54 protein-coding genes, 1 tRNA gene and 1 pseudogene (1 of these 56 only partly in view) are annotated in these 57042 nt (G+C 52.8%); 42 read left to right on the forward strand and 14 right to left on the reverse strand.

The window, feature by feature from the left end; genetic code table 11:
* Nucleotides 1–73 precede the first annotated feature (73 nt).
* Nucleotides 74–991, reverse strand: coding sequence for a kdo(2)-lipid IV(A) palmitoleoyltransferase (gene lpxP, locus ACLJRU_RS14505; protein ID WP_011264339.1), 918 nt, complete (start codon nt 989–991; stop codon nt 74–76).
* A gap of 521 nt (nt 992–1512) precedes the next feature.
* Here lpxP and ACLJRU_RS14510 point away from each other — a divergent pair.
* Nucleotides 1513–1755 (forward strand): YfdY family protein, encoded by a 243-nt coding sequence (locus ACLJRU_RS14510; RefSeq protein ID WP_000639889.1) that lies wholly within the window; start codon nt 1513–1515, stop codon nt 1753–1755.
* Nucleotides 1756–2030: 275 nt separating this feature from the next.
* Here the strand turns inward: ACLJRU_RS14510 and pgtP are convergent, their stop codons facing one another.
* A complete protein-coding gene (pgtP, locus tag ACLJRU_RS14515) occupies nt 2031–3422 on the reverse strand; it encodes a phosphoglycerate transporter PgtP (RefSeq protein ID WP_000955747.1) in 1392 nt (463 codons plus the stop codon).
* Between the two features lie 435 nt (nt 3423–3857).
* On the opposite strand from pgtP, the gene pgtC reads away from it, so the two are divergent.
* The 4 genes and pseudogenes from pgtC to pgtE all read left to right on the forward strand — a co-directional run bounded on the left by pgtC (nt 3858) and on the right by pgtE (nt 9496).
* Nucleotides 3858–5051, forward strand: coding sequence for a phosphoglycerate transport regulator PgtC (pgtC, locus tag ACLJRU_RS14520; protein ID WP_000467983.1), 1194 nt, complete (start codon nt 3858–3860; stop codon nt 5049–5051).
* Nucleotides 5048–7053 (forward strand): annotated as a pseudogene (pgtB, locus tag ACLJRU_RS14525) (two-component system sensor histidine kinase PgtB). Before pgtC ends, pgtB begins: the two are co-directional and overlap by 4 nt.
* Entirely contained in the window at nt 7043–8290 is a 1248-nt protein-coding gene (gene pgtA / locus ACLJRU_RS14530; protein WP_000930836.1) for a two-component system response regulator PgtA, read from the forward strand. The pseudogene pgtB and the gene pgtA overlap by 11 nt, the downstream one beginning before the upstream one ends.
* Before the next feature lie 267 nt (nt 8291–8557).
* Nucleotides 8558–9496, forward strand: coding sequence for an omptin family outer membrane protease PgtE (gene pgtE, locus ACLJRU_RS14535; RefSeq protein WP_000716014.1), 939 nt, complete (start codon nt 8558–8560; stop codon nt 9494–9496).
* Nucleotides 9497–9652: 156 nt separating this feature from the next.
* Here pgtE and ACLJRU_RS14540 read toward each other — a convergent pair.
* Nucleotides 9653–9727, reverse strand: a tRNA-Arg gene (locus tag ACLJRU_RS14540).
* Nucleotides 9718–10734, reverse strand: a complete 1017-nt coding sequence (locus ACLJRU_RS14545; RefSeq protein ID WP_023235108.1) for a formate/nitrite transporter family protein — start codon at nt 10732–10734, stop codon at nt 9718–9720. The genes ACLJRU_RS14540 and ACLJRU_RS14545 overlap by 10 nt, the downstream gene beginning before the upstream one ends.
* 288 nt (nt 10735–11022) lie before the next feature.
* On the opposite strand from ACLJRU_RS14545, the gene mlaA reads away from it, so the two are divergent.
* Nucleotides 11023–11778: a phospholipid-binding lipoprotein MlaA gene (mlaA, locus tag ACLJRU_RS14550; RefSeq protein WP_000776785.1), complete on the forward strand. Its 756-nt coding sequence runs from the start codon at nt 11023–11025 to the stop codon at nt 11776–11778.
* 60 nt (nt 11779–11838) lie between these two features.
* On the opposite strand, the gene fadL is transcribed toward mlaA, so the two are convergent.
* Nucleotides 11839–13146, reverse strand: a complete 1308-nt coding sequence (fadL, locus tag ACLJRU_RS14555; RefSeq protein WP_001518618.1) for a long-chain fatty acid transporter FadL — start codon at nt 13144–13146, stop codon at nt 11839–11841.
* A gap of 370 nt (nt 13147–13516) precedes the next feature.
* On the opposite strand from fadL, the gene ACLJRU_RS14560 reads away from it, so the two are divergent.
* The 4 genes from ACLJRU_RS14560 (at nt 13517) to sixA (ending at nt 18130) form a co-directional block, all read left to right on the forward strand.
* Nucleotides 13517–13801: a YfcZ/YiiS family protein gene (locus ACLJRU_RS14560; protein WP_000030904.1), complete on the forward strand. Its 285-nt coding sequence runs from the start codon at nt 13517–13519 to the stop codon at nt 13799–13801.
* A 177-nt stretch (nt 13802–13978) separates the two neighbouring features.
* Entirely contained in the window at nt 13979–15289 is a 1311-nt protein-coding gene (fadI, locus tag ACLJRU_RS14565; protein WP_001540548.1) for an acetyl-CoA C-acyltransferase FadI, read from the forward strand.
* Nucleotides 15289–17436, forward strand: coding sequence for a fatty acid oxidation complex subunit alpha FadJ (gene fadJ / locus ACLJRU_RS14570; protein WP_001540547.1), 2148 nt, complete (start codon nt 15289–15291; stop codon nt 17434–17436). The genes fadI and fadJ overlap by 1 nt, the downstream gene beginning before the upstream one ends.
* A 208-nt stretch (nt 17437–17644) precedes the next feature.
* Nucleotides 17645–18130 (forward strand): phosphohistidine phosphatase SixA, encoded by a 486-nt coding sequence (sixA, locus tag ACLJRU_RS14575; RefSeq protein WP_001195800.1) that lies wholly within the window; start codon nt 17645–17647, stop codon nt 18128–18130.
* Nucleotides 18131–18229: 99 nt separating this feature from the next.
* Here the strand turns inward: sixA and smrB are convergent, their stop codons facing one another.
* On the reverse strand, nt 18230–18781 hold the full coding sequence (smrB, locus tag ACLJRU_RS14580) for an endonuclease SmrB (RefSeq protein WP_000730794.1): 552 nt from the start codon (nt 18779–18781) through the stop codon (nt 18230–18232).
* 165 nt (nt 18782–18946) lie between these two features.
* Here smrB and prmB point away from each other — a divergent pair, with 165 nt between their 5' ends.
* Genes prmB through ACLJRU_RS14610 form a run of 6 tightly spaced genes read left to right on the forward strand, consistent with a single transcriptional unit; the run spans nt 18947 to nt 23493 of the window.
* On the forward strand, nt 18947–19879 hold the full coding sequence (gene prmB / locus ACLJRU_RS14585) for a 50S ribosomal protein L3 N(5)-glutamine methyltransferase (protein WP_001540546.1): 933 nt from the start codon (nt 18947–18949) through the stop codon (nt 19877–19879).
* 35 nt (nt 19880–19914) lie between these two features.
* Nucleotides 19915–21000, forward strand: a complete 1086-nt coding sequence (aroC, locus tag ACLJRU_RS14590; RefSeq protein ID WP_000918456.1) for a chorismate synthase — start codon at nt 19915–19917, stop codon at nt 20998–21000.
* A gap of 3 nt (nt 21001–21003) precedes the next feature.
* Nucleotides 21004–21828 carry a penicillin-insensitive murein endopeptidase gene (mepA, locus tag ACLJRU_RS14595; protein WP_000750429.1) on the forward strand — a complete coding sequence of 275 codons (825 nt, stop codon included), beginning with the start codon at nt 21004–21006 and terminating at the stop codon, nt 21826–21828.
* Nucleotides 21828–22637 carry a sulfite exporter TauE/SafE family protein gene (locus ACLJRU_RS14600; RefSeq protein ID WP_000368599.1) on the forward strand — a complete coding sequence of 270 codons (810 nt, stop codon included), beginning with the start codon at nt 21828–21830 and terminating at the stop codon, nt 22635–22637. Before mepA ends, ACLJRU_RS14600 begins: the two co-directional genes overlap by 1 nt.
* Complete coding sequence (locus ACLJRU_RS14605) at nt 22637–23185, forward strand: elongation factor P hydroxylase (RefSeq protein WP_001540543.1); 549 nt, start codon at nt 22637–22639, stop codon at nt 23183–23185. The genes ACLJRU_RS14600 and ACLJRU_RS14605 overlap by 1 nt, the downstream gene beginning before the upstream one ends.
* A gap of 32 nt (nt 23186–23217) precedes the next feature.
* Nucleotides 23218–23493, forward strand: coding sequence for a YfcL family protein (locus ACLJRU_RS14610; RefSeq protein ID WP_000559749.1), 276 nt, complete (start codon nt 23218–23220; stop codon nt 23491–23493).
* Between the two features lie 51 nt (nt 23494–23544).
* On the opposite strand, the gene mnmC is transcribed toward ACLJRU_RS14610, so the two are convergent.
* The gene (mnmC, locus tag ACLJRU_RS14615; RefSeq protein ID WP_023235107.1) at nt 23545–25545 is read right to left on the reverse strand and encodes a bifunctional tRNA (5-methylaminomethyl-2-thiouridine)(34)-methyltransferase MnmD/FAD-dependent 5-carboxymethylaminomethyl-2-thiouridine(34) oxidoreductase MnmC; all 2001 of its coding nucleotides are present in this window, start codon (nt 25543–25545) and stop codon (nt 23545–23547) included.
* A 159-nt stretch (nt 25546–25704) separates the two neighbouring features.
* Here mnmC and fabB point away from each other — a divergent pair, with 159 nt between their 5' ends.
* Nucleotides 25705–26919 (forward strand): beta-ketoacyl-ACP synthase I, encoded by a 1215-nt coding sequence (gene fabB / locus ACLJRU_RS14620; RefSeq protein ID WP_000817159.1) that lies wholly within the window; start codon nt 25705–25707, stop codon nt 26917–26919.
* Nucleotides 26920–27016: 97 nt separating this feature from the next.
* The gene (locus ACLJRU_RS14625) at nt 27017–27673 is read left to right on the forward strand and encodes a CPBP family intramembrane glutamic endopeptidase (protein ID WP_001540541.1); all 657 of its coding nucleotides are present in this window, start codon (nt 27017–27019) and stop codon (nt 27671–27673) included.
* A 66-nt stretch (nt 27674–27739) separates the two neighbouring features.
* Here the strand turns inward: ACLJRU_RS14625 and ACLJRU_RS14630 are convergent, their stop codons facing one another.
* The 3 genes from ACLJRU_RS14630 to ACLJRU_RS14640 all read right to left on the reverse strand — a co-directional run bounded on the left by ACLJRU_RS14630 (nt 27740) and on the right by ACLJRU_RS14640 (nt 29043).
* Nucleotides 27740–28258 (reverse strand): YbjP/YqhG family protein, encoded by a 519-nt coding sequence (locus ACLJRU_RS14630; RefSeq protein ID WP_001540540.1) that lies wholly within the window; start codon nt 28256–28258, stop codon nt 27740–27742.
* Nucleotides 28258–28626, reverse strand: coding sequence for an NlpC/P60 family protein (locus ACLJRU_RS14635; protein ID WP_000118253.1), 369 nt, complete (start codon nt 28624–28626; stop codon nt 28258–28260). Before ACLJRU_RS14635 ends, ACLJRU_RS14630 begins: the two co-directional genes overlap by 1 nt.
* Nucleotides 28627–28794: 168 nt before the next feature.
* A complete protein-coding gene (locus ACLJRU_RS14640; protein ID WP_000433427.1) occupies nt 28795–29043 on the reverse strand; it encodes a transcriptional regulator in 249 nt (82 codons plus the stop codon).
* Nucleotides 29044–29215: 172 nt separating this feature from the next.
* Between ACLJRU_RS14640 and ACLJRU_RS14645 the strand changes: the two genes are divergently transcribed.
* A complete protein-coding gene (locus ACLJRU_RS14645; protein ID WP_001051266.1) occupies nt 29216–29590 on the forward strand; it encodes a hypothetical protein in 375 nt (124 codons plus the stop codon).
* A gap of 179 nt (nt 29591–29769) precedes the next feature.
* Nucleotides 29770–30948: an MFS transporter gene (locus ACLJRU_RS14650; RefSeq protein WP_001540539.1), complete on the forward strand. Its 1179-nt coding sequence runs from the start codon at nt 29770–29772 to the stop codon at nt 30946–30948.
* Here the strand turns inward: ACLJRU_RS14650 and flk are convergent.
* On the reverse strand, nt 30945–31946 hold the full coding sequence (gene flk / locus ACLJRU_RS14655; protein WP_023235105.1) for a flagella biosynthesis regulator Flk: 1002 nt from the start codon (nt 31944–31946) through the stop codon (nt 30945–30947). The two genes, ACLJRU_RS14650 and flk, sit on opposite strands and share 4 nt — an antisense overlap.
* A 103-nt stretch (nt 31947–32049) precedes the next feature.
* Between flk and pdxB the strand changes: the two genes are divergently transcribed.
* The 9 genes from pdxB (at nt 32050) to purF (ending at nt 41205) form a co-directional block, all read left to right on the forward strand.
* Nucleotides 32050–33186 carry a 4-phosphoerythronate dehydrogenase PdxB gene (gene pdxB / locus ACLJRU_RS14660; protein ID WP_000699178.1) on the forward strand — a complete coding sequence of 379 codons (1137 nt, stop codon included), beginning with the start codon at nt 32050–32052 and terminating at the stop codon, nt 33184–33186.
* A 67-nt stretch (nt 33187–33253) separates the two neighbouring features.
* On the forward strand, nt 33254–34267 hold the full coding sequence (locus tag ACLJRU_RS14665; RefSeq protein WP_001289136.1) for an aspartate-semialdehyde dehydrogenase: 1014 nt from the start codon (nt 33254–33256) through the stop codon (nt 34265–34267).
* Nucleotides 34267–35079, forward strand: coding sequence for a tRNA pseudouridine(38-40) synthase TruA (gene truA / locus ACLJRU_RS14670; RefSeq protein ID WP_000016631.1), 813 nt, complete (start codon nt 34267–34269; stop codon nt 35077–35079). Before ACLJRU_RS14665 ends, truA begins: the two co-directional genes overlap by 1 nt.
* Nucleotides 35080–35127: 48 nt before the next feature.
* Complete coding sequence (locus ACLJRU_RS14675; protein WP_000364318.1) at nt 35128–35787, forward strand: DedA family protein; 660 nt, start codon at nt 35128–35130, stop codon at nt 35785–35787.
* Nucleotides 35788–35936: 149 nt separating this feature from the next.
* Nucleotides 35937–36851, forward strand: a complete 915-nt coding sequence (gene accD / locus ACLJRU_RS14680; RefSeq protein ID WP_000118383.1) for an acetyl-CoA carboxylase, carboxyltransferase subunit beta — start codon at nt 35937–35939, stop codon at nt 36849–36851.
* A gap of 67 nt (nt 36852–36918) precedes the next feature.
* Entirely contained in the window at nt 36919–38187 is a 1269-nt protein-coding gene (gene folC, locus ACLJRU_RS14685) for a bifunctional tetrahydrofolate synthase/dihydrofolate synthase (protein WP_001540535.1), read from the forward strand.
* Nucleotides 38177–38851: a cell division protein DedD gene (gene dedD / locus ACLJRU_RS14690; RefSeq protein ID WP_000157036.1), complete on the forward strand. Its 675-nt coding sequence runs from the start codon at nt 38177–38179 to the stop codon at nt 38849–38851. The genes folC and dedD overlap by 11 nt, the downstream gene beginning before the upstream one ends.
* Before the next feature lie 310 nt (nt 38852–39161).
* Entirely contained in the window at nt 39162–39650 is a 489-nt protein-coding gene (gene cvpA, locus ACLJRU_RS14695) for a colicin V production protein (protein ID WP_000262102.1), read from the forward strand.
* Between the two features lie 37 nt (nt 39651–39687).
* Nucleotides 39688–41205, forward strand: a complete 1518-nt coding sequence (purF, locus tag ACLJRU_RS14700; protein ID WP_023235104.1) for an amidophosphoribosyltransferase — start codon at nt 39688–39690, stop codon at nt 41203–41205.
* Nucleotides 41206–41240: 35 nt separating this feature from the next.
* On the opposite strand, the gene ACLJRU_RS14705 is transcribed toward purF, so the two are convergent.
* Nucleotides 41241–42668, reverse strand: coding sequence for a sigma-54 interaction domain-containing protein (locus ACLJRU_RS14705; protein WP_000168925.1), 1428 nt, complete (start codon nt 42666–42668; stop codon nt 41241–41243).
* 210 nt (nt 42669–42878) lie between these two features.
* Between ACLJRU_RS14705 and ACLJRU_RS14710 the strand changes: the two genes are divergently transcribed.
* From ACLJRU_RS14710 to hisP, 10 genes are all read left to right on the forward strand, one after another.
* Nucleotides 42879–44276, forward strand: a complete 1398-nt coding sequence (locus ACLJRU_RS14710; protein ID WP_001540532.1) for a diaminopimelate decarboxylase family protein — start codon at nt 42879–42881, stop codon at nt 44274–44276.
* A 90-nt stretch (nt 44277–44366) separates the two neighbouring features.
* Nucleotides 44367–45788: an APC family permease gene (locus ACLJRU_RS14715; protein ID WP_000072512.1), complete on the forward strand. Its 1422-nt coding sequence runs from the start codon at nt 44367–44369 to the stop codon at nt 45786–45788.
* Nucleotide 45789: 1 nt separating this feature from the next.
* Nucleotides 45790–46893, forward strand: a complete 1104-nt coding sequence (locus ACLJRU_RS14720; protein WP_001540529.1) for an alanine/ornithine racemase family PLP-dependent enzyme — start codon at nt 45790–45792, stop codon at nt 46891–46893.
* Nucleotides 46894–46956: 63 nt separating this feature from the next.
* The gene (locus ACLJRU_RS14725) at nt 46957–48363 is read left to right on the forward strand and encodes an amino acid permease (RefSeq protein ID WP_023235103.1); all 1407 of its coding nucleotides are present in this window, start codon (nt 46957–46959) and stop codon (nt 48361–48363) included.
* Between the two features lie 26 nt (nt 48364–48389).
* The gene (locus ACLJRU_RS14730; RefSeq protein WP_000825682.1) at nt 48390–48959 is read left to right on the forward strand and encodes a UbiX family flavin prenyltransferase; all 570 of its coding nucleotides are present in this window, start codon (nt 48390–48392) and stop codon (nt 48957–48959) included.
* A 288-nt stretch (nt 48960–49247) separates the two neighbouring features.
* Nucleotides 49248–50030, forward strand: a complete 783-nt coding sequence (gene argT / locus ACLJRU_RS14735; protein ID WP_000754421.1) for a lysine/arginine/ornithine ABC transporter substrate-binding protein ArgT — start codon at nt 49248–49250, stop codon at nt 50028–50030.
* Between the two features lie 237 nt (nt 50031–50267).
* Nucleotides 50268–51050, forward strand: a complete 783-nt coding sequence (hisJ, locus tag ACLJRU_RS14740; RefSeq protein WP_001540524.1) for a histidine ABC transporter substrate-binding protein HisJ — start codon at nt 50268–50270, stop codon at nt 51048–51050.
* A gap of 182 nt (nt 51051–51232) precedes the next feature.
* Nucleotides 51233–51919 (forward strand): histidine ABC transporter permease HisQ, encoded by a 687-nt coding sequence (locus ACLJRU_RS14745; protein WP_000965498.1) that lies wholly within the window; start codon nt 51233–51235, stop codon nt 51917–51919.
* Nucleotides 51916–52623: a histidine ABC transporter permease HisM gene (gene hisM / locus ACLJRU_RS14750; RefSeq protein ID WP_023235102.1), complete on the forward strand. Its 708-nt coding sequence runs from the start codon at nt 51916–51918 to the stop codon at nt 52621–52623. The genes ACLJRU_RS14745 and hisM overlap by 4 nt, the downstream gene beginning before the upstream one ends.
* 13 nt (nt 52624–52636) lie before the next feature.
* On the forward strand, nt 52637–53410 hold the full coding sequence (gene hisP, locus ACLJRU_RS14755) for a histidine ABC transporter ATP-binding protein HisP (protein ID WP_023235742.1): 774 nt from the start codon (nt 52637–52639) through the stop codon (nt 53408–53410).
* Nucleotides 53411–53461: 51 nt separating this feature from the next.
* On the opposite strand, the gene ACLJRU_RS14760 is transcribed toward hisP, so the two are convergent.
* Both ACLJRU_RS14760 and yfcG read right to left on the reverse strand, forming a co-directional pair.
* Nucleotides 53462–54355 carry a TIGR01777 family oxidoreductase gene (locus ACLJRU_RS14760; RefSeq protein ID WP_001166274.1) on the reverse strand — a complete coding sequence of 298 codons (894 nt, stop codon included), beginning with the start codon at nt 54353–54355 and terminating at the stop codon, nt 53462–53464.
* A gap of 125 nt (nt 54356–54480) precedes the next feature.
* Entirely contained in the window at nt 54481–55128 is a 648-nt protein-coding gene (yfcG, locus tag ACLJRU_RS14765; RefSeq protein WP_000566563.1) for a GSH-dependent disulfide bond oxidoreductase, read from the reverse strand.
* A gap of 142 nt (nt 55129–55270) precedes the next feature.
* Here yfcG and yfcF point away from each other — a divergent pair, with 142 nt between their 5' ends.
* The 3 genes in view from yfcF to yfcD are tightly spaced (at most 56 nt apart) and all read left to right on the forward strand, a layout consistent with a single transcriptional unit that may run on beyond the window.
* Nucleotides 55271–55915: a glutathione transferase gene (gene yfcF / locus ACLJRU_RS14770; RefSeq protein WP_000043010.1), complete on the forward strand. Its 645-nt coding sequence runs from the start codon at nt 55271–55273 to the stop codon at nt 55913–55915.
* A gap of 55 nt (nt 55916–55970) precedes the next feature.
* A complete protein-coding gene (yfcE, locus tag ACLJRU_RS14775) occupies nt 55971–56522 on the forward strand; it encodes a phosphodiesterase (RefSeq protein WP_000772458.1) in 552 nt (183 codons plus the stop codon).
* A gap of 56 nt (nt 56523–56578) precedes the next feature.
* Nucleotides 56579–57042 carry the 5' portion of an NUDIX hydrolase YfcD gene (gene yfcD / locus ACLJRU_RS14780; protein ID WP_000230215.1) on the forward strand. The gene runs 91 nt beyond the window's last position, so only the first 464 of its 555 coding nucleotides appear in the window; its start codon is at nt 56579–56581; its stop codon lies off the right edge, out of view.

A 57042-nucleotide genomic window follows, 5' to 3' on the forward strand; every position in this document is an offset into this window, starting at 1 on the left:
GAAATACAAAACGCCCGATGATGTTCATCAGGCGTTTTACAGACAAAAAACTGTCAACCTATATCAGGACTAGTCAGTAGAGTGACGCTTCCCCCAGCGGGCGAGTCTTGAAACGGCGATGAATCCAGAGATATTGCTCCGGGGCGCGCATGATCTCTTTCTCAATAATTTTATTCATATAGGCAGCGGCTTGATTTTCATCTGCCGGGTAACCTTCCATTTCAGGGGTAATATACAGACGATAACCCGAGTTATCGGATTTCCTTACCATTGTAACGGTCAACATGGCGGCGCCAGACAGCCTGGACAGTACATAGGTGCCGTTGGTGGTGGCGACGTTTCCAACCGCGAAAAATGGCGCAAAGGAGCTGCCTTTAGGGCCGTAGTCCTGGTCGGGAGCAAACCAAACGGCTTCCCCTTTTTTTAGCGCGCCCACAATGCCGCGCAGATTGTTTCTGCCGATCATCGCTTTATTTGAGCGCATACGACCGCGCGTCTGCACCCACTCCATGAGCGGATTGTTATGCGGACGATAGGTCGCCATCATCGGCTGGCAGAGACCCATTACCCGGCCTCCCAATTCCAGCGACATAAAATGCACGCCAACGACCATTACGCCGCGATTTTGCGCCTGCGCACGGGTAAGGTTGTCCAGCCCGTCCACATCAAACCATTTGCGAACCCGGTTATCAGGCCAGAACCAGGCCATGCCCGTTTCAAGCAGCGCCATGCCAAGAGAGTGGAAATTCTCGGCGATCAGTTTTTCCCTTTCTTCCCGGGAGAGGGTCGGAAAACAGAGTTCAATATTTTTCTGGGCGATTGACTCACGTCGCTTCAGGAAGGGGCGCGCCAGTTTACCGGTGCGGGTGCCCAGAAAACGCAAAACCGGGTAGGGAAGCTGCACCAGTAACCAGAGGACGCCAACGCCAAACCACGTCAGCCAGTAGCGCGGGTGCAAAAACGCGCGTGAAAATTTGCTTTGAGGAAACATAAAATACCTTCTGTAGATACGAAAATAATGTATCGCAGAAGAGTCATTATCCGCAGCGGTACACTCTGAAATACGCATCATCCTTCAAGTTGCGTTCGCTTATCCGAAGCACTTACTTGAGTAAGCTCATCAGGGTAACTTGAATGATTTACGTATAGTTAGGCCATCATGTACGACAATGGTTCCCGTAAGGAGTGTAAAACTAAGTCAGTACTAAACCACGAGGGCATGAACGCCAGGCAGGCTAATGTACCACCAGTTATTTACTCGCGCCCAGAAATTCTTTATCAAGAAGCGTAAATATTTCTCCCGTAGCAAAAATAAGCTAATCATTATTTTTAATGCATTGTTTTTACAGTGATAATTTTATTTCAGACGAAGGTCATTGAAAAATGATTAAAAAAATAAAATGTGAGATAAATGTTATGGAAATGACGGGCTGATAAGGTTTATCTTACAGGAGAAGTGAGAGGGACCGTAAGGCTATATGGAAGCCTTGCCATAGACAGGAGGTATTATAGATGATCTATTTATGGACATTTCTTGCAATAAGTATACTTGCCGTGAGTGGCTATATCGGTCAGGTGATGGGGGCTTTTTCTGCGGTTTCTTCTTTTACGGGAATGGTTATCCTTGCCGCGCTGATTTATTTACTCAATGTATGGTTGCAGGATGGCGATGACATCGTTAGCGGATTATTGCTTTTTCTCGCACCGGCATGTGGGTTAATTATTCGCTTTATGGTGGGATACGGTAAGCGTTAGTCAGTACATACCCTTCATACTTCAAGTTGCTGATGTGTTGGCTACGGATTACTCGGCCCATCGATGGGCCTCGCTCTGACGGGCCGTCGCACGTGACGTTCAAATCTGCTCCCGGCAGATTTGTCGCTCACCCCAGTCACATCGTTATCTATGCTCCTGGGGACTCACTCCCTTGCCGCCTTTAAGCAACTCGAATTATTTTGGGTATATACGATGCCAGTGAATAGATAGCGCCGACAATGTCGGCGCTTCTGTTCCCCAGGAAGGCTAATCGTTTATTGCGCGTCCGCAAGCTGCAGTGAGTCCTGATTATGTAACGCATTCTGGCGCTGGCGTTCCAGTTCCAGCGCGCCGCGATGGGAGAGGTAACAGAATAGAATGCAGCACACGATGCCGCCCATCAGAAGATAAAATCCGCCGTACCAGCCAAGTTTATCCACCATTACACCAAACAGGCTGGTGCCCAACGAGGCGCCGAAAATATAGCTCATGAACCCACGTAAACCGACGGCGGAACCTACGGCAAAGCTGGGGACTATCTCCATTGTCTGTACGGACGCGAGGAACTGCGGGACGTAAATCAGACAACCTACAATGGCGGCGAAAATCGTTACCATCAGCAAAGATTCACTTTTCCAGTATCCGATCAGACAGACAAAAATCAGCGCCATGCAAATCATGGCTAACGGCATTCTGCGGCCCTTAAACAGTTTATCTGACAGCCAGCCTGCCAGTAGCGTGGAGGGAATCGCCGCCCACTCGAAAAAGAGAAACGCGACGCTCATCTGTTCTTTTGAAAAGTGTTTTACTGTCAACAGATAGATAGGCAACCAGCTAATCATGCCAAACCGCACCATATAGACGAAGACATCCACCAGCGAAATATACCAGGCATTTTTATTGCGCAGCACATAAGTACAGAAGATTTGCCATGCGCTCATATTTTCCGGCGCTTTTGCCGTATTCTTCGTTTTCAGTACGACTTTTTCTTCCGGCATCATCTGTTCCAGGGAGGGAAGACCTTCTTCGCGCGGCGAACCTTTTCCCAAGACCAGAACAATTAAGGCAAAAATGACGGCGACGCAGGCCGGAACGATATAACTGGCGCTTTGCCAGTGTTCGCTGCCCAATATCGCAAAAGCCGCACCGACGATAGGCGCGACGATCCCGCCGCCAACGTTATGCGAGATATTCCAGAAGGCGCCTACGCGTCCGCGTTCCCGACGAGGGAACCAGTTTGCAATAGTAATAAACGAGGGGCCGACGCCCATGCCCTGAAAAAGGCCATTGAAGACCACCAGAGCGGCAAATATCCAGAATGCGCTACTGAATCCCAGCCCAACGTTAACAATCGCGCAGAGTACCAGACCGCACGCCATGAAGACTTTTGGGCTGGCTTTATCCGCCAGACTGCTCATTACGCCTTTACTGATTCCGTAAGCAATAAGCATACAGCTACTCAGCAGGCCGATTTGCGTAGCGCTGAGATCCAATTGCTCTTTTAAATAAGGCGTCGATAATGTGAAGTTGTTTCTGACTATATAGTAAGCGAGATATCCCAGAAATACGCTTAACAATGCCTGTATACGATATCGACCATACGTAGCCTGGACTTTTTCCGGTGGGACTTTATGCGCCGATTGCCCTGTTTTTAATATTGTTAACATGGAGTCACCTGTATTTTATAGTGAGATGAACATCAGGAGGTTTTGTCGGTAGAGTGAAAGGAGTGACAATAAAATTCAAGTCGAAGAAATGTGTCAAAATTGACTCAATTGGGTGAATTTAAAGGTTATTTTTGACCCATCCTGAAGGGTGTGGTGAAACTTTAATTATTGGCATGGCCGTTTTATCGTTAGCATGTGCGGATATTAACAAATTTGCTGCCAGTGATCTGATACGCTTTATTGATGTTTTCGGGCGACGGACCCGTTATTATTCAAATAACGTTGTTCTGGATGCCAACAGAAATAAAAGGGTAAGTTTTGTCTCAATATTTTCTTTATGTGATATCGATATTTATGAACGGGATCACAAATCGACTTTTCTCATACTGTGGTTGTTTCGCCAGAGTGGGCGCTTTTACGCTATGGCTGGCGGCGATGTTCGGTTCTTGCCAGGCGTACAGCCGCGAGCTGGTGATGGCAACGACCTTTTCACCCAGCGCGACCGCCTGGATTATCCAGCGCTGGCAGACGGAGCCGGGTTCCGTCATGATTCGTACGCTCAACCGTACCAGCGGTTCTTTAGAGCAATTACTTGATACGGCGAATGCGGAAAATGTCGATCTGATCCTGACGTCATCCCCCATGCTGTTGCAACACCTTCAGGAGCACCAAAAGCTGGCGCTATTGGATAGCGCGCCTGCTGCCAGCCAGAAGCTGGTGCCGCGTTCTATCCGCTCAACTTCAGTGGCGGTAGCGGTATCCGGATTTGGGCTATTGATCAACCGTTCAGCGCTCGCTGCGCGCCATCTTCCGCCGCCTGCCGACTGGCAGGATATGGGCCTGCCCAGTTACCAGGGCGCTCTATTAATGAGCAGTCCGTCACGCTCAGACACCAATCATTTGATGGTGGAGTCGCTGTTGCAGCAAAAAGGCTGGACGGCAGGATGGGCAACGCTGCTGGCAATCTCGGGTAATCTGGTCACGATTTCCTCTCGCAGTTTCGGCGTAGCGGATAAAATTAAAAGCGGGCTTGGCGTTGCCGGGCCGGTCATTGATAACTATGCTAATTTGCTACTTAACGATCCTAATCTTGCTTTTACCTATTTCCCATATTCTGCGGTGTCGCCCACTTACGTCGCGGTGTTGAAAAACAGCCGTCATGCAGACGAAGCGCGTGCTTTTATTCATTACTTATTAAGTCCGAAAGGGCAAAGGATACTGGCTGACGCGAATACCGGTAAGTATCCCGTCGCACCGCTTAGCGCCGATAATCCTCGCGCCGCGCAACAACAGCGTTTGATGGCCCAGCCGCCGTTGAACTATCGTCTGATCCTGAAGCGTCAGCAACTGGTACAACGCATGTTTGATACCGCGATCAGTTTTCGACTTGCGCAGCTTAAAGATGCATGGCGAGCGTTGCACAGCGCAGAAACGCGGCTTAAACGCCCCTTACCTGAAATCAGAGCTTTATTGACCAGCGTCCCGGTGGATGCGGCAAGCAGTGAGGATGAAACCTGGCTGGCGCAGTTTGATAATAAAAGCTTTGCCGAACAAAAAATGATGGAGTGGCAGATCTGGTTTCTGAACAATCAGCGGCTGGCGATTCACAAACTGGAAGAGCTGAAATGAAGGGGAGATTATTGCAACGGCTTCGTCAGCTCAGTATCAGCAACAGTTTACGGGGCGCATTTTTAACGGGCGCATTACTGACGCTGATTGTCAGTATGGTCAGCCTTTATTCCTGGCATGAGCAAAGTTCGCAGGTTCGCTATTCGCTTGATGAATATTTTCCTCGCATCCACTCCGCTTTTTTAATTGAGGGGAACCTGAATCTAGCCGTGGATCAACTCAATGAATTTTTGCTGGCGCCGAACACGACGGTACGTTTGCAGTTACGTACGCAGATTATTCAGCATCTGGATAAGATTGAGCGTCTCAGTCAGGGGCTTCAGCTTGCTGAGCGCCGGCAACTGGCCGTCATTTTACAGGATAGCCGGACCTTGCTGGCGGAGCTGGACAACGCCCTCTACAACATGTTTTTGGTGCGGGAGAAAGTCAGCGAGCTTTCCGCTCGCATCGACTGGCTCCATGATGATTTCACCACGGAGCTAAATTCGCTGGTACAGGATTTTACCTGGCAGCAAGGGACGCTGCTCGATCAAATTGAGGCGAATCAGGGCGATGCAGCGCAGTATTTGCAACGTTCGCGCGAGGTGCAGAACGAGCAGCAGCAGGTATATACCCTGGCGCGAATTGAAAATCAGATTGTTGATGACCTGCGCGACAGATTGAATGAGCTCAAGTCCGGCAATAATGACGGGATGCTGGTGGAGACCCATATTCGCTATCTGGAAAACCTAAAAAAACGGCGGATGAGAATATTCGTGCGCTGGATGACTGGCCCAGTACGATCACGCTACGGCAAACCATCGACGAACTATTGGAAATCGGGATGGTAAAAAATAAGATGCCCGATACCATGCGCGATTATGTTGCGGCGCAAAAAGCCTTACTGGACGCCAGCCGCGCCAGAGAGGCTACGCTAGGGCGCTTTCGCACGCTGCTTGAGGCGCAGTTAGGTAGTAGTCACCAGCAAATGCAGACGCTCAATCAACGCCTGGAACAGATTGTTCGCGTTAGCGGCGGGCTTATTTTAGTGGCGACGCTCCTGGCGTTGCTACTGGCCTGGGGACTCAACCACTATTTTATCCGTTCCCGACTGGTGAAGCGTTTTACCGCGCTTAATCAGGCTGTGGTACAGATAGGGCTGGGGAGAACCGACTCGACTATCCCGGTTTACGGGCGCGATGAGCTAGGACGGATAGCCCGTTTGCTACGTCATACGCTGGGCCAGCTCAATATGCAACGCAGGCAGCTTGAACAAGAGGTCGCCGAACGCAAAGAGATAGAAGCCGACCTGCGCGCCATGCAGGATGAGTTGATTCAGACGGCGAAACTGGCGGTAGTCGGCCAGACCATGACCACGCTGGCGCATGAAATTAACCAGCCGCTGAATGCGCTTTCAATGTATTTATTTACGGCGGGACGCGCGATTGAACAAGGTCAGAGCGGACAGGCGAGAAATACGCTCACCAAAGCGGAAGGGCTCATTAACCGGATTGACGCCATTATCCGTTCGCTGCGGCAGTTTACCCGCCGGGCGGAGCTGGAAACGCCATTGTATCCCGTTGATCTGCGCCAAACCTTCGTGGCGGCATGGGAGTTATTAGCCATGCGTCACCAATCCCGGCAGGGAGCGCTTTCACTGCCAACCGACACCGTATGGGTTAGCGGCGATGAAGTGCGTATTCAGCAGGTTCTGGTGAATGTGCTGGCGAATGCGCTTGACGCCTGTTCGCATGATGCGGCGATCGCGGTGACGTGGCAGACGCAGGGAGAGGCGCTGGAGGTTTATATTGCAGATAACGGCCCTGGCTGGCCTGTGGCGCTGTTGCCCTCTTTACTCAAGCCGTTTACTACCAGTAAAGCTGTCGGGTTGGGTATTGGGCTGTCGATTAGCGTGTCGCTGATGGCGCAAATGAAGGGCGACCTGCGTCTGGCGTCGACGCTGACGCGTAACGCTTGCGTGGTGCTGCAATTCTCTGTAACGGATGTCGATGATGTTGAATGATGAATGTTCTATTTTGCTGATTGATGATGACGTTGATGTACTTGACGCCTACACCCAAATGCTTGAGCAGGCAGGCTACCGCGTGCGTGGCTTTACCCATCCTTTCGAGGCCAAAGAGTGGGTAGAAGCGGATTGGGAGGGGATCGTTTTGAGCGATGTGTGTATGCCGGGGTGTTCCGGTATCGATCTTATGACGCTGTTTCATCAGGATGACGATCAACTGCCAATCTTATTGATTACCGGACATGGCGATGTACCGATGGCGGTTGATGCGGTGAAAAAGGGCGCCTGGGATTTTCTGCAAAAACCCGTCGATCCGGGCAAGCTGTTGATATTAATTGAAGACGCGCTACGCCAGCGCCGGTCGGTCATTGCACGGCGGCAATATTGCCAGCAGACGTTACAGGTTGAATTGATTGGGCGCAGCGAGTGGATGAATCAGTTTCGACAACGGTTACAACAACTGGCGGAAACGGACATTGCCGTATGGTTTTACGGTGAGCATGGCACAGGACGTATGACTGGCGCCCGTTATCTCCATCAACTGGGGCGTAACGCGAAAGGGCCGTTTGTACGCTATGAACTTACGCCGGAAAATGCCGGGCAGTTGGAGACATTCATCGACCAGGCGCAAGGAGGTACGCTGGTGTTGAGCCATCCCGAATATCTGACACGCGAACAGCAGCACCATCTGGCGCGTTTACAAAGCCTGGAGCATCGGCCTTTTCGTTTGGTGGGCGTTGGTAGCGCTTCGCTGGTGGAGCAGGCGGCAGCTAACCAGATTGCGGCCGAGCTTTACTACTGTTTCGCCATGACCCAAATCGCCTGCCAGTCTCTTTCTCAGCGACCGGATGATATCGAGCCGTTATTTCGCCATTATCTTCGAAAAGCCTGCCTGCGGCTCAATCATCCAGTGCCGGAAATAGCGGGGGAATTACTGAAAGGAATAATGCGACGCGCCTGGCCAAGCAATGTGCGCGAACTGGCTAATGCGGCGGAGCTTTTCGCTGTTGGCGTGCTGCCGCTAGCGGAAACGGTCAACCCGCAGTTGCTTCTGCAGGAGCCGACCCCGCTTGACCGGCGCGTTGAAGAGTATGAGCGACAAATTATTACCGAAGCATTAAACATTCATCAGGGACGAATTAATGAAGTGGCGGAGTACCTGCAAATTCCCCGTAAAAAACTTTATCTGCGCATGAAAAAATATGGTCTAAGTAAAGAGCATTATAAATTCTGATATTACAGTTACTTTCAATCTGGCTGACAACAACAGCAACGATGTCGTTAGCCAGATAACGTCACATCACCGTAATGGTAAATCATTCCATCATGATTATAGATTGCTTATTATTCACCTGAGCATCAAATTCTATTTCTTAACTTCAATATAAGGTAAAAATGCGTCAAGTTCTCTGGCGTAATAAATGTACTCTTGTCCGACGATTTGACAAGATGAAAACTTCATCACCTCTCCAGATTACATCTGAATATGAGGACAAGAGAAATGAAAAAACATGCTATTGCAGTAATGATGATCGCCGTATTTTCTGAGTCGGTTTATGCGGAGTCTACCTTATTTATTCCGGACGTCTCTCCTGATAGCGTCACGACATCCCTTTCCGTGGGTGTGTTAAATGGTAAATCCAGGGAGCTGGTTTATGATACCGACACCGGGCGGAAGCTGAGTCAACTGGACTGGAAAATAAAAAATGTCGCCACGTTGCAGGGGGATTTATCATGGGAACCCTATTCGTTCATGACGCTGGACGCCCGCGGCTGGACGTCTTTGGCGTCGGGATCGGGTCATATGGTTGACCATGACTGGATGAGCAGTGAGCAGCCAGGCTGGACCGATCGTTCAATTCATCCGGACACCAGCGTCAACTATGCTAATGAATACGATTTGAATGTGAAAGGTTGGTTATTGCAGGGCGATAACTACAAGGCGGGCGTAACAGCGGGCTATCAGGAAACCCGTTTTAGCTGGACGGCAAGAGGCGGGTCTTATATTTATGATAATGGTCGGTATATTGGTAATTTTCCTCATGGCGTGCGCGGCATAGGTTATAGCCAGCGTTTCGAAATGCCCTATATCGGGCTGGCGGGTGATTATCGTATTAATGACTTTGAGTGTAATGTACTGTTTAAATACAGCGACTGGGTAAATGCGCATGATAATGACGAACACTACATGCGCAAACTTACCTTCCGTGAAAAAACGGAAAATTCACGATATTATGGCGCTTCTATTGACGCCGGATATTATATTACCAGTAATGCAAAAATCTTTGCTGAGTTTGCTTACAGTAAATATGAAGAAGGTAAGGGCGGTACGCAAATCATAGATAAAACCAGCGGTGATACGGCGTATTTTGGTGGCGATGCCGCAGGTATAGCTAATAATAACTATACGGTTACCGCGGGGTTGCAGTATCGCTTCTAGACCACATCGGGATGTCATCGGTCATAACCGGCCGATGACGACTTTTTGCTGAACGTATGGCATGTCCGGTGATATTGCATAGGGGCAATAAAAGCAACATGAAAGGGGAACCGCTCGAAAGGTTATGCAGCAAGAAGAGAATGTCCTGGGTATCAATGGTGTCCCCTGCAGGAATCGAACCTGCAACTAGCCCTTAGGAGGGGCTCGTTATATCCATTTAACTAAGGGGACAACGCGGCGCCAGTATAGCGTTTTTTATTCGCCGGAGTAAGTGTAGCGCCGCCTGACTGGTTAAACCGTCGCCACTCAGCGCTGTTTTTCCGCTCCCGTTCCAGGCGCTCGCCGCGTAGCCTCGCTTCCTCCTTACGTTTATTGCTCATATCGTTGCGGATCTGCGCGTGGCTCATTAATGCGAAAATAAAGGTGCCGCCGCAGATATTTCCGGCAAGTGTGGGAAGGGCGAAGGGCCAGAAAAAGTCGCTCCAGGGCAGCGTGCCGTTGAAAACCAAATACAAAATTTCAACGGAACCGACGACAATATGGGTGGTATCGCCCAGCGCGATAAGCCAGGTCATCAAAATAATGACCACAATTTTTGCCCCGCCTGCAGCAGGAAACATCCATACCATTGTGGCGATGATCCAGCCAGAGATAATCGCGTTGGCAAACATCTCCGTTGGGCTATTTTTCATGACCTCCATACCAATTTTGACAAAGGCGTCGCGGGTCTCTTCATCAAATATAGGCATATATTCAAATGCCCACGCCGCAACCCCGGTGCCAATAAGGTTGCCCAATAAGACTACGCCCCATAAGCGCATCAGCAGGCCAACGTTACTCAGAGTGGGATTTTGCATTATCGGCAATACGGCGGTAACGGTATTTTCAGTAAATAATTGCTGGCGGGCCATGATGACAATGATAAAACCAAAGGTATAGCCGAGATTTTCCAGTAAAAAGCCGCCGGGAACGCCTTCAAGCTGCACGTGGAAAATCCCTTTCGCCAGGAGTGATGCCCCCATAGAAAGTCCTGCGGCAATGGCTGACCAGAGCAAAGCCATCGCATCGCGTTCCATTTCTTTTTCACCATCCTGGCGAATATGTTCATGAATCGCCATGGCGCGGGAAGGAAGACGATCTTCATCCACTTCAATCTCTTTACCGCTTTGTTTTTCTTCGCTTTCAACTTCCAGGTCACTGCTGTGCCGGTTAATTTTATCGTCGTTAAGGCTATCCATGATGATCTCTGCTGATTAACACATATTAATAAAGCGTAGCGGTTTTTCATTTACCCAGGCCGGGGCATTCTCCGAAAAAATAAAAATGATCACGCTCGTTTTTATCTGTTTCGTTAGAATAGGGCCGTCACGTTGTTGCGTTACCAGGCTATGCTCAAAGCAATGAGATCGCGCATATAGACATCGTTTGACGTGCTGTTAAAATCGCTCACACCTAAACAGGCGGATACGGTAGCGTTCCGTCATGGATGGCAATCAGCGATAGCCATAATTCACAGGGAGACATCTATGAAGCTTCGCCTGTCGGCGCTGGCGCTGGGAACCACACTGCTGGTCGGGTGTGCGAGTTCCGGTACAGAACAGCAGGGGCGTTCAGACCCATTTGAAGGGTTTAACCGCACCATGTACAACTTCAACTTTAATGTGCTGGACCCGTATGTTGTTCGGCCGGTCGCGGTCGCCTGGCGTGATTATGTTCCACAGCCTGCGCGTAACGGTTTAAGTAATTTCACCGGCAACCTCGAAGAACCGGCGATCATGGTGAACTATTTCCTGCAGGGCGATCCTTATCAGGGTATGGTGCATTTCACCCGTTTCTTCCTGAACACCTTATTAGGGATGGGCGGCTTTATTGACGTCGCGGGAATGGCGAATCCTAAGCTGCAGCGCGTTGAACCGCATCGCTTTGGCAGTACGCTGGGCCATTATGGCGTGGGGTATGGGCCTTATATGCAAATTCCGTTCTACGGCAGCTTCACGCTGCGTGAAGATGGCGGGGATATGGCGGATACCTTGTATCCGGTGCTCTCGTGGTTGACCTGGCCAATGTCCATAGGAAAATGGACTATCGAAGGGATAGAAACCCGCGCGCAGTTGCTGGACTCCGATGGTTTGCTGCGCCAGTCTTCCGATCCTTATATTATGGTGCGCGAGGCGTACTTCCAGCGTCATGACTTTATCGCCAATGGCGGAAAACTCAAGCCGCAGGAAAACCCGAACGCGCAGGCGATTCAGGATGAACTCAAAGAGATCGACTCGGAATAAACGGCAGTAAATAAAAAGGTGAGCGCAATGCTCACCTTTTTGATCCGTCTCAGAAAGAGATTAGAACGCGTAGTTAAAGTTAGTACCGAACAGCCAGGCTTTCCCTTCAGATTCAAACTGATAAGGGCCTTCATTAATTTTCACGCTCTGACCATGCATATAAGAGACGCCAACGTCGACAGACGCATCTTTGTTAAAGGCGTAAGTCGTACCGGCGCTCAGCCAGAAACGGTCCTGGTCCGGAATAGAGATAGAACGGTTTTGCGCTGGTACCGGGCTGTCATCGAAGGCGATACCGGTACGGAACGTCCAGTTGTCATCGTAGTAATAGGTGGTGCCCAACGCAATGCGGTAAGCGTCTTTAAAGCCTTCATGCTTCTCAAAGAGCGTATCGCCAGCGGTCGATTTTGCCTTCAATTCCTGGAACTGGCTCCAGCTGGTATAGGCCAGGCTATAGTGGATGGCCCACTGTGGCGCCACACGGTTATAACCGGACACTTCCCACATTTCCGGCAGATTCAGCGTCAGGTAGCCTGACTGCGTCGCGCCGCCGGTTGCCGTTGGGATAGGCAGGTTAAATCGGTTTATAGCGATGGGAAGATCGCTACTGTAGTTGCCTTTAAAGTCAATTTTGACTTCCGAGCGGTAGGTCAGCGCGTAGCGGTTATTCTTATCCAGTTCATAAAGGATACCGGCATTCCAGCCAAAGCCCCACTGATTACCGTTCAGGTGGGCAATCTTGGTGTCGCTGGGAATCTGACCCGCGACCGGCGCCAGCGCCGGATTCTGTGCCGCGACCAACTGGCCTAAATCGCCCGCAAAACGTTCGATTTTCGCGCGCGCGTATACCGCATCAAAGCCGAGGCCGAAGCTCCAGGCCTCATTTAAGCGATAAGCGCCGCTTAAATTCAGGTTCATGGTTTCAAGATCGGTCGTACCGCCAACCGAGCCGCCGGCGTATGTGTCGTTAAACTCTGTCGCCAGACCATAGTTAGAGGTAATAGAAGCCCCCCAGCCAAACTGATCGTTAATCGGGGCGACAAAATGGACGTTCGGCACCCAGGCCGTCGGCGCGATGTTATCCGCATCTAACGTCCGACGAGATGGCGATGTCCCGCTAATATTAACATCAGGATCAATATAAACCGCGCCCGCTGAAAACGTCGGGCGGTCAAACATAGTAATTAACGCCGGGTTGCGGCTAACGTTACCCGCATCATCTGCGATTGCGCCTTCACCCGAATAGGCCCGGCCAAGGCCAGAGGAAGAAAATTCGTTTAACTGAAAGCCTGCAGACCAGGCCTGGGTGGAGATGATTGCCACTGCGACTGCGAGAGCAGACTTTGTAAACAGGGTTTTCTGGCTCATGACCATAACCTCATTGATTATTTTTATACAAACTATGTTACATGCTGTAACAGGAGCGCGAAGTGTAGGGTCTGCGGTACGACTTAGAAATCAGACCAGTGGCGAGAGTATAGGTCTGACCAGCTAGAATGTTGCAAGTATGTTTATAAGTTTTTTCAATTGTGATCTTAGAAACGAGATCTGGCTGGCAAAATCGGCGGGCTTAACGGTCACCCGATCGCGCGATTTTTGTTTTAGATCATTTTTAAGTGTGATTTCGGTCACTTAACGCGTTTCCCACCATTAACGACTGGAGAGGCGAATGCCGGGAGCGTAAAATATCCCCATCGTTTATCTGGCACCCTGGGTGCAAATACAGAGGAAATCTACAATGAGTAAATGCAGTGCTGATGAAACCCCGGTTTGCTGCTGTATGGACGTTGGAACCATCATGGACAACTCCGATTGCACCGCGTCATACAGCCGCGTATTCGCTACCCGCGCAGAGGCTGAAGAGACGCTGGCGGCGTTAACCGAAAAAGCGCGTAGCGTGGAGTCTGAACCTTGCCAAATTACGCCAACCTTTACCGAGGAATCCGAAGGCGTTCGTCTGGATATTGATTTTGTTTTCGCCTGCGAAGCAGAAACGCTGATCTTCCAGCTCGGCCTGCGTTAATCCGTTCATTCACGACGCCTCCGTCATCATCTGGCGGAGGCGTTTTCTTTTTTTGTCGTTTCCCTTCACTGTGCCTTAGCTCCCACTTTCTTTTCTCTCTGCTTGGCTAAATGTAAAAAATTGGTTAAGACTGTGATCAGGTCAGACCACTAATTTATTTTTTTACAGGGGAGTACTATGCGTCAGGCTTTACCGTTGGTCACCCGTCAGGGCGATCGCATTGCTATTGTTAGTGGGTTACGAACCCCCTTCGCTCGTCAGGCCACTGCATTTCATGGTATTCCCGCTGTTGATCTCGGCAAGATGGTGGTAGGCGAGCTGCTGGCGCGCAGTGAAATTCCAGCCGATGCCATTGAGCAACTGGTTTTTGGTCAGGTAGTACAAATGCCGGAAGCCCCCAATATTGCGCGCGAAATTGTGCTGGGTACGGGAATGAATGTTCATACCGATGCCTATAGCGTAAGCCGCGCCTGCGCCACCAGTTTTCAGGCGGTAGCGAATGTGGCGGAAAGCCTGATGGCCGGCACGATACGCGCGGGTATCGCTGGCGGCGCAGATTCGTCGTCGGTACTGCCAATAGGCGTGAGTAAAGCCCTGGCGCGGGTACTGGTTGATGTCAATAAAGCCCGGACGACCCGCCAACGGCTGACGCTTTTTTCTCGTCTGCGCTTACGCGACCTGCTGCCCGTTCCTCCCGCCGTTGCTGAGTATTCCACCGGTCTGCGCATGGGCGATACCGCCGAACAGATGGCGAAAACGTATGGTATTACGCGTGAACAGCAGGACGCGCTGGCGCATCGTTCACATCAGCGCGCCGCGCAGGCATGGGCGGAGGGCAAACTGGCGGAAGAAGTGATGACGACCTATGTGCCGCCGTATAAAAACCCCTTTACAGAAGACAACAACATTCGCGGCACCTCCACGCTGGCGGACTACGCTAAACTGCGTCCCGCTTTTGACCGAAAACATGGCTCCGTAACCGCCGCCAACAGTACACCGCTGACCGACGGCGCTGCCGCCGTTATTCTGATGACCGAATCCCGCGCTAAAGAGCTGGGGCTGCGCCCGCTTGGTTATCTGCGCAGCTACGCCTTTACCGCTATTGATGTCTGGCAGGACATGCTATTGGGGCCGGCCTGGTCAACGCCGCTGGCGCTGGAGCGGGCCGGGTTGACGATGGCCGATCTGACGCTTTTTGACATGCATGAAGCGTTTGCCGCCCAGACTCTGGCGAACTTACAACTGCTGGGCAGCGAACGATTTGCCCGTGAGGTGCTTGGTCGTGCGCAGGCGACAGGGGAGGTGGATGACGCTAAATTCAACGTGCTCGGCGGCTCAATCGCCTACGGGCATCCTTTTGCCGCAACGGGCGCGCGGATGATAACCCAAACGTTGCATGAATTACGGCGTCGGGGCGGAGGTTTTGGCCTGGTCACGGCCTGCGCGGCTGGCGGTCTTGGCGCGGCGATGGTTCTGGAGGCGGAATAATGACTACCACATCAGCTTTTATGCTTAACGTGCGTCTGGATAATGTCGCGGTTGTCGCTATTGATGTCCCTGGAGAAAAGGTGAACACCCTGAAAGCGGAGTTTGCCGCGCAGGTACGCGCCATCCTGAAGCAGATCCGGGAAAATAAAGCGTTGCAGGGCGTTGTTTTTATCTCAGCCAAAGCAGATAACTTTATTGCTGGCGCTGATATCAACATGATAGGTCACTGCCAAAACGCGCAGGAAGCGGAAACGCTGGCGCGTCAGGGGCAACAACTGATGGCGGAGATCCAGGCGTTGCCTGTTCCGGTTATCGCCGCCATTCACGGCGCCTGCCTGGGGGGCGGTCTTGAAATGGCGCTGGCCTGCCATCGGCGCATCTGTACCGATGACGTTAAAACCGTTCTCGGACTGCCGGAGGTACAGTTAGGGCTTTTACCGGGATCGGGCGGAACGCAGCGTCTTCCACGGCTGGTGGGGGTCAGTACCGCGCTGGATATGATCCTGACAGGTAAACAGCTTCGCGCCAGACAGGCGCTTAAAGCCGGGCTGGTTGATGATGTGGTGCCGCAAACCATTTTACTGGAAGCGGCTGTCGAGCTGGCTAAAAAAGAACGTCTGGCGCAGCGGACATTACCGGTCCGGGAACGTATCCTGGCGGGGCCGTTGGGACGCGCGCTGTTATTTCGCCTGGTGCGTAAAAAGACGGCGCAAAAAACGCAGGGTAATTATCCGGCGACGGAGCGGATCATTGATGTGATTGAAACTGGACTGGCGCAGGGCAGCAGTAGCGGCTATGACGCGGAAGCGCGCGCTTTCGGCGAGCTGGCGATGACGCCTCAATCGCAGGCGCTGCGCGCTATTTTCTTTGCCAGTACCAAGGTGAAAAAAGATCCTGGTAGCGATGCGCCGCCCGGCCCGCTGAACAGCGTGGGCATCTTAGGCGGCGGGTTAATGGGCGGCGGTATCGCCTGGGTTACGGCCTGTAAAGGCGGCTTGCCAGTACGAATTAAGGATATAAATACTCAGGGGATCAATCATGCTCTGAAGTACAGCTGGGATCTGCTTGAAACAAAAGTACGCCGCCGCCATATCAAAGCCAGCGAACGCGATAAACAGTTGGCGTTGATATCAGGTTCGACCGATTACCGTGGTTTCAGTCATCGTGATCTGGTCATTGAAGCGGTGTTTGAAGATCTGCCGTTAAAACAACAGATGGTGGCGGAAGTGGAGCAAAATTGCGCTGCTCACACCATTTTTGCCTCCAATACTTCTTCCCTGCCGATTGGCGATATTGCGGCGAATGCGGCCAGACCGGAACAGGTGATTGGATTGCACTTTTTTAGCCCGGTCGAAAAAATGCCGCTGGTTGAGGTTATTCCTCATGCGTCTACTTCCGCGCAGACCATCGCCACGACCGTTAAGCTGGCGAAAAAACAGGGTAAAACCCCGATAGTCGTCAGTGATAAAGCCGGGTTTTATGTTAACCGAATTCTTGCGCCGTATATCAATGAGGCGATTCGGATGCTGACTGAAGGCGAACGCGTCGAACATATTGACGCCGCCCTGGTAAAATTTGGTTTTCCGGTGGGGCCAATCCAACTTTTGGATGAGGTAGGAATCGACACGGGCACTAAAATTATTCCTGTGCTTGAGGCGGCGTATGGAGAACGTTTTAGCGCACCTGCAAATGTTGTCGCTTCAATTTTGAATGACGATCGCAAAGGTAGAAAAAATGGTCGCGGTTTCTATCTTTATGGCGAAAAAGGGCGTAAAAGCAAAAAACAGGTTGACCCTGCTATTTATAAGCTTATTGGCGTGCAAGGGCAGAGTCGACTGTCTGCGCAGCAGGTGGCAGAGCGCTGTGTCATGTTAATGCTTAACGAAGCGGCGCGCTGTTTCGACGAAAAAGTGATTCGCAGCGCGCGCGATGGCGATATTGGCGCCGTGTTTGGTATCGGTTTTCCGCCGTTTCTCGGTGGCCCGTTCCGCTATATGGATGCTCTCGGGCCGGGTGAAATGGTGGCGACATTACAGCGCCTGGCCGCACTTTACGGTCCTCGTTACGCGCCTTGTGAACAATTAGTGCGCATGGCGGAGCGCAGGGAGCATTTCTGGACGAATGGGGAAACTGACCAGGGAAATTGAGGTCAAAGAGAATATGAATCCGCACTGAATGCCTCCTTAGTGGCGAAATAATAATCAAGGATTGACTATACTTACGCCATTGAGGTAAAAAACAGCGTTTCATTCAGTGAATAGATAAGGCACAATGCCGGCCACCGCATTTTTGCCGCAGCCAATAGGGGCATGTGGTAAGCGTGTTGGTGAAACTGGTTAACAAAAGCGGTGCAATATGCAAGTTTTTATCATGCGTCACGGCGACGCAGCCCTCGATGCCGCCAGTGATTCGGTTCGTCCCTTGACCCCTTGTGGGTGTGACGAGTCTCGCCTGATGGCGAACTGGCTGAAAGGTCAAAAAGTGGATATCGAACGTGTTCTGGTGAGTCCGTTTCTTCGGGCCGAACAGACGTTAGATGTGGTCGGCGATTGTATGAATCTGCCGGCTCAGGTGGATGTCCTGCCGGAGCTAACGCCCTGTGGCGATGTCGGTCTGGTCAGCGCCTACCTCCAGGCGCTGGCCAATGAAGAGATCGGATCGGTGCTGGTGATTTCTCACTTACCTCTGGTCGGATACCTGGTATCTGAGCTTTGTCCGGGCGAAACGCCGCCGATGTTCACGACGTCCGCAATTGCCAACGTTACGCTTGATGAAAGCGGCAAGGGGACATTCAACTGGCAAATGAGTCCCTGCAATCTGAAAATGGCGAAAGCGATTTAATCTTTGCTGCTTGATGGCGCTTCGCTTATCAGGCCTACGACAGCGTTGGCTGTTCGTAGGCTGGATAAGGCGCTTGCGCCGCCATCCGGCAATTCTGCATCAGGGTAATTCGGGCGGTTGCCACTCTTCCACTTCAATCAACACCAGCAGCGCGGCGTCGCCGCCGTACTCTTTCGGCGCCTGATGAAAGGCCATCACATGCGGATGCTGCGCCAGCCATAACGGCGTTTGCTGTTTCAGAATATGTTTACCGTGTCCATGCATGACGCAGGCGCAAAAAATATGTTCCCGACGGCAGGCGGCAATCAGCGCTCCCAGTTCCTGCTTGGCCTGAAGCTGCGTTAAGCCGTGTAAATCCAGAAACAGTTCCGGCGAATAGTCGCCGCGGCGCATTTTTTTTAGCTCGAAATGGCTGACATCTTCACGGACATACTTTACCGGCCCTTCCGTATTGAGCAGCGGCTGGAACTCATCAGAAAAATAGTGGCTGGCGTCCGCCTGTTCCTGAATTAACCTTCGGGTAGGGACTTCCGTGATTTTCTTGCGCAGCGGCCGATGGACGATAGTATCCTGTTTAATCTTTCGGGTGCCGACCATCAGCTGACGGAACAGCGCCTGGTCCTCCTCGCTGAGCGATGTTTTCTTTTTCATTCGTGGGTCTCGTCTGATCTTTTGCCTTAGTTTACCCGACCCGGAGGATATCCGAACGGTCAAAACGGATTTTTCGTATTCTCCCGCCGCGTCAATGCTGATTTATCCCTGTCTTCGTGGCAAACTAGCCGCCGAATTTAATGCGAGCATGCCCTGGAGGAATACGTGGATAAAATTTTCGTCGATGAAGCAGTAAGTGAACTGCATACCATTCAGGACATGTTGCGCTGGGCGGTAAGCCGCTTTAGCGCGGCGAATATCTGGTATGGACACGGTACCGATAACCCGTGGGATGAAGCGGTACAACTGGTGTTGCCTTCTCTTTATCTGCCGCTGGATATTCCGGAAGATATGCGGACCGCGCGGCTGACGTCCAGCGAAAAACACCGCATTGTTGAGCGAGTGATTCGTCGCATTAACGAGCGTATCCCGGTCGCCTACCTGACCAATAGAGCCTGGTTCTGCGGCCACGAATTTTATGTCGATGAGCGCGTGCTGGTGCCGCGTTCGCCCATTGGCGAGCTGATTAATAACCACTTCGCCGGCCTTATTAGCCAACAGCCGAAATATATTCTGGATATGTGTACCGGCAGCGGCTGCATCGCCATCGCCTGTGCTTATGCTTTCCCGGACGCAGAGGTTGATGCGGTCGATATTTCGCCGGATGCGCTGGCTGTCGCCGAGCATAACATTGAAGAACACGGTCTTATCCATCACGTGACGCCAATCCGTTCCGATCTGTTCCGCGATCTGCCGAAAGTTCAGTACGATCTGATAGTCACTAACCCGCCCTATGTCGATGCGGAGGATATGTCCGATCTGCCGAACGAATATCGCCACGAACCTGAGCTGGGGCTGGCGTCCGGCACTGACGGCCTCAAATTGACCCGTCGTATCCTGGGAAATGCGCCGGATTATCTGTCCGATGATGGCGTTCTGATTTGTGAAGTCGGAAACAGCATGGTACATCTGATGGAGCAGTATCCGGATGTGCCGTTCACCTGGCTGGAGTTTGACAACGGCGGCGATGGCGTTTTTATGTTGACCAAAGCGCAGTTGCTCGCGGCCCGTGAACATTTCAACATTTATAAAGATTAAAACACGCAAACGACAACAACGATAACGGAGCCGTGATGGCAGGAAACACAATTGGACAACTCTTTCGCGTAACCACTTTCGGCGAATCACACGGGCTGGCGCTTGGGTGTATCGTCGATGGCGTGCCGCCCGGCATCCCGTTGACGGAGGCCGATCTGCAACACGATCTCGACAGACGCCGCCCCGGCACCTCGCGCTATACTACCCAGCGCCGCGAACCGGATCAGGTAAAAATTCTCTCCGGCGTGTTTGATGGCGTGACGACCGGCACCAGCATTGGCCTGCTGATTGAAAACACCGATCAGCGCTCGCAGGACTACAGCGCGATTAAAGATGTTTTTCGTCCGGGACACGCGGATTACACCTATGAGCAGAAATACGGCCTGCGCGATTACCGTGGTGGTGGACGTTCTTCCGCGCGTGAAACCGCGATGCGCGTAGCGGCAGGGGCGATCGCCAAGAAATACCTGGCGGAAAAGTTCGGCATCGAAATCCGCGGCTGCCTGACCCAGATGGGCGACATTCCGCTGGAGATTAAAGACTGGCGTCAGGTTGAGCTTAATCCGTTCTTTTGCCCCGATGCGGACAAACTTGACGCGCTGGACGAACTGATGCGCGCGCTGAAAAAAGAGGGTGACTCCATCGGCGCGAAAGTGACGGTGATGGCGAGCGGCGTGCCGGCAGGGCTTGGCGAACCGGTATTTGACCGACTGGATGCGGACATCGCCCATGCGCTGATGAGCATCAATGCGGTGAAAGGCGTGGAGATCGGCGAAGGATTTAACGTAGTGGCGCTGCGCGGCAGCCAGAATCGCGATGAAATCACGGCGCAGGGTTTTCAGAGCAACCACGCTGGCGGCATCCTCGGTGGCATCAGTAGCGGGCAACACATTGTGGCGCATATGGCGCTGAAACCTACCTCCAGCATTACCGTGCCGGGACGTACGATCAACCGGGCGGGTGAAGAAGTCGAAATGATCACCAAAGGGCGCCACGATCCGTGTGTGGGGATTCGCGCAGTGCCGATCGCAGAAGCCATGCTGGCGATCGTGCTGATGGATCACCTGCTGCGCCATCGGGCACAGAATGCGGATGTAAAGACAGAGATTCCACGCTGGTAAGAAATGAAAAAAACCGCGATTGCGCTGCTGGCATGGTTTGTCAGTAGCGCCAGCCTGGCGGCGACGCCGTGGCAGAAAATAACCCATCCTGTCCCCGGCGCCGCCCAGTCTATCGGTAGCTTTGCCAACGGATGTATCATCGGCGCCGACACGTTGCCGGTACAGTCCGATAATTATCAGGTGATGCGCACCGATCAGCGCCGTTATTTCGGCCACCCGGATCTGGTCATGTTTATCCAGCGGTTGAGTCATCAGGCGCAGCAACGGGGGCTCGGAACCGTCCTGATAGGCGACATGGGGATGCCTGCCGGAGGCCGCTTTAATGGCGGACACGCCAGTCATCAGACCGGGCTTGATGTGGATATTTTCTTGCAGTTGCCGAAAACGCGCTGGAGCCAGGCGCAGCTATTGCGCCCGCAGGCGTTAGATCTGGTGTCCCGCGACGGTAAACACGTCGTGCCGTCGCGCTGGTCGTCGGATATCGCCAGCCTGATCAAACTGGCGGCACAAGACAATGACGTCACCCGTATTTTCGTCAATCCGGCCATTAAACAACAGCTTTGCCTCGATGCCGGAAGCGATCGTGACTGGCTACGTAAAGTACGCCCCTGGTTCCAGCATCGCGCGCATATGCACGTGCGTTTACGCTGCCCTGCCGACAGCCTGGAGTGCGAAGATCAACCTTTACCCCCGCCGGGCGATGGATGCGGCGCTGAACTGCAAAGCTGGTTCGAACCGCCAAAACCTGGCACCACAAAGCCTGAGAAGAAGACACCGCCGCCGTTGCCGCCTTCCTGCCAGGCGCTACTGGATGAGCATGTACTCTGATGGACAATTTTTATGATCTGTTTATGGTCTCCCCGCTACTGCTGGTAGTGCTGTTTTTTGTCGCCGTACTGGCAGGATTTATCGATTCTATCGCCGGGGGCGGAGGGCTGCTCACTATCCCTGCGCTGATGGCCGCCGGGATGTCGCCGGCAAACGCGCTGGCGACCAATAAATTACAGGCGTGCGGCGGCTCCCTCTCGTCTTCGCTCTATTTTATTCGCCGTAAGGTGGTAAACCTGGCCGAGCAAAAGCTCAATATTCTGATGACGTTCATTGGCTCGATGAGCGGCGCGCTGCTGGTGCAGCACGTGCAGGCGGATATTTTGCGCCAGATCTTGCCTATCCTGGTGATTTTCATCGGCCTCTATTTTTTATTGATGCCGAAGCTGGGCGAGGAAGATCGCCAGCGCCGCCTGTATGGATTACCGTTCGCGCTGATAGCCGGGGGATGCGTCGGGTTTTACGACGGCTTTTTCGGGCCTGCCGCCGGGTCGTTTTACGCTCTGGCGTTTGTCACCTTATGTGGCTATAACCTGGCGAAATCCACGGCACATGCCAAAGTGCTTAACGCTACTTCCAACGTTGGCGGCCTGCTGTTATTTATCATCGGCGGCAAAGTGATCTGGGCGACGGGCTTCGTGATGCTGGTTGGTCAGTTTTTAGGGGCGCGAATGGGGTCGCGTCTGGTGTTGAGCAAAGGCCAAAAGCTTATCAGACCGATGATCGTTATTGTCTCGGCGGTAATGAGCGCCAGGTTACTTTATGATAGCCACGGACAGGAGATCCTCCACTGGTTGGGGATGAATTAATGAACAATACGCACCATTACGAACAGTTAATTGAGATTTTTAACGGCTGCTTTGCCGAAGAATTTAATACCCGTCTGATTAAAGGCGACGACGAACCGATCTATCTTCCTGCTGACGCGCAGGTACCGTACCACCGCATCATCTTTGCGCATGGGTTTTACGCCAGCGCGCTGCATGAGATTTCTCACTGGTGTATCGCCGGTAAGGCGCGCCGCGAACTGGTTGACTTTGGTTACTGGTACTGCCCGGACGGACGCGACGCGCAGATCCAAAGTCAATTCGAAGACGTTGAGGTGAAGCCACAGGCTTTCGACTGGTTGTTTTGCGTGGCGGCGGGGTATCCCTTTAACGTCAGTTGCGACAATCTGGAAGGCGATATTGAGCCGGATCGCGTGGCGTTTCAGCGCCGGGTTCATGCGCAGGTAATGGCGTATCTGGAGCAGGGCATTCCTGAACGTCCGGCCCGCTTCATCAAAGCGCTACAGAATTACTATCACACGCCCGAACTTAAGGCGGAACAGTTCCCGTGGCCGGAAGCGCTTAATTAAAGCCAGCGCCACGTTTACAATGAGGAAAGAAGATGATCGCGGAGTTTGAATCACGCATTCTGGCATTAATTGACGATATGGTAGAGCACGCCAGCGACGATGAGCTTTTTGCCAGTGGATACCTGCGTGGCCACCTGACGTTAGCCATTGCCGAGCTGGAGAGCGGTGATGACCACTCCGTTGAGGCGGTCTATGCCAACGTTAGCCAAAGTCTGGAGAAAGCGATCGGCGCCGGCGAACTGTCGCCGCGCGATCAGGCGTTAGTCAAAGCGATGTGGGACAATTTGTTCGACAAGGCAAAACAATAACGCCGTGGGCCGGAAGGCGACGCTTGCCGCCTTCCGCTATTGACTGACCCATTACTTCACCGCTTTTCCCTTCAATAACTTTCTCACCCATAACCGATTCGGATTTAACGCCGCCAGCGTACCGGCATCCAGTGGAATCGGCTCGTTACTCATCTGCGCCGCCAGAATTTCTGCGCATAATGGCGCTGAGCACAAACCACGCGATCCCAGTGCGCCAAGCACAAATAAACCCGGATACACAGGCGCAGGCGCCGCCGACGTTTTGTTATCGGCTAAATCGGCGTAATGCGTCAGCGTGGCGTGGTAATCCGGGACATTGCCCACCATCGGCAGATGGTCGCGGGTGGCGCAACGCACGCCGCAACGGGCGCTGTTGCCGCTAACGTCAACCTCTGTGGCCCATTTCGCATCCGGAAAACAGTCAAGCAGACGCTGTCGGTTCTGACGCTGATCTTCTTCGCGCCAGACGGTGCTTTCGTCGCCCCGGTGATAGCTGGCGCCAATACAGTGCTGCTGATTATGCGGATTTTGCGGCGTCAGATAGCCGTCGTAGCATAACACCTGACGCAACGCCGAGAGAGCGGGGGTGGTGGGAATATGACTGACCTGCCCCCCGACGGCATACACCGGCAGCGGCCGGGTCTGATCAAAACGGTTAATCTGATGGCCGTTCGCCAGGACGACGGTCTCATGGCTGGCGGTTTCACCTGACATAAAGCGCAGTTGCCAGCGCGACTCCTGCGCAACGAGCGACGTGAGCGTATGGCGAAAGCGCGTTTGTAAACCCTGTTCGGTCGCCAGTGCGATGACTGCGCGAGTTAATTGTTCCGGGCATAGCCAGCCGCCTGCCGGATAGGTAATTCCTCCGCAGCGTGTCGTCACGCCAACCGCCTGTTCCGCCTCTTCGGCATTGAGCGCCGAGGCCAGTTCGGCGGGCAGCGCCAGGGACAGCATCTGGGCAATTTTCTGCTGGCTTTTCTCATCCCATCCGAGCTGTGTCACGCCGCACCAGTCATGATCAAAAGAGACGGGCAGGGCATCATACAGGCGACGGGCAAAGGTGAATGCGGTCGGGAAAAAGCGATTAATGGCGGCGTCATGTTTGCTAAGGAGTGGATAAAGCGCACCCTGTCGATTACCGGAGGCGCCCTGGGTGGGCTGGTCGTCCGCGCAATAGAGCGTCACCTGCCAGCCGCGACGCAGTAACGCCAGTGATAACAGCGCGCTGGCGATGCCGCCGCCAATGATCGCCGTTTCACGTTTTTCGCTTCCGCTGCGGTAAAACCAGGGCGCGGAAAGGGTCGGCATGAGGTGTTGTTCCATCACTCCGCAAAGCATCTCGCGTTTACGTCCGAAGCCTTTGCGTTTTTGCATGGTAAAACCGGCTTCCTGTAATCCCCGACGAACGAAGCCCGCCGAGGTAAACGTCGCCAGCGTTGCGCCGGGCCGCGCCAGCCGCGCCATCGCGTTAAACAGGTTTGGCGTCCACATATCCGGATTTTTAGCCGGGGCAAAACCGTCGAGGAACCAGGCGTCGACTGTTTGATTCAGCGTGGCGTCCAGTTGGTCGGTCAGCTCATTAATATCGCCAAACCACAAATCCAGCGTCACCCGGCTCCGATCCAGCAATAGTCGGTGGCACCCCGGGAGCGGCAGCGGCCATTGCGCCTGCAGCTGCTCTGCCCAGGGCGCGAGCTCCGGCCAGTGTTGGTGCGCCAGCGCCAGATCGTCGCGCGTTAACGGGAATTTCTCAAAACTGATGAAATGTAACCTTTGCAGCGTCGCCTGTGGGTGCGCAGAACGAAAGCTGTCAAACGCCTGCCACAGCGTCAGGAAGTTGAGTCCGGTGCCAAAACCGCTTTCCGCGACTATAAATAATGGATGTGAATGTACGGGAAATCGCTCCGCAAGACGATTGCCGCCAAGAAAAACGTAGCGTGTCTCTTCGAGTCCATTGTCATTAGAAAAATAGACATCATCAAAATCTCGGGAAACAGGTGTACCCTCAGCGTTAAATTCGAGTGTGGCGGGTTGTATGGCGTATTGTTTCACGTAAGTTACTCGTCTGACGAGCGGTATCGCGATCTTAACGATGTGTGCCTGATGGCGCAAATTTCCGTACTAAATGGCTGATCGGACTTGTTCGGCGTACAAGTGTACGCTATTGTGCCAATCGAAACTTAAAAATAGTGCGAATTACAGAGGTATTGAATGAAACGTGCAGTGATTACTGGCCTGGGCATCGTTTCCAGCATCGGTAATAACCAGCAGGAAGTCCTGGCATCTCTGCGTGAAGGACGTTCAGGGATCACTTTCTCTCAGGAGCTGAAGGACGCCGGCATGCGTAGCCAGGTATGGGGCAACGTAAAACTGGATACCACTGGCCTCATTGACCGCAAAGTCGTGCGCTTTATGAGCGACGCCTCCATCTATGCTTATCTGTCTATGGAGCAGGCAGTAGCCGACGCCGGTCTGGCGCCGGAAGTCTATCAGAATAACCCGCGTGTCGGCCTGATTGCAGGTTCCGGCGGCGGCTCCCCGAAATTCCAGGTCTTTGGCGCAGACGCCATGCGTAGCCCGCGTGGTCTGAAAGCCGTGGGCCCGTATGTGGTGACGAAAGCAATGGCATCCGGCGTTTCCGCCTGCCTCGCTACGCCGTTTAAAATTTATGGCGTGAACTACTCCATTAGCTCCGCTTGCGCGACCTCCGCACACTGTATCGGCAATGCGGTTGAACAGATCCAACTGGGCAAACAGGACATCGTTTTTGCTGGCGGCGGCGAAGAGCTGTGCTGGGAAATGGCCTGTGAGTTCGACGCGATGGGGGCACTGTCCACCAAATATAACGATACGCCTGAAAAAGCGTCCCGTACCTATGATGCGCACCGTGATGGGTTTGTCATCGCGGGTGGTGGCGGTATGGTTGTTGTCGAAGAGCTGGAGCACGCTCTGGCGCGCGGCGCGCATATCTATGCGGAAATCGTCGGCTATGGCGCAACATCCGATGGCGCAGACATGGTTGCTCCGTCTGGTGAAGGCGCAGTACGTTGCATGCAGATGGCGATGCACGGCGTAGACACGCCGATCGACTACCTGAACTCTCACGGTACCTCTACTCCGGTAGGCGACGTGAAAGAACTCGGTGCAATCCGTGAAGTGTTTGGCGATAACAGCCCGGCTATCTCCGCGACCAAAGCGATGACCGGCCACTCGCTGGGTGCCGCAGGCGTGCAGGAAGCTATCTACTCTCTGCTGATGCTGGAGCACGGTTTTATCGCGCCGAGTATCAACATCGAAGAGCTGGATGAGCAGGCTGCGGGTCTGGACATCGTGACCGAAACGACCGAGCGTGAACTGACTACTGTAATGTCTAACAGCTTCGGTTTTGGCGGCACCAACGCCACGCTGGTGATGCGTAAGTTGTAAGCCTGACTATTACGTTGTAGTATCAATAATGAAACAGGTCGCTAATGCGACCTGTTTTTTCATTCAGGGAACAACAAATTATATGGATATTCTATAAATGCCAACTAATACATTAGATAAAATTAGGCATAGTTTGAGTTGTGTGGCTGTTTTATTTGGTTTGCTTGGCATTTTTGTTTTTGCCTCATTTTCGCCTTCCTATGCCTGGCTTTATTTGGGAGGTCTGGCTGCGCCTTTTATATATAGTATTGTTTTTGTCTATGCGATTGCCGCCTGGAGTATTTATTCAAAGTATTACCCGTTTTTATCATTGGTCCGCTTATCATTTGTGGAATGTTTTTTTCCGGCGCTGGCCCTGGTGTGCCTTACCGTTCTCTACAATGCTTTTAGTGGCCCGGAACCCTGGATGGCCGAGTTATCAAGGCAATTTTTTCTTCATAAATTTCTTAACACGCTGGCGATGTGCTTTCTGGCTCCTGTGGCGGAGGAAATTATATTCAGATGGTTTTTATTAAACAGCAGTATCGGTTGGGGTCGGTACTCAAGAGTTTCCGGTATTATTATTACCTCACTCGCTTTTGCAATTATGCATACACAATATCTCTTTGCGGTGACTTTTGTTTATCTGTTTGTTTTTTCATCGATATTATGCGTTGTTCGAATGAGAAGTCGAGGGTTAATGATACCGATAATACTTCATATTTTAAATAATGCCTGGGTTATTTTCGGCTTACTGTTTTCAGCGACGGAATAAGCGCCTGATGCAAGAGGCGCTTTAACCTCTCCGGTACGAACAAGAGACCGATGGCGGTTCCCTTTTTTAATGCTTCTTATATTCCGGCGCGACTTTCGCTGACCAGGCCTCAGCCTGGGTGATGGCGCCTGCGTCATAAATCGGCTGTTCATAACCCCTGTCAGCATCCCGAACGCGGTAAATTTTCCAGCGTCCCTCTTCCCAACGGGTATAAACTTCCAGGTGGATGGGCGTTGACTCTGTAGCCAACAGAACATCCACTTTTTCTCCGCCGAGGAAAGGGTGTGCCTTCCCAACCCGTAACTGTGGAATCCACTCTGGCGCATAGTCCTGCGCATACATAAAATAATCTGCCTCCACAATCTCCTGTTCATAAAGGGACTGTATTAGCGCCAGGCGATGAATAACCTCTTTGGCAACGTAACGTTGCATTAAGGCGGTGGTGTCGTCAGGGGGATTCACATCGTTCGTGAACGTCGTCATCCATGAGGTATAGAACTGCTTCACGGCCTGCGTACTGTCGTGATGAGGCGTGGAGCAACTACAAAGCAACAGGATAAGCGCGACAAGGGAGAACGTTTTCATTAATTCTTCCTGTAGATGGTATATGAGGGCCTGGCTGCCCGGTAGCCCGGGCCGGCCCACATATCGCGTTGTTTAAAATCTGAATACCACTCTGCGCCATCGTATATCGCCATGTGACCGCTCGGGTTTCCGCCAGCGTAAGGTTGAATAATGATGACGTCACCCTCGCGCGGCATTTCATAGGTACCAATAGCGGTGAATCCGGCGCTTCTTAACATTGGGCCATAATCTTTCGCATGATATGTATGCCCCAGCGTGATACCGCCCGCCTGAATTGCCTTTCGGGTAAATTCCGCACACCGGCCTTGAGAATGAGAACCTGCATGCGTTTTGGCATAATTAACCGCCATTCTTTTATCCCAACTCATAATGATTCCTGTTAATAAAATACGTAATAGCAATGACGTAATGCTTTAACAGTATTTGATTCGGGAAGCATGACAGATAGTGCTATTACTATTTTCAATATAATAAGTTTAAATATTTATTAATTGTTGAGATTGATAGGTTAAAGCCAATTTATTCAGCATTAACTATTATTCTGCGATATCGGCATCATTTTTTATTTGCATATCGCCATAGCGCGACGGCCAGATCTCCTGCGGCGTGATGCCCAGCGCGTCCGCAATAATTCGTTCAGCTCTCGGCCAGGAACGGGTAAAGACATTGCGCAGTGAATCAGGTGATAAACCGGCCTGACGAGAAAGATCTCTGAGCGTAATACCTCTTTTTTCAAGTGCACTTTTAATATCTGCACGATGCCAGTCTTGGCTTTTTGGTTCCATTCTGTAATCCTAAGAAGATGTGTTATCGGCACCGATATTTTTAAGGTAAAAATTAGCGCGAGAAAAAGAAAGTTACTTTCTTTTTCACTCTGAGAATAGTGCCAGAAAGAAAGCAAAATTTCGCGAAAAAGAAGAAATATTTTTATTTCATCAGGGGAAAGGAAAGAAACCGATGGCAAAGGAATGGTTCACGGTTAAGGAATGTCTTGGCTTACCGGGGTTTCCGGGAAGCGAGCCTGCGGTTCGCGAACGTTTGTATAAGTACAGTGAAGGGAAAGAGGGTGTCAGGCGTAAGCGTGTTAAATCAAAGGCCGAGGAGTTTCATATATCTGTTTTCCCTCTTTATGTTCATCGTTATCTTGACGACAGTGGAGAGGAACCGACGCCAGAACCCATTTCCTTACAGGAAGCGGAGCCTGAAGATATCTGGGAGATGATGTTCAGGTTACTGACGCCAGAACAGCGCAAGCAGGTGACCGGACGCTTTAAGGTGAGAGGAATGAAAGCGGTCTTTCCCTTTCTGTTTGATGACACGCCGCCACGTTGATACCCTGGCTGCAATTTCAAGGTTGACAAGTTTCGCGTCTCACAGGCAGACTTCACTCTCTACATTATCCTTCCGATAATGCGTAAGCGTTTAACGTTATCCAACGCACCTTAATCCTGACGTTCAGGTAGAGGGGGGCGTGGCATTTCCCCGCCTTACTCTGCATTCTGGAGTAATGCATGACAGCCGTTAGCCAAAAAACAACGATCCCGTCTGCGAATTTTTCGCTGTTCCGCATCGCCTTTGCGGTTTTCCTGACCTATATGACGGTCGGCCTGCCGTTACCCGTCATCCCGCTTTTTGTCCATCACGAACTGGGCTATAGCAATACGATGGTTGGGATCGCCGTGGGCATTCAGTTTTTTGCGACGGTACTGACGCGTGGCTATGCCGGACGGCTGGCGGATCAATATGGCGCTAAACGATCGGCGTTACAGGGGATGTTTGCCTGCGGGCTGGCGGGCGCCGCCTGGCTCCTGGCCGCGCTGTTGCCGGTTTCCGCGCCGGTAAAATTCGCGCTGCTTATTGTCGGGCGTTTGATCCTCGGATTTGGCGAAAGCCAGCTGCTGACCGGAACCCTGACCTGGGGACTGGGGCTGGTTGGTCCAACGCGTTCCGGTAAGGTGATGTCGTGGAACGGAATGGCGATTTACGGCGCGCTGGCGGCCGGTGCGCCGTTGGGCTTGCTGATCCATAGCCACTTTGGCTTCGCGGCGCTGGCGGGAACTACGATGGTTTTACCGCTGCTGGCCTGGGCATTCAACGGCACCGTGCGTAAAGTGCCTGCGTATACGGGGGAGCGACCTTCACTGTGGAGCGTGGTCGGGCTTATCTGGAAACCGGGCCTGGGTCTGGCATTGCAGGGCGTGGGTTTTGCCGTCATCGGTACGTTTATTTCACTTTATTTTGTCAGCAATGGCTGGACGATGGCGGGATTCACCCTGACCGCGTTTGGCGGTACGTTTGTACTGATGCGCATATTGTTCGGTTGGATGCCGGACCGCTTTGGCGGCGTGAAGGTCGCCGTTGTCTCATTGCTGGTTGAGACGGCAGGACTGCTGCTCTTGTGGCTGGCGCCGACGGCCTGGATAGCGCTGGTAGGCGCGGCGCTCACCGGGGCAGGGTGTTCATTGATTTTCCCGGCGCTGGGCGTGGAGGTAGTGAAACGCGTACCTTCTCAGGTACGCGGTACGGCGCTCGGCGGCTACGCCGCGTTTCAGGATATCTCCTACGGCGTTACCGGCCCGCTGGCGGGCGTGCTGGCCACGTCATGCGGCTATCCTTCCGTATTCCTCGCGGGAGCGATCTCCGCGGTGGTTGGCATCCTGGTGACGATATTATCGTTCCGGCGTGGTTAAGAAACCAGCCAGAAAAGCGCCAGTACAATTATTAGCGCGATAAACAACAGGCCTGGTCGCGCAGACAGATTTTTCACGGTTTCAATCATCGGCGCGAACGGACGGTAGATGGGTTGAATAGAGAGCGGTTCCAGCTCATCAGTCTCCCGCTCTACGCGACGCAGGAAAATATGGTTAAGTAAATCCTGTACCTGTGCGGTGGTCAGCACCGTTTGCGGCTGAATTTGATAAGTGTGTTGGGCATACTCTTTGATCGCTGTGAGCTCGTCTGGCTCAAGCGGTTGTTTTAACGCAGCTTGCAGCGTATGTAGCGTAGGCGCGTGTTGTAGTGACAGCGTCTGCCGCGCCTGTAGCCATGTTGCCAGATGGGTAAACTGTTTTGCCGGAATGAGCTCGCCGCTTTTCACGCCGGAGAGTTCCAGCATTGATTGCCAGATAAGTTTGTTTGACTCGCCGGTCGCGGCTGCCAGCTTCGTCACCAACTGATTCAACGTATTATGTTCAGCAGGCAATAATGGTCGATCCGTTGCCGGACGTTGCTGCGGCTGCGGAATGGAAAGCTGCCCTTGTTGCAGGAGCGTCAGCACATTTTTGAGTTGATCGGGCGTAAGCTGGCTAAGCGCGGTTTGACCGTATTGCTGACGGATAAAATCGCTGACGGCCTGACGATTATTTCCGACGCCAAGCAGCTCTGTTAGCTGTAAAAGCACCTGACGATTGGCGTGATTTTGCTGCGCTACGCCCAGACGCTGGGTGAGATTCTGTTCAGCGGCGGGGAAGTGGCGCGACAGTAGCGGCGCGTCATTTTTTATCCCCAGATCGTGTTTCATTCCGGCCCATACTTCCGCGCTTTGCTGCTGGGTCAGTGAAATCAGGCGCGTGATCAGCCTTTCCAGTACCGTACGCTGTTGCATGGAAAGCGGCTGCTCGCTCGCAGCGGAAAGAGGATTACGCCCTTCGCCTGGAGGCTGTGCAGGGGCGCCGGAGATGGGATGCATAATTAATTATCCTTTAACCATAAATCTGAGCAATATATGCTTGGCGGCCAGATTATGGCACACTTGTCCGGTTAACTCTCGTTCTCAAACAGGTACGACAGTCGTGAAAATTCTCGTTGATGAAAATATGCCTTACGCCCGCGAATTATTTAGCCGCCTGGGTGAGGTAAAGGCAGTGCCGGGTCGCCCGATCCCCGTTGAAGAATTGAACCATGCCGATGCGTTAATGGTGCGTTCGGTCACGAAAGTGAATGAATCGCTGCTGAGCGGCACGCCGATTAACTTCGTTGGTACTGCTACGGCAGGCACCGATCATGTGGATGAGGCATGGCTGAAGCAGGCGGGCATCGGTTTTTCAGCCGCGCCCGGCTGTAATGCTATCGCCGTGGTGGAGTATGTGTTTTCCGCGCTGTTGATGCTGGCCGAACGTGACGGCTTTTCGTTACGCGATCGCACTATAGGGATTGTCGGCGTGGGTAACGTCGGAAGCCGGCTACAGACCAGGCTTGAAGCGTTGGGTATCCGCACGTTGCTGTGCGATCCGCCACGCGCCGCACGCGGGGACGAGGGTGATTTTCGTACGCTGGATGAGCTGGTGCAGGAAGCGGATGTCCTGACTTTCCATACGCCGCTCTATAAAGACGGACCGTACAAAACGCTGCATCTGGCCGATGAGACGCTGATCCGTCGACTGAAACCCGGCGCCATTCTCATTAACGCCTGCCGCGGCCCGGTGGTGGATAACGCCGCATTGCTGGCGCGACTCAATGCCGGGCAGCCGCTGAGCGTGGTGCTTGATGTGTGGGAGGGCGAACCGGATCTTAACGTCGCGCTACTGGAAGCCGTGGATATCGGCACGTCGCATATTGCCGGCTATACGCTGGAAGGCAAAGCGCGCGGCACCACCCAGGTCTTTGAGGCGTATAGCGCGTTTATCGGCCGCGAGCAGCGTGTCGCGCTGGAGACATTACTGCCTGCGCCTGAGTTTGGTCGTATTACGCTTCATGGCCCGCTGGATCAACCGACGCTGAAAAGACTGGCGCATTTGGTGTATGATGTGCGCCGCGACGATGCGCCACTGCGTAAAGTCGCTGGAATTCCGGGTGAATTTGATAAATTGCGTAAAAATTATCTTGAGCGCCGTGAATGGTCGTCTTTATACGTGATGTGTGACGACGAAACGGCAGCCGCCTTGCTGTGTAAGCTAGGTTTTAACGCTGTTCATCACCCGGCACATTAATGTCCTCTTAATGCTCCCTGTCGAATAATGCGACAGGGACGCTTATGTATTTCTGGAGTAAATCACCATGTCTGAAGGCTGGAACATTGCCATTCTGGGCGCAACGGGCGCCGTAGGCGAAGCCCTGCTTGAAACACTGGCTGAACGCCAGTTCCCGGTCGGTGAAATTTATGCGTTGGCGCGTCATGAAAGCGCGGGCGAGCACCTCCGTTTTGGTGGCAAGTCGGTCATTGTCCAGGATGCGGCGGACTTTGACTGGACGCAGGCGCAGTTGGCGTTTTTCGTTGCCGGCGCAGAGGCATCGGCTGCCTGGATAGACGACGCGACCAATGCAGGTTGCCTGGTGATAGATTCCAGCGGTCTGTTCGCGCTGGAGCCTGATGTGCCGCTGATCGTGCCGGAAGTTAACCCGTATGTACTGGCGGATTACCGTAACCGTAACGTGATTGCGGTCGCCGATAGTCTGACCAGTCAACTGCTGGCGGCGCTCAAGCCGTTAATCGATCAGGGGGGACTGTCGCGCATCGCCGTCACCAGTATGTTATCTGCGTCCGCACAGGGGAAAAAAGCGGTCGATGCGCTGGCTGGACAGAGTGCGAAGCTGCTTAACGGCATACCGATTGATGAAGATGATTTCTTTGGCCGCCAGTTAGCGTTCAATATGCTGCCGCTGCTGCCGGATCGTGAAGGCAGCGTGCGCCAGGAACGTCGTATCGTCGATGAAGTGCGTAAAATTTTGCAGGACGATGGCGTGATGATCTCCGCCAGTGTCGTGCAGTCGCCGGTGTTCTATGGCCATGCGCAGATGGTGAGCTTTGAAGCGCTCCGTCCGCTGGCGGCGGAAGAGGCGCGCGAGGCATTTTCCCGCGGTGAAGATATCGTACTGTCAGAAGAGACGGATTACCCGACGCAGGTGGGCGACGCTTCCGGCAATCCACAGCTCTCTATTGGCTGTGTGCATAATGATTACGGTATGCCGGAACAAATTCAGTTCTGGTCAGTGGCGGACAACGTGCGTTTCGGCGGCGCGCTGATGGCCGTTAAAATTGCGGAGAAGCTGGTGCAGGAGTATCTGTACTGATGTCCGGACAGCAATCATCGCCGGTCTATAAAATTGCGCTGGGTATTGAGTACGACGGCAGCAAGTATTATGGCTGGCAGCGTCAGAATGAAGTGCGCAGCGTGCAGGAAAAGCTGGAAAAAGCGCTCTCGCAGGTGGCAAATGAACCTATTAACGTGTTCTGCGCCGGGCGTACCGATGCCGGCGTTCACGGCACCGGGCAGGTTGTCCATTTCGAAACGACCGCATTGCGCAAAGATGCGGCATGGACGCTGGGGGTAAATGCGAATTTGCCTGGTGACATTGCCGTGCGCTGGGTGAAAACTGTACCGGATGATTTTCACGCGCGATTTAGCGCTACGGCTCGCCGTTATCGCTATATCATCTACAATCATCGACTGCGTCCTGCGGTATTAGCAAAAGGCGTGACGCATTACTATGAGCCGCTGGATGCAGAGCGGATGCATCGCGCGGCGCAGTGTCTGCTTGGCGAAAATGATTTTACCTCGTTTCGCGCGGTGCAGTGCCAGTCGCGCACGCCGTGGCGTAATGTGATGCACATCAACGTTACCCGCCACGGCCCTTATGTGGTGGTCGATATCAAAGCGAATGCCTTTGTTCATCATATGGTCAGGAATATTGTCGGCAGCCTGCTGGAAGTAGGCGCTCACAACCAGCCGGAGAGCTGGATCGCAGAGCTGTTAGCGGCCAGGGACAGAACGCTGGCGGCGGCAACGGCGAAGGCGGAGGGGCTATATTTGGTTGCGGTGGATTACCCTGACCGGTTTGACCTTCCAAAACCGCCAATGGGCCCGCTATTTCTGGCGGACTAATCCGAATCGTACACCCGAAACGTGTCGGGTAGAAAGGCAAAGACAAATATGGACCTGATCTACTTTATTATTGATTTTATTCTGCACATCGATGTGCATCTGGCGGAGCTGGTCGCGGAGTACGGCGTCTGGGTGTACGCTATTTTGTTTTTGATTCTGTTTTGTGAAACCGGCCTGGTCGTCACGCCGTTCCTGCCGGGCGACTCGCTGCTGTTTGTCGCCGGGGCGCTGGCTTCGCTGGAAACCAACGATCTCAATGTGCATGTCATGGTGGCGTTAATGCTGATCGCCGCAATTGTCGGCGATGCGGTAAATTACACGATTGGTCGACTGTTCGGCGAAAAACTGTTCAGTAATCCGAATTCGAAAATTTTCCGCCGCAGTTATCTGGATAAAACCCACCAGTTTTATGAAAAACACGGCGGTAAAACTATCATTCTCGCTCGCTTCGTGCCGATCGTCAGAACCTTTGCGCCGTTTGTGGCAGGGATGGGGCACATGTCCTATCGGCATTTTGCCGCTTATAACGTCATCGGCGCGCTGCTGTGGGTGCTGCTCTTTACCTACGCCGGTTATTTCTTCGGTACGATACCGTTGATTCAGGATAACCTTAAGCTGCTGATTGTGGGGATTATCGTGGTTTCGATATTACCTGGCGTCATTGAGATTGTCCGGCATAAGCGCGCTGCGTCGCGTGCCGCAAAATAGAAAGTAACTCAGCGGTTCGACCACTTTTTTATCCAAAGTTTCGGGCTGTTATGTTTTAATGTGCAACATTCATGGTCTGTTGGGGGCAAAAATGGCATTATGCGCCCCTTATAATAAAGCTGACTAAGGTTCAGGCAGAAAGGTCACCAATGAGCTGGATTGAACGAATTAAAAGCAACATTACTCCCACCCGCAAGGCTAGCATTCCTGAAGGGGTGTGGACCAAGTGTGATAGCTGCGGTCAGGTTTTATACCGCGCTGAGCTGGAACGTAATCTTGAGGTCTGTCCTAAGTGTGACCATCATATGCGCATGTCGGCGCGCAATCGCCTGCATAGCCTGTTAGATGAAGGTTCCCTTGTGGAGTTGGGTAGCGAGCTGGAGCCAAAAGACGTGCTCAAGTTCCGCGACTCCAAAAAATATAAAGACAGACTGGCGTCCGCGCAGAAAGAAACCGGCGAGAAAGACGCGCTGGTGGTCATGAAAGGGACGCTTCACGGTATGCCGGTTGTCGCCGCCGCGTTTGAATTCGCGTTCATGGGCGGCTCAATGGGGTCTGTCGTTGGCGCACGCTTCGTTCGCGCCGTTGAACAGGCGCTGGAAGATAACTGTCCGTTAGTGTGTTTCTCTGCTTCCGGCGGCGCGCGTATGCAAGAAGCGCTGATGTCGCTGATGCAGATGGCGAAAACCTCGGCGGCGCTGGCTAAAATGCAGGAACGTGGTCTGCCCTACATCTCGGTATTGACCGATCCGACAATGGGCGGCGTTTCCGCCAGTTTTGCGATGTTGGGCGATCTCAACATCGCCGAGCCAAAAGCCCTCATTGGCTTCGCTGGCCCGCGCGTTATCGAACAAACCGTTCGTGAGAAGCTCCCGCCGGGATTCCAGCGCAGTGAGTTCCTGATCGAAAAAGGCGCTATTGATATGATAGTTCGCCGCCCGGAAATGCGCCTGAAGCTGGCGAGCATTCTGGCGAAGCTGATGAATCTGCCCGCGCCGAACCCGGACGCCCCGCGTGAAGGCGTGGTGGTGCCTCCGGCGCCGGATCAGGAGTCTGAGGCCTGATAACTGAAAAGGGCAGGGCCGCAGGCTCTGCCCTTTTGCTTTTCACCGTAAAGAAGCAGCGGAATCAATGAAAAACAAATCTATACCTCAAGCTGCGTCGCCCCTGGCCTCGTGGCTTTCTTATCTGGAAAACCTGCACAGCAAGAGTATCGATTTAGGCCTTGAGCGCATAAGCCAGGTGGCAGCGCGTCTGGACATCCTCAAGCCTGCGCCGTTCGTTTTTACCGTGGCGGGAACCAACGGTAAAGGTACGACCTGTCGAACGCTGGAGTCGGTGTTAATCGCGGCGGGATACCGTGTGGGCGTCTATAGTTCGCCTCATCTGGTACGTTACACCGAGCGCGTGCGCGTGCAGGGGAAAGAATTAGCGGAATCCGCGCATACCGCGTCCTTTGCGGAAATAGAAGCGGCGCGCGGCGATATTTCATTGACCTATTTTGAATATGGTACGTTGTCGGCATTGTGGCTGTTTAAACAGGCTAACCTTGACGTGGTGATTCTGGAGGTCGGGTTGGGCGGCCGCCTGGACGCCACGAACATTGTGGATGCCGATGTAGCGGTAATTACCAGCATCGCGCTTGACCATACTGACTGGCTGGGGCCGGATCGCGAAAGTATCGGCCGCGAGAAGGCCGGGATTTTTCGCGCGGAAAAACCCGCTATCGTCGGCGAACCGGAAATGCCGACAACCATCGCGGATGTCGCGCAGGAGACCGGCGCGCTGTTGCGGCGTCGCGGCGTTGACTGGCGTTATGAGGTGACAGCGACCCACTGGGCGTTTACCGATGGTGACGGCACGCTTGCCGGACTGCCGTTGCCGCAGGTTCCTCAGCCGAATGCCGCCACCGCTCTGGCCGCGCTGCGCGCCAGCAGGTTGAACATTGACGAGCAGGCGATTCGCGACGGTATTGCGCAGGCTACCTTGCCGGGACGTTTTCAAATCGTGAGTGAGTCGCCGCGCGTTATCTTTGATGTCGCCCATAATCCCCACGCGGCGGAATACCTGACGGGTCGTCTGAAAATGTTGCCGAAACGCGGGCGCGTGCTTGCGGTGATTGGTATGCTGCATGATAAAGATATCGCCAGCACGTTAGCCTGGTTGAAAAGCGTGGTTGACGACTGGTATTGTGCTCCGTTAGAGGGGCCGCGCGGCGCGACGGCGGAACAACTTCTGGAACATCTGGGGAAAGGGAATGTCTATGATAGCGTCGCGCAGGCATGGCAGGCCGCTATCGACGCGGCGCAGCCAGAAGATACCGTGCTGGTGTGCGGATCATTCCACACCGTCGCACATGTTATGGAAGTGATAGACGCGGGGAGAATCGGTGGCGAGTAAGTTTCAGAATCGTTTAGTCGGCACGATTGTGTTAGTCGCGCTGGGGGTTATTGTGCTTCCCGGTTTGCTGGACGGACAGAAAAAGCATTATCAGGATGAATTTGCTGCGATTCCACTGGTACCGAAGCCTGGCGACCGTGATGAGCCGGATATGATGCCTGCCGCAACGCAGGCGCTGCCGACACAGCCGCCGGAAGGGGCGGCTGAAGAGGTGCGGGCGGGAGATGCGGCCGCGCCGTCGCTGGACCCGTCGCGCATGGCGTCTAACAATGTCGAGCTTGATCCGATACCGGTGGAGACGCCTAAACCGAAGCCGGTTGAAAAGCCGAAGCCGCAGCCTAAACCGCAACAGCCGGTTGTCGCCGCTTCCACGCCGACGCCCGCGCCGCAACCGGCTACCGACGATAAACCTGCGCCGACCGGCAAAGCCTATGTCGTACAGTTGGGTGCGCTGAAAAATGCGGATAAAGTCAACGAGATAGTCGGCAAGCTTCGTTCCGCCGGGTTCCGGGTTTATACTTCCCCCTCAACGCCGGTACAGGGTAAAATAACCCGTATTCTCGTCGGGCCGGATGCGTCGAAAGATAAGATGAAAGGATCGCTTGGCGAGCTCAAGCAGATTTCCGGGTTAAGCGGCGTGGTGATGGGATATAGCCCGAACTAAGGCGCGTTTTGCCCGACTGCGCAGCGTTAAGGCCTACGGTGTTCATCTGGTAATAGCCGAAGTTCTGTAGGCTGGATAAGGCGTTTACGCCGCCATCCGGCAGAAGGAATGAACCTGGTATCCTGCGCTTATCAGGCCGATGGCAGCTCTTCTGGTCGTGCCCGAAGAGATAAAAAGTGTGATGGCGTTGAATATTTTTTCAGCGCCATTTTTATTTACGCGTGGGAAGGAAATCCCTACGCAAACGTTTTCTTTTTCTGTTAGAATGCGCCCCGAACAGGACGACAGGGCGTAAAATCATGGGACATCTATGGTCTGGATTGATTACGCCATTATCGCGGTGATTGCTTTTTCCTGTCTGGTTAGCCTAATCCGCGGCTTTGTTCGTGAAGCGTTATCGCTGGTGACGTGGGGTTGTGCTTTCTTTGTCGCCAGTCACTACTACACTTACCTGTCTGTCTGGTTTACGGGCTTTGAAGACGAACTGGTTCGTAATGGGATTGCTATCGCGGTGCTGTTTATCGCGACGCTTATCGTCGGCGCTATCGTGAATTTTGTGATAGGTCAGCTAGTAGAAAAGACCGGCCTGTCGGGAACTGACCGGGTGTTGGGGATCTGTTTCGGCGCACTGCGAGGCGCGCTGATTGTCGCCGCCATTCTGTTCTTCCTTGATACCTTTACCGGCTTGTCGAAAAGCGAAGACTGGAGCAAATCGCAGCTCATCCCGCAGTTCAGCTTCATCATCAGATGGTTCTTTGACTATCTGCAAAGCTCGTCGAGTTTCTTGCCCAGGACGTAACAGGTTCTGAGATGTGGCTTAACGAGGAAAATGACGTATGTGCGGTATTGTCGGTATCGCCGGTGTTATGCCGGTCAACCAGTCGATTTATGACGCGTTAACAGTGCTCCAGCATCGTGGTCAGGATGCTGCCGGTATCATCACCATTGATGCGAATAACTGCTTCCGCTTGCGTAAGGCAAACGGGCTGGTGAACGATATTTTTGAAGCTTGCCACATGCAGCGTTTGCAGGGCAACATGGGGATAGGCCATGTGCGCTACCCTACCGCAGGCAGCTCCAGCGCTTCCGAAGCGCAACCTTTTTATGTTAACTCGCCGTATGGCATCACGTTGGCCCATAATGGCAACCTGACTAACGCGCACGAGCTACGTAAAAAGCTGTTTGAAGAAAAGCGCCGTCATATCAACACCACCTCCGATTCCGAAATCCTGCTCAATATTTTCGCCAGCGAGCTCGACAACTTCCGTCACTATCCGCTGGAAGCCGACAATATTTTTGCCGCGATTGCCGCGACTAACCGTCAAATCCGCGGCGCCTATGCCTGCGTGGCGATGATTATCGGCCACGGCATGGTGGCTTTTCGCGATCCGCACGGCATTCGCCCGTTAGTGCTGGGCAAGCGTGATGTTGGCGATGGTCGTACGGAGTATATGGTCGCTTCTGAAAGCGTGGCGCTGGATACGCTGGGCTTTGAATTCCTGCGCGATGTCGCGCCGGGCGAAGCTATCTATATTACCGAAAAGGGGCAACTGTTCACGCGCCAGTGCGCGGATAACCCGGTCAGTAACCCCTGTCTGTTTGAGTACGTTTATTTTGCTCGCCCGGACTCCTTTATCGACAAGATCTCCGTCTACAGCGCTCGTGTGAATATGGGCACCAAACTTGGCGAAAAAATCGCTCGTGAATGGGAAGATCTGGACATCGACGTCGTGATCCCTATCCCGGAAACCTCCTGCGATATCGCACTGGAAATTGCCCGTATTCTCGGCAAGCCGTACCGCCAGGGATTTGTCAAAAATCGTTACGTGGGACGTACCTTTATCATGCCGGGCCAACAGCTACGCCGTAAATCCGTGCGCCGTAAGCTCAATGCTAATCGCGCGGAATTCCGCGATAAGAACGTCCTGCTGGTGGATGATTCCATCGTGCGTGGCACCACATCAGAGCAGATCATCGAGATGGCCCGGGAAGCCGGCGCGAAGAAGGTTTATCTGGCGTCCGCCGCGCCGGAAATTCGTTTCCCTAACGTCTATGGCATTGATATGCCGACCGCCAATGAGCTGATCGCGCATGGTCGCGAGGTGGATGAGATTCGTCAGATCATCGGCGCAGACGGGCTTATCTTCCAGGATCTGAACGATCTGATCGAAGCCGTACGCGCGGAAAACCCGGATATCCAGCAGTTTGAATGTTCGGTATTTAACGGGGTATATGTCACCAAAGACGTAGACCAGCAATACCTCGACTTCTTGGATTCATTACGTAATGACGACGCCAAAGCGGTGCTGTTCCAGAACGAAATGGAAAACCTGGAAATGCATAACGAAGGCTAATGGCTTTGCCAGCGGCGCAATGCCGCTGGCCGATGTCAATTACGCACCACGCCGAAGCGAATAGCGTATTTTTGTACTTTGTACTGTAACGTGGTGCGCGATACGTTAAGGCTGCGGGCCGCGGCGGCAATATTCCCCTGATGCGTATCCAGCGCGGTTTCTATTAAATGCCTTTCGTAGTTAGCAACCCGTACCTCCAGCGACCCTTCATACTGCGGATCGGGTGACGAGGGAAGGGGATTTTCCGGCGCGGTTTCCGGTACGCCTAAATTTAACTCGTCCTGTTCAAAAATGATGTGTTTGAGCAGCCCGTCTTTTTCCTGCATGATCATGCTGCGTACAATCGCGTTTTCCAGCATCCTGACATTACCCGGCCAGGCGTGATTGAGCAGATCAGCACGCGCCGTCTCGCTTAATCCGTGAATGTCCTGCGGCACGTCATTACGGTATTTATCAATAAAATAATTCGCCAGTAAGGGAATATCTTCCGGGCGGGCGCGCAGCGGCGGTAACGTCAACATTCCGACGCTCAACCGATAAAAAAGATCTGCCCGCAGACGTTCTTGTTGAATTAATTTGACGGGCGCTTCGTTCATGGCGGCAACGATCCTGACATCAGAGTGGAGTTGCTGTTGTCCGCCGAGCCGCCAGAAGGTTTTATCCTGCAAGAATCGCAGCAGCTTACTTTGCATCTCTATCGGCATGGCGTTCAGCTCATCAAGAAAGAGCGTTCCCCCGTTTGCCAGTTCCAGATAGCCCTGGCTATTTTCCGCGCCGGTATAGGCGCCGCGCACGGTGCCGAAAAGCGTACTTTCGATAAGCGTAGGCGGTAGAGCGCCGCAGTTCAGGGCGATAAATGGCTTATTCGCCCGCTTGCTGCATTGATGTATCAGGCGGGAAAATAGCTCCTTACCCGTTCCCGTCTCCCCGACAATCGTCACCGGAATATTACTGGCGGCCAGCCGTTTGGCTTTGGCGATATTACTGAGCATTTCCGGATTTTCGGTAATAATGGCATGGTGCTTCTCATGGTGATCGGCATACAGCAGTTGGTTCAGTTCTACCACCTGCTCCTGGAGCCGCCTGACGCCGGACATATTCCTGCCGATTTCGATAACGCCGACCATGCCGCCATCGCTTGCATAGAGCGGCGCGGTGGTGTGCTGATAGTCAACGGCCTGGCCTCGCGCATTGTAATAAATTTGATAATGGCCAATGTATTCCACGCCTTTTTTTAACGATGAAAGCATCGTACTTTGGGTCTCTTTCATGCCCGGATAGACATCCAGCATATGTTTTCCCATTGCCCGTTCAATACTGTAGCCGTCCAGATCCGCGCTTTCCTGATTGTAGTAAACGTATTCACCACGCTCATTAATGACGGCCAACGGCTGATGAATCAAATCGAAAAAGCGGGAAAACATCCTGAGCGCCGAGGCCAGTTCCTGATTGGTGGATGCCATACATGCATTCCTCATATCTATTGTTCATGTTGCCATTATAAAAGTGACGAATTTTCGTCGTTGTGATGAATAACAAACTCAATGACGAAAATGAGAAACAGCTTATTTTTATAAGTAATTGATTATGATGATAAAAAATAGTGGCATGCCTTTTGCTTTATCCCTGTAAAGAATGCGGATTTTTACCATAAACATTAAGCAGAGGGCGTTATGACTGACTCGATTATGCAGAATTACAACCAGCTACGTGAGCAGGTAATCAACGGCGATCGCCGTTTCCAGCACAAAGACGGTCATTTGTGTTTTGAAGGGGTCGATCTGGACGCTCTGGCGCGCCAGTACCCCACGCCGTTCTATGTGTTTTCTGAGCCGGAGATTATTCGTAACATTCATGAAATCCAGCAGGCATTTGCGGCGCATAAAAATACCAAAACCTTCTTTGCGTCAAAAACCTGCTCGGTCATGGGGGTATTGAAAGCCATTCGTGACGCCGGAATTTGCGCGGAGGCAAACTCACAATATGAGGTTCGCAAGTGTCTGGAGATAGGCTTTCGCGGCGATCAGATCGTCTTCAACGGCGTGGTGAAAAAGCCTGCCGATCTGGAATATGCCATCGCTAACGATCTGTATCTTATTAATGTTGATAGCCTGTATGAGCTGGAACATATTGATGCCATCTCTCGCAAGCTGAAGAAAGTCGCCAATGTTTGCGTCCGCGTAGAGCCGAATGTTCCCTCGGCGACGCATGCGGAACTGGTTACCGCTTTCCATGCGAAGTCGGGTCTCGACCTGGAACAGGCTGAAGAAACCTGCCGCCGCATTCTGGCGATGCCTTATGTGCATTTGCGCGGCTTGCATATGCATGTGGGCGATCAGGTGCCGGAGTCAGAGCCTTTCGCAAAAGCGACTAAAGTGCTGGTGGATGAATCCCGTCGCCTGGAAGAGGTGCTCGGTATTAAATTTGATTTGATCAACGTGGGCGGCGGAATTCCGGTTCCCTATAAATATGACGACGAGAATGGCGACCCGTTAAAAGATAATATGTATGCCGGTATTACCGCCCAGAATTTTGCCGATGCGGTCATTCGCGAAGTGCATAAATGGCGTACCGATGTGGAAATATGTATTGAACCGGGACGTAAAGTGACCGGGTCGGCGGCGGTTTTACTGACGGAAGTCTCCTGCGAAAAACGTAAAACAAATTACGATCTTAACGGCAATGTGGAATGCCACGTTGAATGGAAATTTGTCGACGCTGGTTACAGCGTACTCTCTGACAGCCAGCATTTTGACTGGTTCTTTTATGTCTATAACGCCTCTCGCATGACGGCAGCGCACGACGCCTGGGTAAAATTAGCCGGGCCGCTGTGTGATGGCGGAGATTATTTCCACATGGGGGTGAAAGGCGAAGAGTTTTTACTGCCGAAGGAGACTCATGTTGGCGATATTGTCGCGTTTCTTGATGCCGGGGCATACGCCATTGAAAGTCAAACCGTTTATAACAACCGTCCGCGCACGGGCGTGGTGATGATCGATAAAAATGGTGAGACGCGTCTGATTCGTCGGGAAGACAGTTACGAAGATATGGTCAAGTACGACATTTATTAATACTGTTTTGGGCTTCAGTTTCATGCTGAAGCCCGTCGTCAGATGATAAGAAGAGGGCAGTGATGCCTGAATGCATAACAGGAGATGGCCATGAGTAACACGAATTCTGGCTTACTTGGCATCAAAGACATTGTCTTTATGAATGTCATCGCTATTCTGAGTTTGCGGCAAATCCCTAACGTGGCGCCTTACGGGGCATCGGCCATGTTGTTATGGGTGATCGCCGCATTCTGCTTGTTTTTTCCTTTAGCGATGGTATGCGGCGAGCTGTCAACCGGCTGGCCGAAAGATGGCGGGATATTTGTCTGGATTAAAGAGGCATTTGGTAAACGTATTGCATGGATTGTCGTGGTTTGTTTTCTCTTTTCCTGCGTACTGTTTTTCCCATTAATGCTGCAATTCGGCTTTACCGCGTTGGGCTATATGATCGGCGGCGGCCTGGCGGAAAATAAAGCATTTATCGGTATTGGTTCCGCGGTAATTTTCTGGCTATTAACGCTGATGAATATCCGCGGGATGGAATGGACAAAAATTATCAATAGCATCAGCGCTTGGTGCGGCGTATTTATTCCCTCCGCCATCCTCATTTTACTGGCGGTGGTATGGCTATGTACCGGACACCAGATGCAGACGGACTACACTACAGCGAAAAACTGGATTCCGGATCTCGGACACTGGGATACGATCGTTTTCTTATCCAGCATGATGTTTGCCTTTGCCGGACTGGAGGTCGCCCCGATGATTGCCGGGCGTACCCGTAATCCACAGCGTGATTTTCCGCGAGCGATGGCCGTCTCCGCCGCCGTTATCGTTGGGATCTATATGGTCGGCACCTGGGCGCTAAACACGCTTTTACCCGCAGGGAAAACCGACATCGTGGCAGGCGTCATGCAGGCTATGCATGCTGCTGCGGACACGCTGCATATGCCGTGGTTAATTCCTGTTATGGCCATCTGTATGTTTTTTGGCGCTCTCGGGCAAATTAACTCCTGGCTGGTGGGGCCGATTTATATGCTCCAGGAAGCCTCGCGTGAAGATAATCTGCTGGGGGACCGAATCGGCAAATTACATCCGGTGTGGAAAACGCCCGCCTTTGCCTTGACTGTACAGGCGATTATTGTCACGGTCCTGTGTTTTTCGACTTTTATTTCGCCAAGCGTTGCGGCGGCTTACTGGATGTTAACGGCGCTAACGACCATCACCTATTTTATTCCTTACCTGGTGATGTTCCCGGCGTTCTGGCGTTTACGTAAGACTCAGCCGGATACGCCAAGAAGTTTTAAAATTCCGGGCAAGGTTTTACCGGCTATTTTACCCGCGCTGGGCTTTCTTTCTATCGCCTTTGCCGTTGCGCTGTTATTTATTCCGCCTTCTCAAATTGATATGGGCGGATATTTCCAGTACGCCGGGAAAATTATTGGCGGAGCCGTGCTGGCGGTTGTCGTCGCGGAGTACATTTACCATCGGGCGCAGAAACGTAATGCCCGTTTAAGCATGGCGGGAGGAAAATAAAATGTATATGCCAGTTCTGGAAATAAATCTACGCAAGCTGGAAGAAAACGCCCGCACGGAAAAAGCTCTGCTGGCAAGTAGCGGTATTGACGTGATGGCTGTCAATAAAGTTTTTGACGGCTGCGTGGAAACCGCGCAGGCGGTGTTCAACGGCGGAATTACCGTTATCGCTGAATCACGAACCTATAATTTGAAAAAAATACGCGAGACAGGATGTACGACCTGCCTGTTACGCAGCCCGTGTCTGAGTGAAATCGAAGATGTGGTGCGCTACGCGGATATTAGTTTAAATAGCGAGCCGGTGGTATTACGGGCATTATCGCAAGAAGCCCAACGCCAGGGGAAAACGCATCAGGTATTACTGATGGTGGATATGGGCGATTTACGCGAGGGTATCTGGTTTGGTGAATATCAACGCATTCTTGAGACCGTGACTCTGATTACTGGTCTGCCCGGTCTGGAATTATATGGACTGGGCACCAACTTTAATTGTTACGGCACCGTGTTGCCAACGGTAAAAAATGGCGAGGATTTTCTGGCGCTGGCCGCCCGGCTGGAAGCCGACAGCGGTATTCCTGTCCGGCGGCTTTCTGCGGGAAACTGCACCAGCTATCACCTGCTGGATAAAGGTATCTGGCCGCAGGGGCTGAATCATCTGCGCATCGGCGGCCTGCATGAATTCGGCATTGAATATGTGGACATGAAATACCTGAATGAATTTCACCACTCCGCAAAACCGGTCGATAAAGCCTGTTCCGATATGTATATCCTGGAAGCGGAAATCATCGAACTGAACAGTAAACCGACCGTCCCGGTCGGGGAGCTGGGCGTCGATGCCTTTTTGCAAAGTAAAACCTTTGTCGATCGTGGCATACGCCGACGCGCATTGCTGGCGTTTGGTCACCAGGATGTGCCGTCGGATAACTGTGTGCCATGTGACGACGCTATCACTATCTTAGGACAAACCAGCGATCATACGCTGGTGGATATTGAAGATTGTCGTCAGTCGCTAAAAGTAGGCGATGTGGTTCGCTTTGAGCTGGATTATACGGGCCTGTTAATGGCCTGCCAGACCAAAGGCGTCGCCTGGAGGTTTACGCGTTAACGCATAACCGCCGCGGCTATGTCGCGGCGGCATCTTTGACCTCACGAAAGACAGGGAGTAACGATGGATACCCTGCAACAATCACCGCCAGTAGAGCCCGAAGGCGGTCTGCGGCGTAACCTGAAGAGGCGGCACCTGCTGATGATGTCGCTGGGCGGCACGATTGGCACCGGCTTATTTATCGGCATTGCCGAACCGTTAAGCAGCGTCGGGCCGGCGGGAACCTTACTGGCCTATCTGTTTGCCGGAACCATTATGCTGGCGACGATGATGTGCCTTGGCGAATTATCATGCGCCTTTCCTCACTCCGGTTCATTTCAACATTACGCGCTGATGTTTATGCCGTCACCTTGCTGGAGCTATACCATTGGCTGGCTTTACTGGTTTAGCTGGGTCTTTTCCCTGGCGGCCGACCTCACTGCCGCAGGGTTTATTGCTCACCAGTTTTTCCCCGCGGTTCCGGTATATATGTTCTGCCTGGCGATTCTGCTCATCCTGACGGCCATCAATCTCACCTCCGCAAAAAGTTTTGGCGAATGCGAATACTGGCTTTCGGCCATTAAGGTTTTCGCGATCGTGCTGTTTATTTGCGCAGGCGGGGTTATGATCTACTCGCTAATGGGCCATAGTGACTGGCACCCGACGTTAAAAACAGACGGAATGTGGTTTCCCCACGGTTGGGAGCAAATTGTGGTCTGTATGACGATCGTGATTTACTCCTTCCAGGGGGTGGAACTGGTCGGAAATGCGGCAGGGGAGACCGAATCGCCGCACATTATTTTACCGAAGGTGATCCTGGGGATCGGTCTCAGAATCATTTTGTTTTACGGCCTGGCGATTGCGGTGCTGGCGCTGGTCTATCCGCATGAACTGACGCCAAATGGACAAAGTCCCTTTGTATGGGTATTCTCCCACGCGGGCATTCCGGGGGCGGATACGCTGATGACGCTGGTAATCTTTTCCGCCGCGGTTTCTGCCGCTAACTCGGCCATTTACGCCAGTTCGCGTATGCTGTGGTCTATGGCGGGCGATCGCTTTGCGCCAGCCTGCTTTGGTAAAACGAACGGCGGCGGCGTGCCGGTGTATGCTATTTTAATCACGGCCTTGCTGGCGTTGGTGTCGTTGCTGACCCGCTATATTCCCGCACAGCAATTTTATTTATATCTGATCGCCAGTACCGGGCAGGTGGGTTGCCTGGCATGGATAACCATCGGATGGTGCCAGTATCGTTTCCGACAATCGGTGCGTAATGGAACGTACGCCAGCGATTTGCTACGCTATCGATCGCCGCTTTTCCCCTGGACGGCCCGATTTGTCATTATCACCAATTTTGCCATTATGGTCGGCACCTGGTTTAGTGAGCAAGGGGTAGTGATAATGTTGGTTGAGCTGGCTTTTATGATAGGGATTCTTTTGTCATGGTATCTCTTCAGACCCACTTTGAGCCGATTACGTAACACAGTGGGATGAACGGCGCTCGTAAACGGTAAGAGAACATGAAACGACTCATTGTAGGAATTAGCGGCGCCAGCGGAGCGATTTATGGCGTGCGCTTATTACAAATTTTGCGCGATGTCGATAGCGTGGAAACGCATCTGGTGATGAGCCAGGCGGCCCGGCAAACGCTGGCGCTGGAGACCCATTTTTCGCTGCGCGAGGTGCAGGCGCTGGCCGATGTGACGCACGATGCGCGCGACATTGCCGCCAGCATTTCCTCGGGCTCTTACCCGACGGCGGGAATGGTTATCTTGCCCTGTTCGATTAAAACGCTGTCGGGGATTGTCCACAGTTATACTGACGGACTGCTTACCCGCGCGGCGGATGTGATATTAAAAGAGCGGCGACCTCTGGTGCTGTGTGTGCGCGAAACGCCGCTGCATATCGGGCATTTGCGTTTAATGACCCAGGCCGCTGAGATAGGCGCGGTGATTATGCCGCCGGTTCCGGCTTTTTATCATCTTCCTCAGACGTTAGATGATGTTATAAATCAAACGGTTAACCGAGTGCTGGATCAGTTTGATATCCCCCTTCCGCACGATCTTTTTGTTCGCTGGCAGGGCGCATAGCGTTGTCTGTTTAGCGTGCATTATTGTCCCTGTTGCCCTGTTTCAGGGCAATTTTGTAACCGCGATCATATCCTCAACATTTAATTCGTTAAAAGCCGCCGAAACGCTGCGGTTCAACCGTCATACCTGCTATCTTCAACATCAGGACAATATTGCAACGTTTTATTAACAAATTTAACGTCGAATCGTTTTGCTGACGTGAAAATGGCATAAGACCTGCATGAAAAAGTCTGCAAACACACAACACCACGTAAAACATAAGAAAATGACGCCACTTGAGGGGTATGTATGAAGAAGACCGTTCTCGCTTTGTCTTTGCTGATAGGTCTGGGCGCGACGGCGGCCAGTTACGCCGCGCTCCCGCAAACGGTTCGTATTGGAACAGATACCACCTACGCGCCTTTCTCATCAAAAGATGCCAAAGGCGAGTTTATTGGCTTTGATATCGATCTCGGTAATGAAATGTGTAAGCGTATGCAGGTGAAATGTACCTGGGTCGCCAGCGACTTTGATGCGCTTATTCCCTCACTAAAAGCGAAAAAAATTGATGCCATTATTTCATCGCTCTCTATCACCGATAAACGCCAGCAAGAAATCGCGTTTTCCGACAAACTTTACGCGGCGGATTCACGCCTGATTGCGGCAAAAGGGTCTCCCATTCAGCCGACGCTGGAATCGCTGAAAGGCAAGCATGTCGGCGTGCTGCAAGGGTCCACGCAAGAGGCTTACGCCAATGATAACTGGCGCACTAAAGGTGTGGATGTGGTGGCTTATGCCAACCAGGATCTTATCTATTCCGATTTAACCGCCGGTCGCCTGGATGCTGCATTGCAGGATGAAGTCGCCGCCAGCGAAGGTTTCCTGAAGCAGCCAGCGGGCAAGGAGTATGCGTTTGCCGGTCCTTCCGTGAAGGATAAAAAATATTTTGGCGACGGGACGGGGATTGGGCTGCGTAAAGACGATACCGAGCTAAAAGCCGCGTTTGATAAAGCGCTGACCGAACTGCGCCAGGACGGAACTTACGACAAAATGGCCAAAAAGTACTTCGATTTTAATGTCTACGGCGATTGAGGGAAGGGGATAACGTGCCGCGCTGGGGAACTATCACGGTGCAAAATAGATGTTTTGCACCTTTTGGGTGCATAAGCCGTTGCGGAACAGGCGCATAAATGCATACTTAATCGATTTTTATGCAAAATAAACCGGCTGACAAGGTAGAATGCTTTGCCTTGTCGGCCTGATTAATGGCACGATAGTCGCATCGGATCTGTAAAGATCTCCTGGAAAGACAGTCTGTTGAGGATAGTTATGAAAAAACTGGCGTTATCCCTTTCTCTGGTGCTGGCATTTTCCAGCTCTACCTCAGCATTTGCCGCTATTCCACAAAAGATTCGTATCGGTACCGATCCTACATACGCACCGTTTGAATCCAAAAATGCACAAGGTGAATTGGTCGGCTTTGATATCGATCTGGCCAAAGAGCTGTGCAAACGTATCAACACACAGTGTACGTTCGTGGAAAACCCGCTGGATGCGCTGATTCCGTCTTTAAAAGCGAAGAAAATTGATGCCATCATGTCCTCGCTGTCCATCACTGAAAAGCGCCAGCAGGAAATCGCGTTTACCGACAAGCTTTACGCCGCTGATTCCCGTCTGGTGGTGGCGAAGAACTCTGATATTCAGCCGACCGTCGCGTCGCTGAAAGGCAAGCGCGTCGGCGTGCTACAGGGGACGACGCAGGAGACCTTCGGCAATGAGCACTGGGCGCCGAAAGGGATTGAGATCGTCTCTTACCAGGGGCAGGACAACATTTATTCCGACCTGACGGCTGGCCGTATTGATGCGGCGTTCCAGGACGAGGTCGCGGCCAGCGAAGGTTTCCTTAAACAGCCCGTCGGAAAAGACTATAAATTCGGCGGCCCGGCGGTGAAAGATGAGAAGTTATTCGGCGTAGGAACCGGTATGGGGCTGCGCAAAGAGGATAACGAGCTGCGCGAAGCGCTGAACAAAGCCTTTGCTGAAATGCGTGCTGACGGTACTTACGAAAAGCTGGCGAAAAAGTACTTTGATTTTGATGTTTATGGCGGTTAATCACCGTCGGTGCAGATAAAGCCCAAAGAATGTTGACTGTCTGCATTGCCTGAGGGCGCTGTGCGTGTCAGGCCTACGGGGAGCATCGTAGGCCGGGCAAGGCACAGCCGCCATCCGGCGTGATGTGAGGCAAAAATGCAAAAGAGGCTTCTTACTTCACCACACACAACAGGACAGGCTGCATGTTGTACGGGTTTTCAGGCGTAATTTTACAGGGCGCGATCGTCACGCTGGAACTGGCGCTCAGTTCCGTGGTGCTGGCCGTGCTTATCGGTCTTGTCGGCGCGGGGGCGAAGCTTTCGCAAAACCGGGTAACGGGGCTTATTTTTGAAGGATACACCACCCTGATTCGCGGGGTGCCGGATCTGGTCTTAATGCTGCTGATATTTTACGGATTGCAAATCGCGCTTAACGTGGTGACCGATTCGCTGGGTATCGACCAGATAGATATTGATCCGATGGTGGCCGGTATTATCACCCTTGGTTTCATCTACGGCGCCTATTTTACCGAAACCTTTCGCGGCGCGTTTATGGCGGTGCCGAAAGGCCATATCGAGGCGGCGACGGCTTTTGGTTTTACCCACGGGCAAACCTTCCGGCGGATTATGTTCCCGGCGATGATGCGTTACGCCCTGCCGGGGATCGGCAATAACTGGCAGGTGATACTCAAAGCGACGGCGCTGGTGTCGCTGCTGGGCCTGGAAGATGTCGTCAAAGCCACGCAGCTTGCCGGTAAAAGCACCTGGGAGCCTTTCTATTTTGCCGTGGTCTGTGGACTTATCTACCTGGTATTTACCACCGTTTCCAATGGTGTGCTGCTCTTACTTGAGCGTCGCTATTCCGTGGGCGTGAAGAGGGCCGATTTGTGATTGAGATCATTCAGGAGTACTGGAAATCCCTGCTGTGGACGGATGGCTATCGTTTTACCGGCGTGGCGATTACGCTGTGGTTGTTAATTTCATCGGTGGTGATGGGCGGTCTTCTGGCGGTGATTCTGGCGGTAGGCCGCGTTTCCAGTAATAAATTCATCCGTTTTCCCATCTGGCTGTTTACGTATATTTTTCGCGGCACGCCGCTGTACGTACAGCTACTGGTGTTCTATTCGGGGATGTATACGCTGGAGATAGTCAAAGGCACCGATCTTCTTAACGCGTTTTTCCGCAGCGGACTGAACTGTACCGTACTGGCGCTGACGCTGAATACCTGCGCGTACACCACGGAAATTTTCGCGGGGGCGATTCGTTCGGTACCGCACGGTGAAATTGAAGCGGCACGGGCCTATGGCTTCTCGTCATTTAAAATGTATCGCTGCATTATTTTGCCGTCGGCATTACGCATCGCCTTGCCTGCCTACAGCAACGAAGTGATTTTAATGCTGTACTCTACGGCGCTGGCGTTTACCGCGACGGTGCCGGATTTGTTGAAAATCGCCCGCGATATTAACTCAGCGACTTACCAGCCGTTTACCGCGTTTGGCATTGCCGCCGTGTTGTATTTACTCATTTCGTATGTCCTGATAAGCCTGTTCCGTCGGGCGGAAAGACGCTGGTTGCAGCACGTGTCCTCTAAATAATTCGAGTAACATGATGTCAGAAAATAAATTACACGTTATCGATTTGCACAAACGCTACGGCGGTCATGAAGTGCTGAAAGGGGTATCGCTGCAGGCCCGCGCCGGAGATGTGATTAGCATCATCGGCTCGTCCGGCTCCGGTAAAAGCACTTTTTTGCGCTGTATTAACTTCCTCGAAAAACCGAGCGAAGACGCGATTATCGTGAACGGTCAGAACATTAATCTGGTGCGCGACAAAGACGGGCAGCTCAAAGTGGCGGATAAAAATCAGCTACGCTTGTTGCGTACCCGCCTGACGATGGTGTTTCAGCACTTTAACCTCTGGAGCCACATGACGGTGCTGGAAAATGTGATGGAAGCGCCGATTCAGGTACTGGGATTAAGCAAGCACGACGCGCGCGAGCGGGCGTTGAAATATCTGGCGAAGGTGGGGATTGATGAGCGCGCTCAGGGCAAATATCCCGTTCATCTCTCCGGTGGCCAACAGCAGCGCGTTTCTATTGCGCGCGCGCTGGCGATGGAACCTGACGTTTTACTGTTCGATGAACCCACTTCGGCGCTCGATCCTGAACTGGTCGGCGAAGTGTTGCGCATCATGCAACAACTGGCGGAAGAAGGCAAAACGATGGTGGTGGTCACGCATGAAATGGGCTTCGCTCGCCATGTCTCTTCGCACGTTATTTTTCTGCATCAGGGGAAAATTGAAGAAGAGGGCGATCCGGAGCAGGTGTTCGGCAATCCGCAAAGCCCGCGTTTACAGCAATTCCTGAAAGGCTCGCTGAAATAAAAGAAGCCCGGCGGCGCATCGCTCACCGGGCAGGATACGGCGCTTTGGGAACTAGCGAATCACATCCGCCAGCGCCTCTTCTAAATCATACCAGCGAAATGCGAATCCGGCGGCTTCAAGCCGTTTTGGCAGCGCCCGCTGTCCGCCCAACACCAGCACTGACGACTCTCCCATCAATAAGCGAATTGCCGTCGCCGGAATGCGAATAATCGCCGGGCGGCGCAGCGCGCGACCCAGCGCATGAGCAAAATGCTCATTATGGACGGGATACGGCGAGACCATATTGAAGGGACCGCGAAGATCGTTATCCAGCAGCCACAGGATGCCGTTGACCATATCGTCGATGTGAATCCAGGCCAGATATTGCCGACCATTACCCACCGGACCGCCGAGTCCGAGGCGAAACGGCGGAACCATTTTCCCCAAAATCCCGCCTTGCGGCGCCAGGACAACGCCGGTACGCAGCAGGCAGACGCGGGTCTGGTCGCTCTGCGCACGACAGGCAATCTGTTCCCAGCGGGCGCAAAGTTTATGCGTAAATTCGTTGTGCGGCGGTTCGTCTTCAGTGACGACAACGTCACCCAGATCGCCGTAATAGCCCGTGGCGGAGCCGGATATCAACACCGAGGGCGGCGTTGCGCTGGCATGAATTAAATCCACCAACTTTTGCGTGATAGCCCAGCGGCTTTGGCACAACCGTTCTTTTTGTTGCGACGTCCAGCGCTTGTCGGCAATCGGTTCGCCCGCCAGATTGATGATGGCATCAATCTCATTGAGGTGCTCACGTTCCGCCAGCCCTTTCCATAATGTCACTCTGGAATCGAGAATCTGACGCGCGTTATCGGGATTGCGCGTAACGACCGTCACCTGATGCCCCAGTGTTAACAGCCGGGGAATGAGATGACGCCCTATCAGGCCCGTACCGCCGGTAATCAGAATCTGCATATGACCTCCAGAGTAGGGAGGATTTCCTCTTCCCTAATGTCAGGTTTTTAATACGAATAAGGGTGCCGGACGCAGGTTTTTTCCGTGTATACACCTCTACATCATACATGATGTATGCTACCGCGTTACGCTTTCGTACTGTTACAGTGCAGTTGCGCTTGTAACAGTGCGCGCGCTGTCGCAGGACGCGTGCGAATGCGTTCAAACCAGTTATACACCGCCGGGTAGGTATCAAGATCGATTCGCTGACGCTGATGTGCGTTAACCCACGGCCAACTGGCGATATCCGCAATACTGTAGTGGTCGCCGCCCAGCCACGGGGAGGTTTCCAGGCGTTTATTCAGGACGTTGTATAAGCGTTGCGTTTCAACCTGATAGCGTTCAATTGCATAGGGGATGGCCTGCGGCGCAAAGTGGTTAAAGTGATGATTCTGGCCCAGCATCGGCCCTAACCCGCCGACCTGCCAGAACAGCCATTGCAGCGTGGTATGGCGTTCACGCAGCTCCCCGCTAAGCAGTTTGCCGCTTTTTTCCGCCAGGTAGAGAAGAATTTCACCGGATTCAAAAAGACTAAGCGGTTGACCGCCGTCTGCCGGGGCGTGATCGACGATGGCAGGAATTTTATTATTGGGAGAGATAGCCAAAAAATCAGGGCGAAACTGATTGCCCTTGCTGATATCTACTTTTAGCAAACGATACGCCAGCTCCGCCTCTTCCAGAAACAGCGTTATTTTATGCCCGTTGGGCGTAGGGGCGTAGTAAAGGTCAATCATTTTGGCTCCTGCATGTGCGTAAAGAGTCTGGGCTGAATTAAGTATAGAAAGCCTCCTGATGTGTGTGAGTTTTCATCAGGTGACAGCAGGCGAAAGACGCTATATTTTGGGAAGAAACTTAATACGCCCTCAAGAGGACATTATGAGTAAGCCTGTTATTGTGCTGTGGTCGGATGCGAACTTTTTCTCTCCCTACGTCTTGTCCGCCTGGGTGGCATTACAAGAAAAAGGGCTTTCCTTTACTCTGAAAACCCGCGATCTGGACCAGGGAGAACATCTGCAACCTGGCTGGCGGGGATATGCGCTGACGCAGCGCGTACCGGTGCTTGAGGCCGACAATTTTGAGCTGAGCGAGTCGTCCGCTATTGCGGAATACCTGGAGGAGCGTTTCGCGCCGCCGCAGTGGGAGCGTATCTACCCGCACGATTTACAAAAACGCGCCCGCGCGCGACAGATTCAGGCGTGGCTACGCAGCGATTTACTGCCGCTTCGCGAAGAACGGCCTACCGACGTGGTGTTTGCCGGGGCGAAAAAAGCGCCGTTAAGCGAGGCTGGAAAAGCCAGCGCGGCAAAACTGTTTGCGACGGCTGAAGCGCTATTGGGGCAGGGGACGCAAAATTTATTTGGTGAATGGTGCATTGCCGATACCGATCTGGCATTGATGATCAATCGTCTGGCGCTGCATGGCGATGACGTGCCGGCATCGCTGGCGGCATATGCGACATTCCAGTGGCAGCGTGCTTCCGTACAGCGTTTTATTGCGCTTTCCTCGAAGCGTTCAGGCTGAAAATCTATTCATATTCCAGTATCATAACGCCGTTTTTCACAACGAGGAGTGAGCGATGAAACTGATGTTCGCATCGGACATTCATGGTTCTTTACCCGCCACGGAACGCGTGCTTGAGCGGTTCGCGCAAAGCGGCGCGCGTTGGCTGGTGATATTAGGCGATGTCCTTAACCACGGGCCGCGAAATGCGCTGCCTGAAGGCTATGCGCCCGCCCAGGTAGCCGAACGCCTGAACGCGGTGGCGACGCAAATCATTGCCGTGCGCGGCAACTGCGATAGCGAAGTGGATCAGATGCTGCTGCATTTCCCGATCACTGCGCCGTGGCAGCAAATATTGACGCAAGAGAGGCGGCTATTTTTAACGCATGGGCACCTCTTCGGGCCGACGAATCTGCCCGCTCTGCATACTGGCGATGTGTTGGTCTATGGTCATACGCATCTGCCGGTGGCGCAACAGCAGGAAGGACTGTATCACTTTAATCCTGGGTCAGTGAGCATCCCGAAAGGCGGGTATGCGGCAAGCTACGGTATTCTGGATGATAATGTGTTGAGCGTAATCGCACTCAATGATCAAAGTATCATTGCGCAGGTTGCAATTAACTCGTAATTTACCTCACAAACGTAAATGCGCCGTAAGAGCGCCAGAAATAAGAAGGTTTCCTGATGGTGGAACAGCGTCGTTTGGCAAGTACGGAATGGGTGGATATTGTGAATGAAGACAATGAAGTCATTGCACAGTCCAGCCGGGAACAGATGCGTGCGCAACGCTTACGGCATCGTGCGACGTATATCGTCGTTCATGATGGTATGGGTAAAATTCTGGTACAGCGTCGTACCGAAACAAAAGATTTTTTGCCCGGTATGTTAGATGCTACCGCAGGCGGCGTGGTTCAGGCTGATGAGCAGCTACTGGAATCTGCCCGCCGCGAAGCGGAAGAAGAGTTGGGTATTGCAGGCGTGCCGTTTGCCGAACACGGTCTGTTTTACTTTGAAGACCAACATTGCCGGGTTTGGGGCGCGCTGTTTAGCTGCGTTTCCCACGGGCCTTTCGCGCTTCAGGAAGATGAAGTCAGCGAAGTGTGTTGGCTGACCCCGGAGGAGATCACCGCGCGCTGTGATGAATTTAC

Source organism: Salmonella sp. SAL00653, assembly GCF_046552515.1.
GTDB lineage: Bacteria > Pseudomonadota > Gammaproteobacteria > Enterobacterales > Enterobacteriaceae > Salmonella > Salmonella enterica.

Excerpts from the sequence above, each read along its gene's own strand:
- ACLJRU_RS14650 (WP_001540539.1), top strand. The coding sequence starts at position 29,770 with ATGACAGCCGTTAGCCAAAAAACAACGATCCCGTCTGCGAATTTTTCG.
- truA (WP_000016631.1), top strand. The coding sequence starts at position 34,267 with ATGTCCGGACAGCAATCATCGCCGGTCTATAAAATTGCGCTGGGTATT.
- pgtE (WP_000716014.1), top strand. The coding sequence starts at position 8,558 with ATGAAAAAACATGCTATTGCAGTAATGATGATCGCCGTATTTTCTGAG.
- yfcF (WP_000043010.1), top strand. The coding sequence starts at position 55,271 with ATGAGTAAGCCTGTTATTGTGCTGTGGTCGGATGCGAACTTTTTCTCT.
- ACLJRU_RS14720 (WP_001540529.1), top strand. The coding sequence starts at position 45,790 with ATGTATATGCCAGTTCTGGAAATAAATCTACGCAAGCTGGAAGAAAAC.
- ACLJRU_RS14635 (WP_000118253.1), bottom strand. The coding sequence starts at position 28,626 with ATGAGTTGGGATAAAAGAATGGCGGTTAATTATGCCAAAACGCATGCA.
- aroC (WP_000918456.1), top strand. The coding sequence starts at position 19,915 with ATGGCAGGAAACACAATTGGACAACTCTTTCGCGTAACCACTTTCGGC.
- fabB (WP_000817159.1), top strand. The coding sequence starts at position 25,705 with ATGAAACGTGCAGTGATTACTGGCCTGGGCATCGTTTCCAGCATCGGT.
- sixA (WP_001195800.1), top strand. The coding sequence starts at position 17,645 with ATGCAAGTTTTTATCATGCGTCACGGCGACGCAGCCCTCGATGCCGCC.
- ACLJRU_RS14630 (WP_001540540.1), bottom strand. The coding sequence starts at position 28,258 with ATGAAAACGTTCTCCCTTGTCGCGCTTATCCTGTTGCTTTGTAGTTGC.
- ACLJRU_RS14600 (WP_000368599.1), top strand. The coding sequence starts at position 21,828 with ATGGACAATTTTTATGATCTGTTTATGGTCTCCCCGCTACTGCTGGTA.
- fadI (WP_001540548.1), top strand. The coding sequence starts at position 13,979 with ATGCGTCAGGCTTTACCGTTGGTCACCCGTCAGGGCGATCGCATTGCT.
- ACLJRU_RS14545 (WP_023235108.1), bottom strand. The coding sequence starts at position 10,734 with ATGGATAGCCTTAACGACGATAAAATTAACCGGCACAGCAGTGACCTG.
- ACLJRU_RS14715 (WP_000072512.1), top strand. The coding sequence starts at position 44,367 with ATGAGTAACACGAATTCTGGCTTACTTGGCATCAAAGACATTGTCTTT.
- cvpA (WP_000262102.1), top strand. The coding sequence starts at position 39,162 with ATGGTCTGGATTGATTACGCCATTATCGCGGTGATTGCTTTTTCCTGT.
- ACLJRU_RS14560 (WP_000030904.1), top strand. The coding sequence starts at position 13,517 with ATGAGTAAATGCAGTGCTGATGAAACCCCGGTTTGCTGCTGTATGGAC.
- yfcE (WP_000772458.1), top strand. The coding sequence starts at position 55,971 with ATGAAACTGATGTTCGCATCGGACATTCATGGTTCTTTACCCGCCACG.
- lpxP (WP_011264339.1), bottom strand. The coding sequence starts at position 991 with ATGTTTCCTCAAAGCAAATTTTCACGCGCGTTTTTGCACCCGCGCTAC.
- ACLJRU_RS14510 (WP_000639889.1), top strand. The coding sequence starts at position 1,513 with ATGATCTATTTATGGACATTTCTTGCAATAAGTATACTTGCCGTGAGT.
- ACLJRU_RS14625 (WP_001540541.1), top strand. The coding sequence starts at position 27,017 with ATGCCAACTAATACATTAGATAAAATTAGGCATAGTTTGAGTTGTGTG.
- pgtC (WP_000467983.1), top strand. The coding sequence starts at position 3,858 with ATGTTCGGTTCTTGCCAGGCGTACAGCCGCGAGCTGGTGATGGCAACG.
- mlaA (WP_000776785.1), top strand. The coding sequence starts at position 11,023 with ATGAAGCTTCGCCTGTCGGCGCTGGCGCTGGGAACCACACTGCTGGTC.
- fadL (WP_001518618.1), bottom strand. The coding sequence starts at position 13,146 with ATGAGCCAGAAAACCCTGTTTACAAAGTCTGCTCTCGCAGTCGCAGTG.
- fadJ (WP_001540547.1), top strand. The coding sequence starts at position 15,289 with ATGACTACCACATCAGCTTTTATGCTTAACGTGCGTCTGGATAATGTC.
- pgtP (WP_000955747.1), bottom strand. The coding sequence starts at position 3,422 with ATGTTAACAATATTAAAAACAGGGCAATCGGCGCATAAAGTCCCACCG.
- accD (WP_000118383.1), top strand. The coding sequence starts at position 35,937 with ATGAGCTGGATTGAACGAATTAAAAGCAACATTACTCCCACCCGCAAG.
- flk (WP_023235105.1), bottom strand. The coding sequence starts at position 31,946 with ATGCATCCCATCTCCGGCGCCCCTGCACAGCCTCCAGGCGAAGGGCGT.
- mepA (WP_000750429.1), top strand. The coding sequence starts at position 21,004 with ATGAAAAAAACCGCGATTGCGCTGCTGGCATGGTTTGTCAGTAGCGCC.
- folC (WP_001540535.1), top strand. The coding sequence starts at position 36,919 with ATGAAAAACAAATCTATACCTCAAGCTGCGTCGCCCCTGGCCTCGTGG.
- ACLJRU_RS14640 (WP_000433427.1), bottom strand. The coding sequence starts at position 29,043 with ATGGAACCAAAAAGCCAAGACTGGCATCGTGCAGATATTAAAAGTGCA.
- argT (WP_000754421.1), top strand. The coding sequence starts at position 49,248 with ATGAAGAAGACCGTTCTCGCTTTGTCTTTGCTGATAGGTCTGGGCGCG.
- hisP (WP_023235742.1), top strand. The coding sequence starts at position 52,637 with ATGTCAGAAAATAAATTACACGTTATCGATTTGCACAAACGCTACGGC.
- ACLJRU_RS14605 (WP_001540543.1), top strand. The coding sequence starts at position 22,637 with ATGAACAATACGCACCATTACGAACAGTTAATTGAGATTTTTAACGGC.
- ACLJRU_RS14675 (WP_000364318.1), top strand. The coding sequence starts at position 35,128 with ATGGACCTGATCTACTTTATTATTGATTTTATTCTGCACATCGATGTG.
- purF (WP_023235104.1), top strand. The coding sequence starts at position 39,688 with ATGTGCGGTATTGTCGGTATCGCCGGTGTTATGCCGGTCAACCAGTCG.
- hisJ (WP_001540524.1), top strand. The coding sequence starts at position 50,268 with ATGAAAAAACTGGCGTTATCCCTTTCTCTGGTGCTGGCATTTTCCAGC.
- yfcG (WP_000566563.1), bottom strand. The coding sequence starts at position 55,128 with ATGATTGACCTTTACTACGCCCCTACGCCCAACGGGCATAAAATAACG.
- ACLJRU_RS14730 (WP_000825682.1), top strand. The coding sequence starts at position 48,390 with ATGAAACGACTCATTGTAGGAATTAGCGGCGCCAGCGGAGCGATTTAT.
- ACLJRU_RS14745 (WP_000965498.1), top strand. The coding sequence starts at position 51,233 with ATGTTGTACGGGTTTTCAGGCGTAATTTTACAGGGCGCGATCGTCACG.
- ACLJRU_RS14665 (WP_001289136.1), top strand. The coding sequence starts at position 33,254 with ATGTCTGAAGGCTGGAACATTGCCATTCTGGGCGCAACGGGCGCCGTA.
- ACLJRU_RS14705 (WP_000168925.1), bottom strand. The coding sequence starts at position 42,668 with ATGGCATCCACCAATCAGGAACTGGCCTCGGCGCTCAGGATGTTTTCC.
- ACLJRU_RS14645 (WP_001051266.1), top strand. The coding sequence starts at position 29,216 with ATGGCAAAGGAATGGTTCACGGTTAAGGAATGTCTTGGCTTACCGGGG.
- ACLJRU_RS14710 (WP_001540532.1), top strand. The coding sequence starts at position 42,879 with ATGACTGACTCGATTATGCAGAATTACAACCAGCTACGTGAGCAGGTA.
- ACLJRU_RS14725 (WP_023235103.1), top strand. The coding sequence starts at position 46,957 with ATGGATACCCTGCAACAATCACCGCCAGTAGAGCCCGAAGGCGGTCTG.
- ACLJRU_RS14760 (WP_001166274.1), bottom strand. The coding sequence starts at position 54,355 with ATGCAGATTCTGATTACCGGCGGTACGGGCCTGATAGGGCGTCATCTC.
- pgtA (WP_000930836.1), top strand. The coding sequence starts at position 7,043 with ATGTTGAATGATGAATGTTCTATTTTGCTGATTGATGATGACGTTGAT.
- ACLJRU_RS14610 (WP_000559749.1), top strand. The coding sequence starts at position 23,218 with ATGATCGCGGAGTTTGAATCACGCATTCTGGCATTAATTGACGATATG.
- smrB (WP_000730794.1), bottom strand. The coding sequence starts at position 18,781 with ATGAAAAAGAAAACATCGCTCAGCGAGGAGGACCAGGCGCTGTTCCGT.